The sequence below is a fragment of the Streptomyces lichenis genome, assembly GCF_023218175.1.
In the GTDB taxonomy this organism is placed as follows: Bacteria; Actinomycetota; Actinomycetes; order Streptomycetales; family Streptomycetaceae; genus Streptomyces; species Streptomyces lichenis.
The window spans coordinates 1-51825 of sequence record NZ_JALPTH010000041.1 but is presented as its reverse complement, the minus strand read 5'-3'; the positions used below and the strand labels follow the sequence as shown (position 1 = coordinate 51825).

The following is a 51825-nucleotide window of genomic DNA, read 5'->3' as shown; positions in this document are numbered from 1 at the left end:
GGGGGCGGGGGGGGGGGGGGGGGGGGGGGGGGGGGGGGGGGGGGGGGGGGGGGGGGGGGGGGGGGGGGGGGGGGGGGGGGGGGGGGGGGGGGGGGGGGGGGGGGGCGGGGGGGGGGGGGGGGGGTGGGGGGGGGGGGGGGGGGCGTAGGCGGCGGGTACAGGGGCGGCCGGTACGGAGGCGTAGGCGGCGGGTACGGGGTGTCGGCGGGGCGGGGGCTCCTCGGCCGCCGACGCCCGGTAGGGCGCGGGGCGGCGGGCTGCCGGGTCGCCTGGCCACCGGTCAGGACGGCGGCGCCTCCCCGTCCCGTAGCCGTTCGGCGAACGCCCGGGCGGCGGCCAGGTCCACGGCGTTCGGGCGCCGCTTGTTGATGCCGCCGACCAGCCGGAAGGGCAGCCAGGTGTCGAGGGCCCGGCACGAGAAGGTCCCGGCCACCTCGTATCCCCTGCCCTCCAGGAGCCGGACCAGGGGCCGGGTGAACGGGGCCGGCGGCAGCGGGGGCAGACCGCTGGTGGCGAAGACGAACGCCCGGCGCCGCGCCGCGGGGAGCGCCGCCGCGAAGTCGGTCAGCCGGGGATGGAGCCGGCCGTGGAACACGCCGGAGCCGAAGCCCACCAGCTCGGCCGCGGCCAGCTCCGCCGGATCGGCCTCCTCGGGGGCGACCACCTTCGCACCCAGTGCCCGGGCCATGGTGCCGGCGACCCGGAGCGTATTGCCGTGCGCAACGGAGACGCACACGATGACGGCCCTCATGCTGGTTCCCCTCTCTCGGCATCCTTGCTCTCGGCATCCTTGTCAGGGAGACCCCGCCGGGGCGCGAAGTGTGACAGCAGGCCGGTGGGCAGGCGTCCGGGCCAGGCCGTAGGAGGATCCTTCGGCGCCCGCCGAACGGTGAACGCGCCATGCTGGACGGCATGGCACCCAGGGACCTCGCCGCGCTGGCGGCGCTCTTCGCGGACGGCACCCGTGCCGCCTTCTGCCTGGCCCTGCTGGACGGCCGGGCCTGGACCGCGGGCGAGCTGGCCCGGTACGCCGGGGTGGCGCCGTCCACCGCCAGCGAGCACCTCGGCCGGCTGGTCGCGGGCGGGATACTGGCCGAGGAGCGGCAGGGCCGGCACCGCTACGTACGGCTCGCCGACGCCCGTACCGCACAGCTGGTCGAGGACCTGGCCGGGCACGCCACCGCCCTCGCCGGGCCCGGGGACGGGGCGGGCCCGCCCCGTTCGCTGCGGGCGGCGGGCACCGAGCGCGCGATGGCCCGCGCCCGGACCTGCTACGACCATCTGGCCGGGCGGCTGGGGGTGGCCGTCACCGAGGCGATGACCGGACGCGGGCTGCTGCGCCAGGACACCGGGTTCGCGCTCACCGACGCGCGGGCGGATGGGCGCCACCACCTACGCGGTGCCCGCGCTGGTGGTGCTGCTCTCCTGGGGCGTGCTGCACGAGCTGCCCGCGCCGGCGGCCCTGGCCGGCGGTGCGCTCTGCCTCGCCGGGGTGGCGGTCGCCCGCTCCCGGCCCCGGGCCGCCGACCGGCGCTAGAACACCACCAGGGCGCGACCGCCCCTGCCCGCGGCCATGTTGGCGAAGGCCGACGGGATGTCCGCCAGCCCGATCCGGTCGGTGACCAGGGCGTCCAGGTCCAGTCGGCCGGCGCGGACGTGCTCGGCGAGCACCGGCAGATCGGCGGCCGGGTCGCAGTTGCCGTAGACGCAGCCGGACAGGGTGCGGCCCCAGTGGAAGATCTCCAGGGCGTTGAAGACGACCTGCTGGTCCTTGCCGCCGATGCCGACCACGGTGGTGCGCCCGCCGCGCCGGGTGGCGTCCCAGGCGGCCCGGATGGTGGCGGCGCGGCCCACGCACTCCACGGCCACGTCGGCGCCGTGCCCGCCGGTCAGCGCGCGGACCTCCTTGGCGGTGGCGTCGGAGGCGACCACGTACGCGGTGGCCCCGGCCCGCCGTGCCAGCTCCTCCTTCCCGGGCGACACGTCCACCGCGATCACGCTGCCCGCGCCGGCGATCCGGGCGGCCTGGAGGGCGGCCAGGCCCACCCCGCCGGCGCCGAAGACCACCACCGACTCGCCCTCCCGCACCCGGGCCGAGTGGTGCACCGCCCCGTAGCCGGTGAGCACCGCGCAGCCCAGCAGGGCGGCCTCGGTGAGCGGTACGCCGTCGGGCACCGGCAGCACGCAGTTCGCGGCCACCACGGTCTCCTCGGCGAAGGCGGCCACATTGAGGCCCGGGTGGAGCTCGGTGCCGTCCTCGGCGGTGGCGTACACCGAGGCCACCCCGGTCAGCGCGTGGGCGCAGAGCCACACCTCGCCGATCCCGCAGTGGTGGCAGGAGCCGCAGGACGGCGCCCAGTTGAGGACGACGCCGTCGCCGGGCGCGACATGGGTGACGCCCTCGCCGACGGCGAGCACGGTGCCGGCGCCCTCGTGGCCGAGGACGGCGGGCACCGGCACCCGCATGGTGCCGTCGGAGAGGGACAGGTCGGAGTGGCAGACCCCGGCGGCGGCGAGCCGGACCCGCACCTGGCCGGGCCCGGGCTCCGGCAGCCGGATGCGGGTGATCTCCAACGGGGCCCCGATGGCGGGGAGTACGGCGGCGCGGACCACGGCGGTCGCTCTCCTGACGTTGAGATGTACGGGGAAGGTCAGAACTGGAGGGACTTGGTCTGGAGGTACTCGGCGAGGCCGTGCGCGCCCAGTTCCCGGCCCACGCCGGACTGCTTGTAGCCGCCGAAGGGGGCGAGCGGGTTGAAGCGGCCGCCGTTGATGTCGACCTGGCCGGTGTCCATCCGCCGGGCGAAGGCGACCGCGGTGGCGTCGTCCGCCGCCCACACCGCGCCGGCCAGGCCGTAGACCGTGCCGTTGGCTATCCGCAGGGCGTCCTCCTCGTCCTCGTACCGCAGGATCGAGACCACCGGGCCGAAGATCTCCTCCTGGGCGATGGCCATCTCGGGGGTGACGTCGGCGAAGACGGTGGGGCGGACGTAGTAGCCGGCCGGCAGCGGCGCGTCCGGCCCGCCCGCGACCAGCCGGGCGCCCTCGGCGATCCCGCGCTCGATGTAGCCGCGGACCCGTTCCCGCTGGCCGGCGTTGACCAGGGGGCCGACCCGCTCGCCGGGCACGTACGTGGCGACCGCCTCGGCGGCCAGCGCCACCGCCTCGTCGTAGCTGTCGCGGTGCACCAGCATCCGGGTCCACGCGCTGCACGTCTGGCCGGAGTTGGCCATCACGTTGGCGACCCCGACGCCCACCGCCCGGGCCAGGTCGGCGCCGGGCAGGATGACGTTGGCGGACTTGCCGCCCAGCTCCAGGGCCACCCGCTTGACGGCCGCCCCGGCGAGCGCGCCGATCCTCCGGCCGACGGCGGTGGAGCCGGTGAAGGAGACCATGTCCACGCCGCCGTGTTCGGCGAGCGCCTGCCCGGCGACCGGGCCGGTACCGGTGACCAGGTTGAACACCCCGGCGGGCAGCCCCGCCTCGTGGGCCGCCTCGGCGAACAGCCGGGCCGTCAGCGGGGTGTCCTCGGCGGGCTTGAGCACCACCGTGCAGCCGGCCGCGAGGGCGGGCGCCACCTTGGCGACGACCTGGTGCAGCGGGTAGTTCCAGGGGGTGATCGCGCCCACCACGCCGACCGGTTCGAGCAGCACGGTGGAGTTGCCGGTGCGCTCCTCGAAGGGGTACGTGGCGGCCAGCTCGGCGAAGGAGCCGGCGACCACCACCGGCATGCCCGCGTGCACGGCGTGCGCGACCGGGGGCGGGGCGCCCAGCTCGGCGGTGACGGTGGCGGCGATCTCGTCCTGCCGGGCGGCGAGGGCGTCGCGCAGCGCGGTGAGGTGGGCGGCGCGCTCGGCGGGCGGGGTGGCCGCCCACCCGGGCAGCGCGGCTCGGGCGGCCCGTACCGCCGCGTCCACGTCCTCGGCGGTGCCGGCCGGGACCTGGGCGATGACCCGCTCGTCGGCCGGGTCGACCACCGCGATGGCACCGGTGCCGGCAGCCGGGCGCCAGGCGCCGTCGATGTACATCGTGTCGTACACCCGGGGTGCGGCGGCCTGGTGGCCGGTGCCGTCGGGGGCCGCAGCGGTGCCTGCTCCGGCGGTGCCGTCGGCCGCAGGGGCGGTGACCCCGTGGGACGTACGGTCGGCGGTCCAGCCGGTCGTACGGTCGGCGGCCCCCTCGGCCGTACGGTCGGCGGCCGCGTCGGTCGTCGCTCCGGCGGTGCCGTCGGGGGTCGCGCCCTGGGCGTCGTGGGCCTTCATCCGGTGATCTCCTCCGGGCCTTCACTGAAGCTGGACCGAACGCGTGCGGCACCAAACTAGCGGCGGTAGTTTTCCGGCGCCAGGGTGCGGGGGCGTGACCCGGCGCACCGCCCGCCACGACGCTCGCTGGCCGGCCCGGGGCGCGGTTCGGGCGAACGCCGTGCACCGGGCCGGGCGTGGCGGGCCGGCTCAGGGGGTGGGCAGGCCGCCGGGGCCAAGGGGGCGGCCGAAGCGGACCGGGACGCCCGGGGAGTAGAGCACGCTGACCGGCGGGCCGACCGGGGCGGGCAGTCCGGCGGCCTCGATCAGCTCGTCCTCGCAGGAGAGGAGCTCCGCCCGGTGCAGGGGCCAGCGCGGGTGGTGGTTGGGAAGGTAGAGGGAGCGGCCGAAGAAGGTGTTGTGCATGCCCCAGCGGGCGGTGAGGAAGTGTTCCAGCGGGGTCGGCTCCTCGATCCGCTCCCCCACCCGGACGGCCATCCGGGAGCGTGCCCCGCGCGGCCCCGGCCAGCGGCGGGCAGTGCGGTAGGAGACGGTGTCCCCGTCGTGGTCGATGCCCATCTTCGCCCAGGTGTACGGCATCCGGAAGACCGAGCGGCCGATGGCGGCGGGCAGCAGCCGGGCAGCCTCCAGCGAGCGGAAGACCACCCCGCGCCGGCCGTGGCGGTCCACCGAGTAGAGCCGCACATTGGTCTCCGGGAAGGTGCCGAGGTACGGGATCCCGGGCAGCCCGAGCCAGCCGACCCGGTGCATCCGGAAGGCCACCAGGCCCACATGGCTGTCCCCGTCATGGGTGTCCGGCTCCGTCCCGGGCGGGAGCAGCGGCGCCACGTCCCCGGGGTCGGCGGCCCAGTGCACGAAGGAGAGGTCCAGCCAGGACTGGGTGAGCAGGGTCCTCGGTATCGCGCGCGCCGCGTCCGGGGTGATCGGCTCGGCGGCGGCACGGGACACGTCCCCGTGGGCGGTCATGGCGTCGGACTCGCACACACGGCCGTCAGCACTGCTGCTCCCAGCGCAGCCCGGACCAGCGCCCGGCGGCGATGTCCGCCCGGGTGCCCGTGACCAGGGTCAGCGTGAAGACCTCGTAGTCCACCGCCTGCCCGTGCAGTTGCGCCAGCAGCACCTGCTCGCCCTCGTCCGGGGCCATGTCCCAGGGGTGGGACCAGCCGCCCAGCTGGATGTGCAGCCCGCCGCGCAGCCCCCCGGAGCCGCCGGCCAGCACGGCGTCCTCGAACCGGTCCAGGGCGTCGGCGGATTCGCCGCCGGGCTCCGCGAAGGCGGCGGGTATCGCGGGGGCCTCGCGCCAGTCGCCGTGGGCGGTCAGCCCGGCCACCGCGTACAGCGTCCGGGGCTCGTAGACCCTGATCGGCGCCGGTTCGCCCTGGATCAGCCGGGTGGCGGGGTGCTCGGTGGTCCGGGTGCCGGCTGGTATGTGCAGCACCTCGGCGGTCTCCGGCGGATACTCGATGTCGGCGAAGAACAGCAGCCGCCCGCTGGACGGCAGCGCGAGGTCCGGTACGCCGGCGGGCAGGGCGGCGCAGTCGACGGTGAGCACCAGGGGGTCGCCCCCGCCGGGCCAGTCCGTGCCGTCCGGCAGCGCGGGGAGCCCTCCGGTGCGGGCGGCCGGACGGGCGCCGTCCCGCAGGGGGCCGGGCAGCTCCTCGTACGGCACCAGGTAGACGCAGGGCCGCAGCGCGGCCAGCAGGGCGTCCGCCACGGTGTCCGGGACCCCGCACTCGCCCGCCGCCGCACGCACCCGGCGCTCACGCTCATCGATGATCGACGTCATGCTCCGAGCGTGCCACGGGCCACTGACAACGGGCCCCCGGGCGGCCGGACCCGGGGCGGTCCGGCTGCGTGCGATCCGGTGGCGTGCGATCCTGCGGCGCGCGATCCGGTCGCCGCCGCCCGTCGCGTACCGCCGTCCCGGCCGCCGCCAGCAGCAGGGCGCCCAGCATGGCGAAGGGCGCCGCCACCCCGGCGAGCCCGGCGACCAGACCGGCCGAGGCGGGGGCGGCGACCTGGCCCAGCCGGTTGCCGGTCAGCCGCAGTGCCAGCGCGGTGGAGCGGGCCTCCTCGGGCGCGGCCCGGACCACGGTGGTCATCGACAGCGGCTGGCCCACCCCGAGGCAGAAGCCCAGCGCCGCCAGCATCACCGCCAGCGCCCACACCGGCACCGGCAGCGCGAGCCCGGCGCAGAGCAGTCCGCCCAGCGCGCAGGTGGCGGCCAGCAGCGCGGTGCGGCCGACGAGCCGGATCATGGGGGTCATCACCAGCCGGCAGGCGATCGTCGCGGCGGCCCGCAGGCTCAGCAGCAGCCCGACCGTGGCGGGCGCGATGCCCCGGTGCTCGCCCACCACCGGGAGGTAGGCGGTCAGCACATCGGTCGCGGAGAGCACGGCGAGGCTGGTGAAGATGCCGCCGGGCACCCCGGGGGTGCGCAGGATGCGGTGGACCGGGACCTTGGCGGGGGCGGGGCCGGGCCCGTCCGGCCCCTGCGCAGCGGCCCGGTCCTCGATCCGCCAGAGCGCGGTGACCGAGCAGGCCGCCACCCCGGCCGCGACCAGCAGCGCCAGTGCGCTGGACGGGCCGAGCCCGCCGCCCCGGCCCGGGTCGCCGTCGACCAGCAGCCCGGCCGCCATGGGTCCGGCCAGCTGGCCGAGCGAGGCGCCGATGGTGAAGTGGCCGAAGTTGCGGTCCTGGTCGGCCGGGGCGGACCGGCGGGCCACGATCGACTGGGCGCCGATCACGAAGGCCAGATGGCCGAGGCCCATCACCCCGCTCCACACCGCCATCCACGGCAGCGAAGCGGCCGTACCGCTGAGCGCGCAGCCGGCCGCGATCAGCGCCACGCCCAGCGGCAGCAGCGGGGCGCAGCGGCCCCGGTCGGTGCGGCGGCCCAGCGGCACGGCGGCGAACAGCGGCAGCAGCGCGTACACCCCGGCGATCACCCCGACCGCCCGCTCGTCCGCGCCGAGCGCGAGGGCGCGGTACGAGACGGCGGGCCGCGCCATGGACACCGCGCCCTGCGCGAAGCAGAAGGCGATGACCAGGCGCAGCAGCCAGTATCTGCGGACGTGGGCGGACTTCGGGTGGGCCACGGTCAGATGATGCCGAAGAGGAGGCCGGCGGCGAGCACCACCAGCGAGGTGAGGGCGGCCCACTTGACGGTGAAGCGGGTGTGGTCGCCGAACTCCACCTTGGCCATGCCGACCAGCACGTAGACGGCGGGCACCAGCGGGCTGGACATGTGCAGGGCCTGCCCGACCAGTGAGGCGCGGGCGATCTCCAGCGAGGAGACCCCGTGCGCGGCGCCGGCCTCGGCGAGTACCGGCAGCACCCCGAAGTAGAAGCCGTCGTTGGACATGAAGTAGGTGAGCGGCAGGCTCAGTACGCCGGTGACCAGCGCCATGTGCGGGCCCATGCCCTCGGGGATGGCGCCGACCAGCCAGTCGGCCATGTGCTGGACCATCCCGGTGCCGGTGAGCACCCCGGTGAAGACGGCGGCTGCGAAGACCATGCCGGAGACGTTGAGGACGTTGTCGGCGTGGGCGGCCAGCCGGGCCTTCTGGTCGGCCATGGAGGGGTAGTTGACGGTGAGGGCGAGGGCCGCGCCGAGCAGGAACAGCACCGGGATGGGCAGCAGCTCCAGAATCATGGCGGTCAGCAGCACCAGGGTGAGGCCGGCGTTGAACCAGTACAGCCGGGGGCGGAGGGTGGGGCGGGCCGGGTCCAGGCCCTGGAGCCGCTCGTCCTCCCCGTCACCCTGCTCGGGAGCGGCCGCGCCACCGCCGGACGTGGCACCCGTGCCCGTACCGGGGGCGTCGGCCGGTCCCGTACCCCCGCCGACCAGCACCGTCTCGGCGGTCTCGGCGGTCTCCGGCTCCAGGGCCTTCTCCAGGCTGAGGTAGCCGACCCGCCTGCGCTCGCGCAGGCCCAGGACGTAGCTGAGGACCAGGACGAAGAGCAGTCCGGTGGCGAGGGCCGGGATCATCGGGACGAAGACGTCGCCGGCGTCGACCTTGAGCGCGGTGGCGGCCCGGGCGGTAGGGCCGCCCCAGGGCAGGGTGTTCATCACGCCGTTGGCGGTGGCGGCCACCCCGGTCATCACCACCAGGCTCATCTTCAGCCGCTTGTACAGCGGGTACATCGCCGAGACGGTGATCATGAAGGTGGTGGAGCCGTCGCCGTCCAGCGAGACGATCGCGGCGAGCAGTGCCGTGCCGACCACCACCCGCATCGGGTCGGCCTTGCAGAAGCGCAGGATGCCCCGGACGATCGGGTCGAACAGGCCCACGTCGATCATCACGCCGAAGTAGACGATGGCGAACATCAGCATGGCGGCGGTGGGCGCGAGGTTGCCGACCCCCTCGATGACGTAGTCGCCGAGCTTGGCGCCCTGTCCGACGATCACGCAGAACAGGGCCGGGATGAGCACGAGCGCCGCGATCGGCGACATCTTCTTCGTCATGATCAGGACCAGGAAGGTCGCGATCATGGCGAAGCCGAGGATGGTCAGCATGGAGGACACCTAACGTTCGCCCTTGAACTCCACCGGGGGGAGCGGCGGTCCGGATGACGTTAGAAGCGGCAATCCGCCGTTAACAAGACGTTGACGCGTGAGCAATACGAGCAAAACCCCAGGTGAGGGGGCGGCAGGAACCGGACGGCGGCGAACGGCCTCCCGCCCTCTTCCCGCCCGGCCCCCGCCCCGCCCCAACCCCACTTCCCGTCCCGTCCTCCGACGCGGCCGGTTTCCGACCGTTGACGGACGCGGCCCGCAATCCTACGGTTATCCATAGGATTGCGTCGGTCAGGGGACCGGCGCCCGGCCGAGCGGCAGGAGCGGGCGATGACGGACCAGCAGGCGGCAGGCGGCACCGGGGGCGCGGCCCTCACCGACCCGGCGGCCCTGGCGGAGCGGAGCGAGCGGGCGCGCAAGACCGCCGAGGGGTTGGGGTACCTCTCCGGCTTCGGCAACGAGCACAGCACCGAGGCGCTGCCCGGCGCCCTGCCGCTGGGCCGCAACTCGCCGCAGCGCGCCCCGCTCGGGCTGTACGCGGAGCAGCTCAGCGGCTCCGCGTTCACCGAGCCGCGCGCCCACAACCGGCGCTCCTGGCTCTACCGGATCCGCCCCTCGGCCGCGCACCCGGCGTTCACCCGGATCGGCAACGGGGCGGTCCGCACCGCCCCGTTCACCGAGACCGTGCCCGACCCCAACCGGCTGCGCTGGAACCCGCTGCCCGACCCGGCGCCCGGCACCGACTGGCTGGCCGGGCTGTGGACGCTGGGCGGCAACGGGGACGCCACCCAGCGCACCGGTATGGCCGTGCACCTCTACCACGCCAACGCGCCGATGGACCGGGTGTTCAGCGACGCCGACGGCGAGCTGCTGATCGTGCCCGAGCAGGGCGGGCTGCTGCTCCGCACCGAGCTGGGCCTGCTGGCCGCCCGCCCCGGCGAGGTGGCGCTGATCCCGCGCGGGGTGCGGTTCCGGGTGGAGCTGCTGAACGCCACCGCGCGCGGCTATGTCTGCGAGAACTACGGCGCCCCGTTCCAGCTTCCGGACCTCGGGCCGATCGGCGCCAACGGGCTCGCCAACGTGCGGGACTTCCGGGCGCCGGTCGCCGCGTACGAGGAGGTGGAGGGCCCGGTGGAGGTGGTGAACAAGTTCTGCGGCAACCTGTGGACCGCCACCTACGGCCACTCGCCGCTGGACGTGGTCGCCTGGCACGGCAGCCACACCCCGTACGTCTACGACCTGCGCGCCTTCAACGTCATCGGCACCATCTCCTACGACCACCCGGACCCGTCGATCTTCACGGTGCTGACCTCGCCGACCGACACCCCCGGGCTGGCCGGGGTGGACTTCGTGGTCTTCGCGCCGCGCTGGCTGGTGGGCGAGGACACCTTCCGGCCGCCGTACTTCCACCGGAACGTGATGAGCGAGTACATGGGCCTGATCGAGGGCGCGTACGACGCCAAGGCGGAGGGCTTCGTGCCCGGCGGCGGCTCGCTGCACAACATGATGTCGGCGCACGGACCGGACCGGGAGACCTTCGACAAGGCCAGCGCGGCGGAGCTGAGGCCGCAGCGGATCGACGACGGGCTGGCGTTCATGTTCGAGACCCGCTGGCCGCTGACCGCCACCGCGCAGGCGGCCGGGGCCGAGCATCTGCAGGAGGGGTACGACGCCGTCTGGAACGGCATGGAGCGCCACTTCGGCGCCTAGCCCTCCGGCGCCTGGGCTCCCCTCGGTGCCCGGGCTCCGCCGCCTAGGCTGGTGGCCGCCGCGCCACCCCCGCCCCTGGGCGCCGCCCCGGGCCACCGCCGTACGGAGAGAACCGTGACCGCCTTCGCACCCGACTCGCTGGTGCTCAACCGCAAGCTGCCGCTGTGGTACCAGGTGTCGCAGTCCCTGCGCGCGTCGATACTCGGCCGCGCGCCGGACGCCTCGCTGCGGCTGCCCACCGAGGAGCAGCTCGCGGCACACTACGGGGTCAGTGTGCTCACCATGCGGCAGGCGCTGAAGGAGCTGGAGGAGGAGGGGCTGATCAGCCGGCACCGGCGGCGCGGCACCTTCATCGAACCGGGCGCGCGGCGCAGCGCCCCGCGCCGGCTGCTGGGCTCGATCGACGCGATCGTGGCCCAGCAGTCCGGTGAGCGCACGACCGTGCTGGGCCACGGCCCGGCGCGGGTGCCCGGGGAGCTGGCCGAGCACTTCCCGGGCGCGGTGGAGGTGGTCCACTACCGGCGGCTGCGCCGCGACGGGGAGAGCGGGGAGCCCACCAACTGGGCGGAGAACGCGGTCCGCCCCGACGTGGCGGCCGGGATCGACCCGGCGGACCTGGAGCGCTGGCCGATGACCAAGGTGCTGCGGGACGCGGTGGGGGTGCGGATCAGCCGGATCACCGACACCGTCGAGGCCCGCCTCGCCGACCCCGAGACCGCCGAGCTGCTCCAGGTCCCGCTGCTCTCGCCGATCCTGCACTACACCGGCGTCACCTACGACGAGGAGGGCGCGGTGGTGGACGTGGCCCGCATCCGCTACCGGGGAGACCGGTTCTCCTTCACGGTGACGGTGGAGGCGGACTGAGACGGGGGCCGGTGGCGCCCTCGGGCGCGCGGGCTGGGTTTGGCAGGGCTCGGCGCCCGGGGCCGGTGGGGCGGGGCGGGCGGGCGGCCGCGCCTGGGGCCCGGCGCCCGGGCCGGTGGGGCGGGGCTCTCGGGCACGCGGGCCCCGCTCGGTGGGACTCGGCGCCCCGCGCCGGTGGGCGGGACCGGTGGGCGGCCGCGCCTGGTGGGGCCCCAGCGCCCCGCGCCGGTGGGCGGGGCCGATGTGCGCGGCCGCACCTGGTGGGACCCGGCGCCCCGCGCCGGTGGGCGGGGCCGGTGGGCAGCCGTGCCTGGTGGGACCCCCGGCGCCCGGGCCGGTGGGGTGCCCCTCGGGCACGTGGCCCGGGCCAGGTAGGACCTAGCGCCTGGGCCCGTGGGGTGAGGCCCCTCGCGCACCCGGTCCGGGCCTGGTAGGACCTGGCGCCTTGGCCCGTACGCCGCCCGACCGCGTACGCCGCCCCAGCTGCGTACGCCCACCCCGACCGTACGGCCGCTGAGGGCGGCCGCGCCTGGTGGACCCCGGCGCCCGCAGGTGGGACAGGACCTCGGGCACGCGGGCGCCCGCGCCGGTGGGACAGGGCCCCTCAGGCACGCGGATGCCTGCGCCGGTGGGGCGGGGCCCCTCGGGCACGCGGATTGCGCCTGGTACGCCCACCGCCCTGACCCGTACGGCCACCGAGGGCGGCCGCGCTGGCGGCCCCGGCGCCCGGCGCCGTAAGCCCGCCCCACCGCGTACCCCCACCGCCCTGACCGTGCGGCCGCCGCGGACCGGCGGGTGGGGACCTGCGGTCACCGCGTACGCCCGCCTCGGCGGCTGTCGGCCAGCCCGGCGCGTACCGGCGCCCGGCCCCCTACGTTCGCCCCACCGCGCACGCCCGCCCCGACAGCTTTCAGCCGGGCCCGGCGCGTATCAGCACCCGGGACCGTACGCCCGCCCCGGCCCCGTAAGCCCGCCCTACCGCGTACCCCCACCGCCCCCACCGCGTATGCCCGCCCCGGCCGGGCGGCCGACGCGTACCGGCGCCCGGACGGCCCCGGCCGCCGAGGGCTGACCGGTCCGGGCCCGCCGGTCGGCGGAGGTCACTAGCATTCCGCCCGTGACCGATGTGCGCCCCGCTTCCCCGGCCGACGGCAGTGACCCCTCCAGCGGAGGCGAGCCGCCGTTGCTGGACGAGCTGATGCCGTGGTCGGTGGCGCCGCTGCGGGCGGGGCGGGGGTGGGTGGCGGCGCCGGACGCGGCGGTGCTGCGGGCGCGCTGGGCGGCGCTCACCGGGGCGGCGGACGAGGAGAGGCGGGCCGGGCTGTTCCGGCCGAGCCGGGCCCGTACCCTCACCACCTCGGTCGCCGCGCTGCCCGGTCAGCGCACCGGCACCGGGCGGCTGGCCCGGGAGGCCGGGCCCTGTCCGGAGCCGGTGCGCGTGGCGCACGGGCCGTTCGAGGAGCGCTGGCTGCTGCCCGACCACCGGCTGCTGGACGCGGCCCGCCCCGAGCTGTGGCGGGTGGCGGACGGCGAGCGCCAGGTGTTCCTGGTGGAGCAGGGGTACGTGCCGAAGGCGGCCGGGCCCGCCCTGCTGGCGGCGGCCGCGCTGCCGGACGACCACACCCCGGCGGGCCGCCCCGGCCGGGTGCGCCCGCTGTACCGGCGCCCCGGCGGCCGGGAGCCCAACACCTCCCCCGGCCTGGCCGCCTTCCTCGGCGAGCGGTACGGCCGCCCCGTCGCCCCCGAGGAGGTGGCCGCCTGGGCGGTGGCCGCCGCCCTGCCCTCGCCCACCGGTTGCCGGGTGCCGCTGCCCGCCGACCCGGAGGTGTGGGCGGCCGGGGTGGCGCTGGGGCACCGGATGGCGGAGGTCCAGCTGCGCGGCGCCCGGGGCGGCGGGCGGCCCCGGCTGCCGGGTGGCCGGCGGCCCTATGTCCGCGCCGCCCTGCCGGCGCGCCCGGACTCCCTCGCGTACGAGGCGGAGGGCGAGACCCTGGTGGTCGGCCGCTCCGGCCGGATCGCCCCGGTGCCCGAGGCCGCCTGGGAGTACCGGGTGGGCGGGGTGCGGATGCTGGAGCTGTGGTTCGCGGAGCGCACCGCGCCCGCCGAGCCGGGCACCCTGGAGGCGATCGGCCCGGCCGGCTGGCCGCAGGAGTGGACCTCGGAGCTGCTGGAGCTGATCACCGTGCTGGCGCTCCAGGCCGCCCTGGAGGCCGAGCGGCCCGCCCTCGACCCGGCGGTACCGGGCGCCACGATCGGGCGCTCGGCGCTGCGGGCCGCCGGGGTGCTGCCGGTGCCGGCCGCCGCCCGCCGCCCCGCCTCGGTGCTGGAGGGCCGCGAGGAGGGACCGGAGGGCCAGCTGACGCTGCTCTGACGGGAAGGGCGGGCAGGGGGTGACAAAGGTGGCCCGTACACGGTAAGTACGGTCGCCATGAGCATCCCGCCCTCCTCCCCCGTGACGCCGCCGCTGCCGCTCCCCCTGGAGGGGGTCACCGTGGTCGCCGTCGAGCAGGCGGTCTCCGCCCCGTTCGCCACCCGGCAGCTCGCCGACCTCGGGGCCCGGGTGATCAAGGTGGAGCGGCCGGACGGCGGGGACTTCGCACGCGGCTACGACACCGCGGCGGCCGGGCTGGCCTCGCACTTCGTCTGGTGCAACCGGGGCAAGGAGTCGCTGGCGGTCGATCTGAAGGACCCGCGCGGGCTGGAGCTGGTGCGGCGGCTGGTGGCCGGCGCGGACGTCTTCGTGCAGAACCTCGCCCAGGGCGCCGCGGCCCGCCTCGGGCTGGACGCGGCCACCCTCTGCGCCGCGCACCCCCGGCTGGTGGCGGTGGACGTCTCCGGCTACGGGGCCGGCGGCCCGTACGCGCACAAGCGGGCCTACGACATGCTGGTGCAGTGCGAGGCGGGGCTGGTCTCGGTGACCGGCACCCCGGAGCAGCCGGTGAAGGCGGGCATCCCGGCGGCGGACATCGCGGCCGCCATGTACGCGTACTCCGGGGTGCTGGCGGCCCTGCTGCGGCGGGCCGCCACCGGGCGCGGCGGTCCGGTGGAGGTGTCCATGCTGGAGGCGCTGACCGAGTGGATGGGCCATCCGCTGCACCACGGGATGCACGGCGGCGAGGCCCCGCCGCGTACCGGGGTGGCGCACGCGGTGATCGCCCCGTATGACGCCTACGCCACGGCGGACGGCGGCCAGGTGCTGCTGTCGGTGCAGAACGACCGGGAGTGGCGGCGGCTGGCCGAAGAGGTGCTGGAGCGCCCGGAGTTGGGCGGGGACCCGGACTTCGCCACCAACACGGCGCGGGTGGCACACCGGGAGCGGACCGACGCGGCGGTGGCCCGGGCGCTGGCCGGGCTGGGGACGGTGGAGGCGCTGGCGCGGCTGGAGGCGGCGGGGATCGCCTGCGCCCGGCTGAACACGGTGGCGGACGTGGCGGCGCATCCGCAGCTCGCGGCCCGGGACCGGTGGCGGGCGGTGGGGACCGAGGCGGGGCCGCTGCGGGCGATGCTTCCGCCGCTCACCCTGCCCGGCGGGCCCGAGCCCCGGATGGGCCCGGTCCCGGCGCTGGGTGAGCACACCGAGGCACTGCTACGGGAGTTGGGGCTGTCCGGGCCGGAGCGCGCCGAGCTGCGCCGCTCGGGCGTGGTGGCCTGAGGGGCGGGCGTCCGGAGGCGCCGCGTTACGGGCGGGAGCGGGTCGCACGGGCGGCGCGGTACCGGGAGCGGGGCGCGGCGCCGACCGTGGACGCGTCAGCCGTGGCTGCCGAAGAGCGTGCGGCGCAGCCGGCGGAGCGGCGCGAAGAGCCGGACCCGCCCGCTCCTGCTGGTGCGGGCGTGAGCGACATCACGTGTCGTCAGCTCCCGCATGAGCAGGGTCGCCTCGGCCGCCTCGCGCGGCGCGACGGCGGGACCGCCCAGCACCGCGAGATGGCGGTCCAGCCGAGAGCTGGTCGCACTGCTGCCGCAGGTGATGGCAGGCACCCGAGGCCTGCCGCGCACTGCTGTTATCCGTTCCATGTCACTCCCCACCCGTATGAGGGCACCCGGCCGCTGAAGGTTAACCCTATCGTCCCCGCTTCACACACGTGTATCCCGGTGGAGTGATTCACCACCTGTGTACGGGTGTTGACGAGCATCCTCTCCATACCCCATGAATTCCGATCAATGCAGGGTGACTTGGACATCCCTCCCCATCTCTCACCACCATCCCTCGCCACCTCCCTCGCGACCACCCCTCGCCATCCCCGGATGCCTCCGGGCCGGATCGGCGGCCCGGAGGCGTCCGGTGATCATCGGAGAGGGAGGCGGTCAGAGGGCGTTGCGGAAGGCGGGCAGGTAGCCGCCGGACTGGCCGGAGGCGGTGGGGTGGTAGGACTCGCCGATGTTGAGCCAGTTGACGCTGTGCAGCCAGGCGGAGCCGGAGCAGATCTCGTGTCCGGTGAAGGCGGGCACCACGTCGGCGAAGGTGTAGCCGTGGTCGGCGGCCCGCTTGGCGGTGGCGGTGTTGAGGTGGTCGGCGGCGCCGTTGATCGCCCGGCGCTCGTTCTCGGTCAGCCCGGCGAGGCAGCTGCCGCCGATCCGGTAGAAGCGGGGGTAGCCGAGAACGACGACCCGGGCGGCGGGCGCCTTGGACCTGATCGCCTGGTACACGCTGTCCAGCCGGGCGGGCAAGGTGCTGTCCACGTAGCTCTTGGCCTGGTTGACCCGGGCCACACAGTTGGCCTCCGACTCCAGGACGCAGGTGGTCATCACGTCGGCGAAGCCGGCGTCGTTGCCGCCGATGGTGATCGAGACGAGGTCGGTGGCGGCGGTGAGCGGGGCGAGCTGGCCGGCCGTCACATCGTTGGTGCGGGCACCGGAGCAGGCGGTGAAGGCGAAGGTGGAGGGGGAGTTGGCGGCGGCCCAGAGCGCCGGGTAGGCGCGCGGGGTGCGCTTGCAGTCGCCGCTGGAGGAGTCGTAGGCGCCGGCGCCGACCCCGGAGGAGTACGAGTCGCCGAGGGCCACGTAGTCGACGGCGGCGGCCGTCGAGTCGGCCTGTGCGGTGGCGGCGCCGGTGAGGGCCAGGGTGGCGCCGAGGAGGAGGGAGAGGGGGAGTGCCGCGGCTCGGGGCAGTTTCATGGAACCTCCCATAAGCAGGCTGATGTCCTGTGGAATTGATGTAGCAGCGTGGAGTGTTCATGCCAAGACGAACGGAGCGGGAGAGAGGACGGAACGGCGCAGGACGCGGGTGCCGTCGCTCCATGAAAGCGGCGAAGGCGGATCAAACGGCTATCGAACACCCCGGATTGGCGACAACTCGCCAAAGCCTCCGGAAACCGCCGACGGGCGGGTAGACCCGGGGCAGGCCGGTACGAGCCGACCGCCGGACCTCCGCCCGGCCCGACCGCCGGACCTCCGCCCGATCCGATCCCCGGACCTCCGCCCGGCCCGACCACCGGACCTCAGTACGACCCGGCCGCGACTCCGCCGCACCCCGGCCGCTAAACCCGGTGCGGCCCGGTCGGGCGTACCGGATCATGGGGGCATGTCCGACACCCCGTCACCCCCGCAGGACGCCCTGCCGGTCCGGCTCAACGTCGACGACAGCGACTCGCCGTCCGATGTGGTCGACGCGCTGTTCCTCGGGCGCTTCGCCACCGGCGAGCAGCCGTACGCGCACAGCTCGACCATCGACCGGCTGCGCACCGGCGCCACCCTGATCCCCTCCGGCGCCACCGTGCTGCGCGCCGCCCGGGACGCCGACCGCAGCGCCACCCTGGCCGAGGGCGACGGCTGGACGCTGCTGGTCTCCCGCTGGAACCGCGGCGCCGACGTGACCGTCACCGCGGTCGACGCCGAGCTGGCCGAGCGGGTGCTGAAGGAGGCGACCGACGGCGCGCAGGACGAGCCGGAGCCGCAGCCCGAGGACGTCACCATGGGCTTCTGGTACGTCTCCCCGCGGCGCGGCCCGCACCGCACCACCCGCCGGATCTCCGCGGGCACCTGGCCGGAGATCGCCCGCAACTACACCGCCCCGGTGGCCGGGGCGCTGGAGCGGCTGATGGCCGTCACCCCTCAGGACGTGGCGGGGCGGCTGCTGCTCCTGCACGGGCCGCCGGGCACCGGCAAGACCTCGGCGCTGCGCACCCTGGCCCGCTCCTGGCGCGAGTGGTGCCAGGTGGACTGCGTGCTCGACCCGGAGCGGCTCTTCAACGACGTCGGTTATCTGATGGACATCGCCATCGGCGAGGACGACGGGCCCGACGGCGGTCGCTGGCGGCTGCTGCTCCTGGAGGACTGCGACGAGCTGATCCGCGGCGAGGCCCGGCACGCGGCCGGGCAGGCGCTCTCCCGGCTGCTGAACCTGACGGACGGTCTGCTCGGCCAGGGCCGCAACGTCCTCGTCGGCGTCACCACCAACGAGGACCTGGAGCGGCTGCACCCGGCCGTGGTCCGCCCCGGCCGCTGCCTGGCCCGGATCGAGGTCGGGAAGCTGACCCGCGAGGAGGCGGTGGACTGGCTGGGCACGGAGGAGGGCGTGGGGCGCGAGGGCGCCACCCTGGCCGAGCTGTACGCGCTGCGCCGCGGCACCGGCCCCGCCGCCGTACCGGACCAGTCGCGCGGGACGGACGCGGGCCTGTACCTGTGACCGCCCGTCCCGCTCGGCGGTCGTAGGCGGTCCCGGTCCGGCCGGGCGCAGCCGTCAGCGGTCGTCGGCGGCTTTGCCGGTCCGGCCGGCCGCCGCTCAGCGGTCGTAGGCGGCGCGCAGGGCGTCGGCGACGGCGGCCTGGGCGTCGGCGCGGCTGAGCCCGAGGCGGTGCACCTCGGCGGCGTATCCGGCGGCGGCGGTCGCGGCCTGGCGGGCGGCCGCGTCCCCGGCGGCGGCGATGACGGTGCCGCCCCGACCGCGGGTCTCCACCACCCCGTCCGCCTCCAGCGCCCGGTAGGCCTTGGCGACCGTGCCCGCCGCGAGCCCCAGCTCCTCGGCGAGGCCCCGGACCGTGGGCAGCCGGTAGCCGACCGGGAGGCGCCCGGAGCGGGCCTGGTCGGAGATCTGGGCGCGCAGCTGTTCGTACGGGGCGGTGGCGGAGGCCGGGTCCACCGACAGTCTCAAGGTCACCGTCCGATTGTGGCGCACCGGCGCCGCGGGCGCGGCGGGTAATTCGGAGGCGCCGCCCGGCCGGTGGCCGTACCGTGCGGGCCGTGACGATGACCGTGCGGGACTTCGCGGCCCGGGACGCCGAGGCGGTGGTCGCGGTACGCCGGGCGGCACTGCCGTTCGAGGTGGTGACGGAGGCCTCGCTGCGGTTCACCGTGGAGCACGCCCACCCGGCCGAGCGCTACCGGCTGCTGGTGGCCGAGCGGGACGGCGAGGTGGTCGGCACCGCCCGTTGCGGCCTCGCCTTCCAGAGCGCCGAGCCGGGGCGGGCGCACACCACCCCGTACGTCCACCCGGGCCATCGCCGCCACGGGGCCGGCGCCCTGCTGCTGCGCACCGCCGAGGAGCATGTGCGGGCGCATGGCGCCACGGCGCCCTACTGCTGGGCGCTGGAGGGCTCGGGCGGGGTGGAGTTCGCCGGGCGGCACGGCTACCGGCCGGCCCGCAGCGCCCACTTCCAGCGGCTCGACCTGCTCTCCCGCCCCCTGCCCGAGCCGCCGGACGCGCTGCCGCCGGGGGTGCGGCTGCACACCGCGGCCGAGTGGCGGGCCGACCCGCGGCCGCTGTTCGAGGCCGACGCCGAGGTGACGGCCGACGAGCCGAGCGACATCGGCGCCGAGCTGGACGACTACCAGGACTGGCTGTCGCGTACCTGGCGCCATCCGCTCTTCGACCACGAGCTGTCCACGGTGGTGACGGTGGACGGCCGGGTCGCCGCGTTCACCGCCGCCCGCACCGACGGGCTGACCCGCTACCTCAGCGGGATGACCGGCACCCTGCGGGCCCACCGGGGCCGGGGGCTGGCGCGGCTCGCCAAGACCGACTCCCTGCGGCGCGCCCGCGCCGCCGGCTACACCGAGGCGTTCACCAGCAACGACGGGGCCAACGAGCCGATGCTCGCGGTGAACCGCCGCCTCGGCTACGAGGTTCGCGCTACGGAGGTACGCCATGTCCGCACGTTCCACTGACCCGTCCGCCGCCCCGTCCGCAGGGTCCCTCGACATCGTCCTGGTCAAGGGCGGCCGGACCAAGATCCGCTACCCGGCCGAGGTGGTGTCGGACGACGGCGACCGGATCACGGTACGGGCCTCCTGGGCCGGGGACGGGGCGCGGGACTTCGGCTTCGTCCGCTTCGAGCCGGGGGACGTGTTCACCGAGCACTACTGGCGGGACCGGTGGTACGCGGTGAAGGAGGTCCGCACCGCCGACGGCACCCTCAAGGGCTGGTACTGCGACATCACCCGCCCCGCGGTGGTGGACGACCGTACCGTCACGGTCGAGGACCTGGACCTGGACCTGTGGGTCTCGGCTGACCGGTCCCGCGTACTCCGGCTCGACGAGGACGAGTTCGCGGCGAGCGGCCTGGCCGAACGCGACCCGGAGGCGGCCGCCGCGGCGGTGGCCGCCCTGGACGCCCTGGAGACCCTGGCCCACGCCGGCCGACTGCCGGGCGCCGCCCCTCACTAGACGCCACCGGCAGAGCACCGGAAGGGACCACCGGCGGGGCCCACCGGCAGGGACCACCGGGAGCGGCGGGCCGGAGTCGACACCGCCCGCGGCTCCCGACGCACCTCACGCCTCACCGTCCGTACCGCCCGTACCACCGCGACGGCACATCGCCCGGCCTACCGGACCGGGGTCCGCAGGGCGTTCCGGGCGGGGGGCTGGGGCCGGGGGGCTTGGGCGGGGGGACCTTGGGCGGGGGGACCTTGGGCGGGGGCGCCCCGAGGCCGGGCGGGGGCGCCCCGAGGCCGGGCGGGGGCGCCCCGAGGGCGGGCCGATGAACGCCCCCGCCGGGGGTGCCCGACCCGCTCGGCTGTCAGCCCGCCGAGGCGGGCCCCGTGGGCGTCCATAGGCAGAACGGGTGTCCGGCCGGGTCGAGCATGACCCGGACGTCGTCCTGCGGCTGGTACGCGGCCGGCACGGCCCCGCAGGCCCGGGCGTGGGCCTCGGCGGCGGCCAGGTCGGCGGCCTCGATGTCCAGGTGGGACATCATCGCCGGGGCGCCGGGCTCGGTCGGCCAGACCGGGGGCCGGTAGTGCGGCTCGCTCTGGAAGGCGAGCGCCGCTCCCCCGCCGGGCGCCCGCAGCTTGACCCACTCCGGCTCGTCGGCCGCCACCTCCCAGCCGAGCAACGCCACGTAGAAGGCCGCCAGTTCACGCGCGTCGGGCGCGTCGAGCACGGTGCCGGTGAGGGTGAGCGGCACTGGCCCACCGCGGCTCGCCGCGGCCGTCACCGCGCCGCGTCCCGCAGTACGGCGAACAGCCCGCGGGCGCGGCCCCCGGCCGGAAGGTTCCAGTCCGCGGTGCCGTACGCCCGGGTGGTCGCCGGGTCGGTCTCGGGCCCGGTCTGCTCGCCCTCCAGCAGCCGGACCAGCCGCAGCACCAGTTCACCGCCGTCCGCCGACCGTACGGCGATCCCGGTGCCGTCCGCCCCGTCGGTCACCCCGGTCGCGGTGAGCCCGGCGGGCAGCCCGCTCCCGGTGCCATGGGCGACCACGGACGGGTCGGGGGTGTCGGAGACCGACTGGGCCTGCGGCTCGGCGCGCCCCGCCAGGAAGGCGAGCAACCGCTCCTGGAGTACGGGGTCGTGGGCGCCGTCGTACACCCAGCGCTTGCCCAGCACCCCGTGCTCGGAGGTGCCGACGAGCGCCTCCTCGGCCGCCCCCTCCAGCGGCTTGTCCCGGTAGGTGAGCGGTACGAGGTGAGTGACCGGCCGCTCGCCCGAGGCGTCGTTGACCACCATGAACTCGATGCCCACCGCGCCCTCCGGGTCGTCCAGCCGGAAGCCGCCGGCCTTCTCGGGCGCGGGCGCGCTCGCGGAGCCGGCGTACCAGGGCCGCCCGGGCAGCCAGGACGCCAGCAGTTCCAACTTGCCGGGCGTCATGGTGGTCTTGTGGATGACGGCCATCGGTACGGCTCCTCGCAGCAGGTCGGTGGCGGCGCTTCCTGAGCGCCCTCTTAGAGCGACCTTAACCGCGCCATAAGGATCGCCCCCGGCCCCCTCCGGCGGCCGTTTTCCGCGTCCGGACCGGCTAGCTTGCTGATCACCGGGGCGCCCGGCCGCCGGCGCCGACACGGTCGGGGGGCCGCGCCGTCCACCCGGGCCCGTCCCCGTACACCCCCCCACAGCACCTCCCCTCCCCCTCCTCCCCAGCACCAGGCACCGTCCGAAGGAGAACACCCCTATGACTCGTCGCCGTACGGCAGCCGCCGCCCTCGCCCTGGGCATAGGCCCGTTCGCGCTCGCCGGGCTGGCCGTGACACCGGCCGCCGCGCACGGTTCGATGACCGACCCGGTCAGCAGGGTGTCGGCGTGCTTCAGCGAGGGGCCGGAGAGCCCCAAGTCGGCGGCGTGCAAGGCGGCGGTCGCGGCCTCCGGGACGCAGGCGTTCTACGACTGGAACGAGGTGAACATCGGCGACGCGGCCGGCCGGCACCGCCAGATCATCCCCGACGGCAAGCTGTGCAGCGCGGGCCGGGACAAGTACAAGGGGCTGGACCTGCCGCGCGCCGACTGGCCCTCCTCCAAGCTGGCGGCCGGGAACCACACCTTCCGCTACAAGGCGACCGCCCCGCACCGGGGCAGCTTCGAGCTGTACGTCACCAAGGACGGCTACGACCCGTCGAAGCCGCTGAAGTGGTCGGACCTGGAGGCCCGGCCGTTCGCCAAGGTGGTCAACCCGAGGCTGGAGAACGGCCACTACGTCTTCACCGGCCGGGTCCCCGCCAAGTCCGGCCGTCATCTCATCTACTCCATCTGGCAGCGCTCGGACTCTCCGGAGGCCTTCTACACCTGCTCCGACGTGGTGTTCGGCGGCAAGGGCACCACCTCCGCCGGCGCACCTGCCCCGGTGGCCTCGGCGCCCAGTGAGCAGCAGATCGAGGACAGTAGCGACAAGTCGACCGTGGACCACGGCGGTCACGGCGGCGACGACCACCCGGCGGGCGGCCACCAGCCGGGCGCGGCGGCGCCCACCACCGCGCCGGAGGCCGGAGACGCGCCCGAGGTGAAGCAGGCCGCTCCCTCCGCCGCCCCGTCGGCGGCCCCCGAGGGCAACGCCGTGGACCCCGCCGGCGCCGGAGCCCCCTCCGCGCTCCCGTCCGCCGCCCCCTCCGCGCTCCCGTCCGCCGCCCCCTCCGCGCTCCCGTCCGCCGCCCCCTCCTCGCCCTCCGCGCAGGCGGCGACCGGGGGCCTGGCCGAGACCGGCGGCGACGCCCGCACCACCTACCTCGCGGTGGGCGGCGCGGCGGTGCTGGCGCTCGGCGCGGGCCTGATGTTCGCGGTCAACCGCCGCAAGGCCGTCCCGGCGGGCCGCCACACCCGCTGACCCGACCGCTTCCCCTCCGACAGGTGTGCCCCCGTCCGAAGAGGTCCGGACGGGGGCACACCTCCCTCTCCTCCGTACACGACCCGGGTCAGCTCACCGCCGACAGGCAGTCCACCGTGGTGGCGCGGTCGGGGTCGAGGGCGTTGGCCACCTCGTGGAAGGCGATCCGGTCGGTGAGCCCGATCGCCACATGCTCGGAGACATCGAGCAGGCAGCGGTCCTGGATGAGCACGTTCGTCACATCCGGTCCGTCGAGGAACTGGCTGCGGTGCGGGGTGACGACCTGGTCGTAGCGGGTGGCGATGACCGTGTAGCGGACCCCGGGCACGGTGTCGCCGCCCTCGTTGAGCCGGGTCATGAACGGGGAGCCGACCACCTGGTCGGCCAGGGCCGGGGTCTTCTCGTTCAGCAGGTGCCCGACGCCGGGGAAGTACGGCAGCAGCTCGGTGAGCCCGAGCAGGGTGGTGCCGTGGTTGCTGGGCGCGATCCCGACCAGCGCGTTGACCTTGTCGGCGCCGCCGAGGAACTTCAGGTAGTAGCGGGGCATCATGCCGCCCTGGGAGTGCCCGACGAGGTCCGCCTCGGCCGCGCCGGTCGCCGCGAGGACCCGGTCCACATACGCGTCCAGCTGCTTCGCCGACTCGGCGACGGGCCCGAGGCCGTGGAAGAGCGGCACGCCGGGCAGCTGCCCGTAGTCCAGCGAGAAGACGCAGTACCCGCGCTTGACCAGGTAGGGCGCCAGACCGAGCCAGTTGTCCACGGAGTTGCCGAAGGTGCCGTGCACCAGCACCACCGGGCGGGGGTGCCGGACGGACGGCTTGCAGGAGTAGTCGTTCCAGCCGCTGCTGACGGCGGCGGTCTGGGCGGGGGCGGCGGTGGCGGCCGCGCCGGGGACGAGGGTCGCGGCGGCGGCCAGCAGCAGGACGGCGCACGCTCTCAGCGCACGGCGCAGGGGGCGGCGGGGGGTCTCGGGCAGCATCGAGTGGTCTCCTTGCGGCTCAAGGACATGGGGATAAGCGGGGCGGGTGGGGAGTCCGCCCAGTGGCCCGGACCACGGAGACAGCACGGCACGGCATGGGGTGAGTGCCGTGCTCATGCCAAGTTACGCACGAGTAGACGGGGCTTGGGAAGTTACGTGCCGGTAAAAAGTCCACGCCCCCGCACTCGTCCCCGAACCTGAGTACGGGCACTCATGCGGCGAGTGGCGCCCTCAGGTGACCCTGGCACCCGACCACCCCCCAGAAGTCCAGGGAAGGAACACCATGAACGCCCGCACGCTCACCCGTCTGACCTTCGCCAACCCGGCCTCGGCGATCTATCTGACCCTGGTCGCCGGCTCCCTCGCCACCGCCACCGCCGTCACCCTCTTTTCCGCCGACCCCGGCTTCGTCTGGGTGTGGCCGGCCCTGTTCACCCTCCCCTTCTCCACCCTCGTGGTGATGACCGGTGACGCGGTCTGGGCCGCCGAGGGCGCGCCCGCCTGGTTCCTGGTCGGCGGCCTGGCCGTCAGCGCCCTGGTCCAGGCACTCGCCCTCGGCGCCCTCTGGCAGGCCGTACGCGAACCCCGCCGAGGGCTGCCCCACCCCCGCGGCCACTGACCCACCCATCGGCACCCGGCGGTCCCGCGCGACCCCGCGAGCCACCCGCCCCGCACAATGCCCCCATGCGCATCCGACCCGTCCGCCCCGACGAACTGCCCGCCCTCCAGGACATCGAACGAGCCGCCGGCCGCTGCTTCCGCGACATCGGCATGCCCGAGATCGCGGACGACGAGCCCCCCACCCTCACCGAACTGGCCCGCCACCAACGGGCCGGACTCGCCTGGGTGGCCGTGGACGCCGCCGACGCCCCCGTCGCCTACCTGATCGCCGACCGCGTCGACGGCAACCTCCACATCGAGCAGGTCTCGGTCCACCCGGACCACGCCCGCCGCGCCATCGGCCGCGCCCTGCTGGACCATCTGGCCACCCACGCCGCCGCCACCGGCGCCCCCGCGCTGACCCTCACCACGTTCACCGAGGTCCCCTGGAACGCCCCCTACTACGCCCGCTGCGGCTTCCGCCCCCTCCCCGAAGCCGACCTCACCCCCGCCCTCCGCGCCATCCGCCACCGCGAAGCCACCCACGGCCTCGACCGCTGGCCCCGCACCTGCATGCGCCGCCCGCTCCCCGGGACGGGCGACGGTGCCTGACGGCGTAAGAGACGGGTCAGACGCCGGCGGCGAGCGCCGGCCGGCTCGATGGGGGCAGAGCGCGATGCGAGCAAAGGCACGCCCCGGTGGCACTCCCTGGTGGCACGCCCATGCCAGGCTCACCGTATGACGATCATCGACGTATCCGCCGAGGTCTCCCTCGCGTATCAGAGCTTCGGCGACCCCGGGGACCCGCCCGTGCTGCTGGTGATGGGCCTGGGCGGCCAGATGCTCGCCTGGCACGAGGACTTCTGCCGGGCGCTGGCGGACCGCGGCCGCCACGTGATCCGGTACGACAACCGCGACTGCGGGCTGTCCACCGGTTTCGACGCCCATCCCGTCGACACGGGCGCGTTCCTGGCCGCCGTCGGCTCGGGTGACCTCGCCACGGCGTCCGCGATGGTGCCCTACCGGCTGACCGACATGGCCGCGGACGGCCTCGGCCTGCTCAGCGCGCTCGGTATCGAACGCGCCCATGTGGTCGGCACCTCGATGGGCGGCATGATCGCCCAGACGATGGCCCTCTCCGCGCCGGAGCGGGTGCTGACCCTGACGTCGATGATGTCCTCCACCGGCGAGCCGGAGTACGGGCGGTCCGGCCCGGAGGCCCAGGCCGTGGTGTCCACTCCGAAGCCCGGCGACCGCGAAGGGTATATCGCGGCGGCGGAGAGGGAGTTGGTGTGGGCCTCCCGGCGGTACGGCGACGTCGGGTGGCTGCGCGAACTGGCCGCCGACAGCTACGACCGCGCCTACCGCCCCGCCGGGGTCGCCCGGCAGCTCGGGGCGATGGTCCTCAGCGGCTCCCGAGCCGACGCACTGCGCGAGCTGCGGGTGCCCACGCTGGTGATCCACGGCCTGGACGACATGCTGGTCGACCCCAGCGGCGGAAGGCGCACCGCGGAGCTGGTTCCCGGCGCCGAGCTCCTGCTGGTCCCCGACATGGGCCACGACCGCCCGCGCGAACTCTGGCCCGTGCTCATCGACGCCGTGGTGGCCCACACCGCCTCGGCGGACCGAGGGCGCTAGCGGCCGGGCGCCTCCATGGCCGCCTTGAGATTGCGCAGCGTGGTACGGATGTTCCGCCGCTGGAAGTCGGCGAAGGTGTGCCCGCGGGTCACCACCCGGTCGAAGGCGTTGGCGACCGGGTCGGGCCACCCGCGGCGGTCGTCCGTCCAGGTCTCGGTGACCTCGGTGCCCTCTCCCACCGGCTCGAACCGGTACTCCCAGGTCGCGATCGGCCCGCGCAGCCGGGGCCGCTTCAGCCCGATGGCATGCACCCGGAAGCGGAACAGCCGGCCCTCCTCGGCGGCGGTCACCGTGCAGCGGGTGGTCCAGCGCACGCCCCCGCGCTTGTTGTGGCCCTCGAAGACCAGACCGGGCCGGGCGGCAGCCCCCTGCCCGTCCGGCACGGTGGCGCCCAGGTTCTCCGGACTCCACCGGCCCATCAGGGCGGGCTGCGAGACCTGCTGGTAGATCACGGCCGGATCGGCCTCGATGAGAACGCTGTCACTGACACTGAACACGCGCGGCATGGGGCTCCATTTCGTCGGCCGCCCAGGCTATCGCCCGGGGCGTCGGCAGTCCCTCCCAGCCTGGTGGGCGCTGCCGAACGCCGCCGGAGGGGGACCCTGTGAGTCAGTGTGCCGACAGGTACCCCGCCACGAGCACCGAGGTGCCCGAGGGGACGGACCTGATCCGGAAGCGGCCGGGAATGTACATCGGGAACACCGGTGAACACGGCCTCCGGGGCTCTACGGCGTCGGCCCCTGTGCCGCCAACGCACTGTCGGAACGCCTGACGGCCGAGGTGCGCCGCGAACGGGTGCGCTGGATCCAGGAGTACGTACGCGGTGACGCGGTCACCGCGCCCCGCGCCACGGGCCCGGCGGCCACCACCGGCACCAGCCTCACCTTCCGGCCCGACCCCGGCGTCTTCGGTACGGCGGAGTGCTCGTTCGACGCGCTGGCGGAGCGGATCAGGGAGCTGGCCTTCCTCAACCGCGCCCTGGACATCACCCTCACCGACGAGCGCCCGCCGGAGCCCCGTGCGGGCACGGTTCCGGTTCCCTGGCGGGGCGCGGGACTACGTCGCCTTCCTCGACGCGCGAGCGGGGGCGCCCGTCCTCCAGGCGGAGGTCGTCGGCTTCACCCGCGAAGACCCTGACCGGGCCGACCGGGCACTTCGACCACCCGCCGACTCGTTGCCCGCAGTGGTAAGGGGGGCGGCTGCCCGACACCGAAGTCAGGCCGACTGATGATCCCGGAACCTGTGCTCGGTCGAGTCGTTGGTTGGATGAAGATCACCGCCTAGTGGGGAGTCCTCGTTGAAATCTCGAACTGTCACCGGTGCAACGCTGCTGGCCGGCGCCTTCATGGTCGTCGGCATGAGCTCTGCCCATGCCGACGACCATGCCCCCTCCTCATCCGGGCAGTCCACGGCTGTAGGAGGAAGCGCCGACAGCCCCCCAAACGACGCAGCCAGGGGCTCCTACGGCCTGGGTGGGTTCACGACCCAAGGTGTGACCGGATCCTCCTACACCAACAACCAGGCCAGTTCAGGCGGCAGCTCCACCAAGACCACCTCCAGCTTCGCCAACTCGTCCACCACAGGCTCATCTTGGTATAAGCCTGGTGCTTCTCTGCCGTAGGCGGCGCGCGATGCTGTGCTTTCGGATACTTCCCAGCATCGGGTGTCAAGCAGTCGGCACGCCGAACGCTTGGACGCGGCCCTGACGGCAGACGTCTCGGCCGAGCTGGACCACCCCGGGTTCATCGGCGCCCACGCGCGGCGCGCTGAACAACACGGCGGTACGCACCTGCGTCGCGAAGGCCGTACACACCACCTCGGCAGATGGTTCGAGAAGCACCCAGCGCACGCGGACACCATCGCCGCCATCACCGGGCCGCCGCACCATGGGTAGCCGAGGGTGGCAGGCCGCGCGGCACGGCCGGGTACCTCGCACCCGCGCGGGCACCGAACCGAGCGGGCCGCACCCCTGCCCGTACGCGCCCGGTCTGTCCGTAGCCCCAAGGAATCCAGCACCACGATGCGCGGATGCCCACCGATCCGTTCGCCCTCACCGTGCTCGGCCCCGGACCACCCCTGCTCCGACCATCTGCTGTCGGGTGTCGGGCGGTGGCGCCGGGGCCGTCGCCCGCGCCGCGTCCCGCTTCCGGGGGCCGGTGGAGTACGCGGCTCCCGGGTCCCCTTGGGGCGGGCCGTGAGTTGGGCAGGAGGAGCGGGCGCACGGAACCCGAAGTCCCGTAATACGGAGAGGCCCGCCGACCGGTCGCGGTCGGGGGTCAGCGAGCTGGTCACCAACGCGGTCAGCCACGGCCGGGGCGGGCTGGTCTCCTTCTCGTTGGTCTGCGACGCCGCCGACACGGTACGCATCGAGGTGGCCGACCACTCCCCCGGCGCCCCGATGGTCCGGCACCCCGGGCCGGATGCCGAGAACGGGCGCGGAATGCTGCTGGTCAGCGCGTTGGCCGGCGCCTGGGGCACCATTCCGTTGCCGACCGGTAAGCAGGTGTGGGCGGAGCTGCCGGGCAGGAGGCGCGGCCGGTGAGCGGCGACAGGCGGACGCCCTGGGTGGGTGGGGGACCTGGTGCTGGACGAGGACACCGAGCGGGAGGGCATCGTGACCGACGTACAGAACGGTTCCGTCTGGGCGCTCCGTCCCGAGCAGGGGCCCGGGACCTGGACCATGGAGGACCCCGACCGGCCGGCCGTTCTGACCTTCCGTGAGGAGTTGGGGAACTGGATGTGGTGATCACGCCAATCTGGGTATGAGCGGCGGCCCCCGGATCGCGAAGGAGGGCCGCCGAGCAGGCGCGGAGTGGGCCCCTCCGCCCCGCCTGAAGCTCACCGCTCACCCGTTCGAAGACCGTTCGGCGCACTTTGTCCGCGCAGCGGTACGGGCGAAGCGGCATGACCGATTCCGGCCCGTATGTGTTTCACGATCGCGGGAAAGTCCGTCGCCGATGTGAAGGAGTCATGGCAACGTGTGGGGCTCCCGTGGCCGTTGGGGTCGTCGGGTGAGCTTCTTCATGGGGGAGAACGATGCGCTCACGTGCTTCGGGCACGTCTCTTCGGCGTGCCCGCAGATCGTCGTCGGGTTTCGGTTTCGTCGCCGCCGTCGCGGCCCTGTCGCTGGCCGCCTCGGCGGCACCGGCCCTGGCCGCGCCGACCGTTCCGGACCCGGGTCCGGCCTCGGTGTGGGGCAAGGCGGACGGGCCTCGGTTCGAGGTGCCGCCGGTGAAGACCGGCGTCACCCGGCCGGTTCCCAACGAGGCCGAGGCGCCTGCCTCCTCGGCCGAGGCCGCCTGGGAGGCGGCGCAGCGCGACCGCGCGGGCCAGTCGGCCTCCGCGAGGAAGTCCGCCGCCCGCTCGGCGCCGAAGGCCCGGTCCACGGCCGGGGCCCTGAGCTTCGTCCCGGAGGGGCAGGGCGCGGTGCCCTGGCACCGGATCTCGGACTTCCGGATCACCGACTCGCTGGTGGCCCGGATCAACCTGTCCAACGGCAACCTGATGCTGGCCGCCACCGACTTCGAGGTGGCGGGGGTGGGGCAGAAGCTGCGGCTGGCGCGTACGTACAACTCCTTCGACGCCCCGTGGGGCAAGGTCTCCCAGCGCTGGTGGCAGGAGTACGAGCGCTATCTGCACGTGTGGACCAACGAGGTCACCTTCTACGACGCCACCGGGGCGGCGGTCGGCTTCGACAAGGCGGCCGACGGGTCCTTCACCACGCCCAAGGGCTACTCCAAGGACCTGAAGAAGAACGCCGACGGCACCTTCACGCTCACCGACCGCAAGTCGGGGCTGAAGGACACGTACGACGCGAACGGCACCCTCACCAAGGTCACCGACCGCAACAAGGGCACCATCACCGTCGACCAGCACGACGAGGGCAGCGAGCACAAGGGCTTCAAGCTCACCGAGACCCGCTCGGGCCGCTGGGTCGACCTGGTCAGGACCGATCCGAGTCAGTGGCAGGCCAAGGACCACACCGGCCGTACCGCCGTCTTCGACCTCGACCCGGCCGGCAACCTGGTGCGCACCACCGACACCGAGGGCAAGGCCACCGCCTTCGCCTACGACGGCGACGGACGCATCACCAAGATCACCACCCCGGAGGGGCGGGTGACGGTCTTCGCCTACGACGAGCAGAACCGCGTCCGCTCGATGCTGCGGGCCACCGCGTTCAACGGCTCCGGGCACACCGGCCCGACCTACACCTACGCGTACTCGAACACCACCGACCCCAGGGCGGCGGGGACGACCACGGTCACCGACCCGGAGACCCACGCCACCAAGCACGAGCACGACAAGGACGGCCGGGTCACCAAGACCATCGACGCCCTCGGGCGCTCGCGGTCCACGTCCTTCGACGCCAACCACAACATCCAGACGGCGACCGACGCGATGGGCACCGGTTCGACCGGCGGCAATGTCACCACGTACGGCTGGGACGGGCGCAACAACCCGACCTCGGCGGGTCTGCCCACCGGCGCCACCGCCTCGCTGACCGGCTACCAGACCATCGCCGGCGCCGATCTGCCCGGCACCATGCAGACCGCGGACAAGGAGAAGACCGACTACACCTACGACACGGCCGGCAACACCACCTCGGTCGCGGTGACCGGCACCGGCGGCGGCAAGCAGACCTTCGACTACAACAAGGCCACCGCGACCTGCGGCGGCTTCGAAGGCCAGCGCTGCAAGGTGACGGCGAAGATGACGGACACCAAGTCGGTGTCCACGTCCTTCACCTACGACGCCAAGGGCAACCTGACCAAGGTCACCCCGCCCGCCCCGCTGGGCACCACCACCTACACCTACGACGACGCCGGCCGCGCGCAGACGGTCGTCGACGGCCGGGGCATCAAGACCGTCTACGTCTACGACGCGCGTGACCGTGTGGTGAAGGTGTCCTCCACCAACACCACGGTCACCTACGCCTACGACGGTGACGGCAACCTGGTCCAGCGGTCCGACGGCTCCGGGGTGACGAAGTACGCCTTCGACCCGCTGTCCCGCGAGACGGTGCGCACCCTGCAGAACGGCTCGCAGACCAAGCTGACCTACACTCCGGCGGGCAACGTCGACACCTACACCGACCCGGCCGGCACCACCGACTACACCTGGAACGAGGTCAACAAGCTCACCGAGCTGAAGGACCCCTCCGGCAAGGTCACGAAGTACGCGTACGACAACAACGACACCCGCACCAAGACCACCTACCCCGGCGGCACCGTCCAGAGCGTCACGCCCGACAAGTCCAATCGCCCGGAGAAGATCAAGACGACCTCCCCTCAGGGCACCCTGGTCGAGCTGAGCTACTCCTACGACCGCGGGACCACCAAGAAGCCGGAGGACGACGGGGGCAAGATCCTCACCAAGACCGACGCGGTCGGCGGCTACAAGACCACCTACACCTACGACAGCGCCGGCCGCTTCTCCTACGCCAAGGACGAGAAGGGCGGCGCCATCGCCGACTCCTGGCAGTACTGCTATGACCAGGCCGGCAACCTCACCAGCCAGGGCACCGACAAGGGCTGCCCGCGCGGCACCACGTACACCTACAACGACGCCCAGCAGCTCACCTCCAAGTCCGGCTCCACCGGGACCTGGTCCTACGACAAGGTCGGCAACGAGACCGCCGGCGCCTCCACGCCGGAGTACACTCGCACCGGTGAGCAGTGGTCCGACTACTCCCAGATGACCTCCATCACGGTCGACTCCAAGACGTACGCGGGTCAGTACGCCTCCACCGACCAGAGCGAGCGGATCAAGCTCGGCGACACCTTCTTCCACCACGGCCCGCTGGGCCTGTCGGCGAAGACCACCGCCGGGGTGGACATGGGCTTCAACCGGGAACCCGGGGGCACCCTCAACTCCATGACGACCGGGGGCAAGTCCTACTACTACCTGACCGACGCCCTCGGCAGCGTCGTCGCCCTGGCCGACGGCGACGGCAACAAGGTCAACAGCTACACCTACAGCCCCCGCGGCGTCCGGCTGCTGGCCCGCTCCAGCGAACCGGTCGCCCAGCCCTACCGGTTCGCCGGCGGCTACCAGGACCCCACCGGCCTCTACCACCTCGGCGCCCGCTACTACGACGCCAACATCGGCCGCTTCACCCAGCCCGACCCCTCGGGCCAGGAAGTCAACCCCTACCTCTACGCCGAGGGCGACCCGGTCAACCGCATCGACCCCAGTGGACTCTTCTCGGTCGGTGGGGCCATGAAGGGGATGCTCAAGGCCGCGGGAGGGGCTACGAAGCTGAACGCGGCCTACAAGTTGGGAAGCGCCCTGGGCGACGGCGACTACGGCAAGGCAGCCGCCGTGGTGGCCGGTGAGGCCGCGTCCACGGTGACCGGAGCGGCCTGCGGCGCGGTGGCCGCCGCCGCGGGAGCGCCCACCGCCGGTGCCGGCGGATTCGTGGTGGGAGCCGCTTGCTTCACGGGAGCCGAGTTCGTCGGCAACGCGGTGGAGAACAAGGCAACTGACGCCTGGTCGTAAGGCGGAAAGAGAGGAGTGAGCACGTGGAAGCAGTGCACAGCCATCTGCTGGCCAACGAGGGACGTGTCATGCCCGAGGGCACGGCCGGGCTGGTGATCCTGGCCATCGCTGTCGCAGCCCTGATCGCGATGATCGTCTACGGCAGGGTCAGCCGGAAGCGGGGGCGCAGGGGCTGACACACCGGACTCACTCACCGTTGTGCACACCTCGGCCCTGACCGGCAGAAAGAGGCACATCCAACGGGACGGCGTCCCGTAGCGGCGTGTGGTGCGGCCCCTCTCCAGGGGCCGCACCACACGCGGGGCTTTTTCATGGCCGTCCCTGCGGTTGCACTGGCTCTGCGTGCACTCCTCAGCCTTCGGTGAGGGCGACGTCGGCCGTAAGGGGTGGCTTTCGCCGGCTCCGCGGAAGACCGGTCCGGAGGGCGGCGGTCAGCAGGAGGAAGTGGGCGGACCGGAGGAAGGCGTTCCGTCCGGGAGCCCTGCGCATCTCCGCTCTCCGCCATGAGCGGATCAGGACTCGCGAGCAGCCGAATGGCGTAACCGTGTCCGCCGCCCCGACCAGCGGGCGTCAGCGCGGCATGCGCCGCCCCAGCTCCCCAGCCCGCTCCCGCAGCCGGGCGCTCCAGGCCCCACTCTCCGCCGGGACGGACATCCCGGTGCCGGAGGGAACCTGTACGTCTTCATGCCCGTCCTCCGGCACGGCGGCTTCCAGCCCCGCCCAGTCCACCTCGATCCCGGCGCGTGCTCCTGGAGCACCCAGCGGCGCATCGTCGTCGCGCCCCCTTCCGGCGTCCGGGCCGGGACCTCGGCGGGCACGGCATCCGTCCGCGCCGGTGCGCCGTCCAGGTGGTGCGCCAGGGTCGAGAACACCAGACGGCCGCCCGGCTTGAGCGCGGTCACCGCCGCGGGCAGCAGCTCACGTGGATCGGTGAAGTCCAGCGCCCCGAAGACGCTGTAGAGCACGTCGTATCGGGCGCGAGATGCCCGAAGAGGTCGAGCGCCCTCGCGTGCTGGGCGGGCGAAGCGTCCACCGCGACGACCTCGGCGGCCCCGGCATGGACCGCGAGGTGCGCGGCATGCCGAGCGGCCCCCGCCCCGAGATCGCCCACGACCCGGCCCGACAGGTCACCCAGAAGCTCCGCTCCGGGGCCGCCGTCCTGGCTCCAGATCCAGTGGAAGGCATCGGGTACGGCGCGGTCGCGCTCGGCGCGGGTGCGTCCGTAGTGGTGCCAGAGGTCGGTGGAGGCCAGGTCGGTGGAGGTCATCCGCCTCATCATCGGGGGCGGGGTACGTCGGTGGGCGGTTTCCCGGGAAGCATCGCCTCCCCCGAAACCCGTTCGGCCGCCGTTCGAACCCATGGCACGATCCGAGAGCTCCGACGGCTCGTCGGCAGGCTCGACGCCGGATGGGACCTTGACTGACGTCCCGTCACGGGTGCGTACCGGAACCCTGATGAAGAGGGAGACAGTCCTCAGAGCACCTCTCTGGAGGTGAGTACGCCACGAACTACCCCTGGATGAGGCAGAGATGACCGGTGCCGACAAGACCTCGTTCGACGGCGCCCCGTACTGACAGACAGAAGACATGCAGAAGCTGCTCGTAAAGATCCTTCTCGTCGTGGTGGCGCTCTCGCTCGCCTTCACCGTCATGGGTACACGCGCCGGAGTAGCCGAAGCCGGAGTGCTCGGCCTCTTGGGCGTGGTCGCCATTACGCTCTTCGTCGTGAGCTTCTTCCGTAGCCGCAACCGCGCCAGGAGCGCGCAGCAACGAGCGCAGGCCTGAGGCAGCCGTCCACCCATAGGGAAGGCGTCAGGAACCACCGGGTGGCCGGCGAGGTCACGCCGCCAGCGTCCCCGGCCCGATCACCCCCTCCCCGAACCGCGCCCGTGCCCGGTCCGCCACCGCCTCCAGTCGCCGCACCTTGTCGTCGGCCGGGTCGAGGGACAGCTGGTGTGCGGCGTTGGCGGCCGGGGTGAGGCCCTCGGCGCGTAGGGAGAGGGCGCGGACGCGGGCGCGTTGGAGGGCGAGGGCGTCGTAGAGGGCGTAGGCGGTCGCGGTGAGCGCGGTGGAGTGGGCGGTGGGTTCGGGCAGGGTGCGGGTCCTGGTGGTGGTGGAGCGGTCGGCGTAGCGGACGGTGAGGGTGAGGGCGCGGCAGACCTGCCCGCCGGCCTCGGTGCGGAGGCGGGCGCCCAGTTCGCCGGTGAGGGAGAGCAGGGCGCGGCGGTGCCGGTCCGGGTCGAGTTCGTCGCGGTCGAAGCGGCGTTCGGCGGCGAGGGAGCGGGCGGCGGCGTTGGGGGTGACGGCCGAGCGGTCGATGCCCTGGGCGCGTTCCCAGACGTCCCGGCCGGTACGGGCGCCCAGGATGCGCTGGAGTACGGCGAGGGGCGCGGCGGCGACCCGGTCGATGGAGTCCAGGCCGTAGCCGCACAGGGCGCGGGCGGTGGCAGGGCCCACGCCGTGGAGGGCGGCCACCGGCTTGTCGCGGAGGAAGAGTTCGGGGTCGTCGACGACGAGGGTGGTGCCGGGGGGCGCCTCGCGCGCGGCCATGCGGGCGATCAGGGGGACGGGGCCCGCGCCGATGGCGCACTCCACCCCGTACCGGGCGAGCGCGCGGACCCGGAGCACGGCGGCCAGCTCGGCCGTCCCACGCCCGAAGTACCGTACGGCGCCGCGCAGGTCGGCCAGGGCGGCGTCCGGCGGGACGGCCTCCACGACGGGGGTGAACTCACCGAGGAGGGAGAGCAGGTCGGCGAGTAGAGGCTCCGAAGAGAGGGGGAAGCGGACGTAGAGGATCATCCGGCGCTCCCCTGGCTCTGGTGCCACAGCTTCCGCTTCTTCGGGACGACCGCCCCGTCCCCGGCCGGGCGCAGGTCGGACCAGGGGTTGAGGGTGTAGCCGTTGGGCATGGTGATGCGGCGGCCGGTGGCCTCGCCGTCGGCCGTGGCCACTTCTCCGCCGACAGGGGCCGGTTCGGCGAGTTTCGCGGCGACCGCGTCCAGGCCGCCCCGCTCCCGTAGCTCGATCAGCTCGGCGAGGTTCCAGGCGACCGCGCCGACCACGCTGAAGCTGCGCGGGCCGCGCCGCTGGATGGTGCCCCGGACCAGCAGCAGCCAGGAGTGGAAGACGGTGTGCGCGCACCGCTCGTGGCTGTCGTCGAAGAAGGCGAGGTCCACCAGGCCGGTGCCGTCGTCCAGGGTGGTGAAGATGACCCGGCGGCCGGAGCGGATGGGCGGGGTCTGGGTGGCCACCTTGGACCCGGCGACCAGCACGGTCTGGCCGTCGCGGGCGGTGCCCAGGCGGCGGGCGGTGAGGACGCCCAGCTCGTCCAGGAAGCCCTGGTGGTCGTCCATCAGGTTGCGCGAGGCGTCCATGGAGAGCACGCCCAGTTCGGCGCTGAGCCGTTCGGCGTCGCTGAGGTCGGGCAGGCCGACGGGGGCGGCGCGGCGGCCGCCCGCCAGGGGCAGCTGGTCGCCGCCCGCGCCCGTACCCCGTCCGCTGCGGTGCAGTTCGGCGAGGTGCAGCAGCAGATCGCGGCGGTTGGCGCCGAACGCGTCCAACGCACCGACCTGGGCGAGCCGTTCGGCGACGGGGCGGCCGGGGCGGGCCCGCTGCCAGAAGTCGAGCAGGGAGGCGTAGGGCCGGCCGGCCTCGATCCGGGCGGCCTCGGCCTCGCTGATGCCGTGGACGTCGGAGAGGGCGAGGCGGAGGCCCCATACCTCCTGTGAAGCCGGGGAGCCGGACACCAGTTCGATTTGGTGGGCGGCTGCCGAGCGGTTCACGTCCAGGGGGAGGACCGGAACGCCCTGGCGGCGGGCGTCGGCGAGGAGCAGCCGCTTGGGATACATACCGGGGTCATGGGTGAGCAGCCCGGCGTAGAAGGCGGCCGGGTGGTGGGCCTTGAGCCAGGCGGACTGGTAGGTGGGCACCGCGAAGGCGACCGCGTGCGCCTTGCAGAAGCCGTACGAGCCGAAGGCCTGCACGATCTTCCAGGTGCGGTCGACGACGTCCTCGGGGTAGCCCCGGGCCGCCGCGTGCTGGGCGAACCAGGCCTTGATCCTGCCCTGGGACTCCGGGTGGGAGAGCCCGCGCCGGACCGCGTCGCCCTCCTCGCGGCCGCAGCCGGTCATGATGGCCAGGATCTTGATGATCTGCTCGTGGAAGACCACCACCCCGTACGTCTCCTTCAGCGCGTCCTCCAGGTCGCGGTGCGGGTAGCGGACCGGCGCCCGGCCGTGCCGGGCCTCGATGAACGGGCGGACCATGTCGGCGGCGACCGGCCCGGGCCGGAAGAGGGAGATGTCCACCACCAGGTCGTGGAAGGTGGACGGCTGGAGGCGGCCGACCAGGTCGCGCTGGCCGGGCGACTCGATCTGGAAGATGCCCAGCGTCTCGGCGGAGCGGATCAGCCGGTAGGTGGCGGGGTCGCCGGGCCGCACCTGGCGGTCGTCGTCCAGGTCGACCGTGCGGCCGGTGGCGCGCCGGATCTCGGCGACCGCGTGGGCCATCGCGGACTGCATCCGCACCCCGAGCACATCCAGTTTGAGCAGCCCCAGCTCCTCCACGTCCTCCTTGTCGAACTGGGACATCGGGAAGCTCTCGCCGCTGGTGGGGACGACCGGGGTACGGGAGGGCAGGGAGGCGTCGGAGAGCAGCACCCCGCACGGGTGCATGGCCACCCCGCGCGGCAGCGCGTCCAGCGCCTCGACCAGGTCCCAGAGCTTTCCGTACTCCTCCCGCCGGGCGGAGAGTTCGCGCAGTTCGGGGAGTTCGTCCAGGGCGGCGCGGGCGTCCTTGGCGCGGATGTGCGGGAACGCCTTGGCGAGGGAGTCGATCTCGGCCGGGTCCATGGAGAGGGCGGCGCCCACGTCCCGGATGGCGTGCCGGACCCGGTAGGTCTCGGGCATGGCGACGGCGGCGACCCGCTGGGGGCCGAAGCGGTCCAGGATCGCCCGGTAGACCTCCAGCCGGCGCGCGGACTCCACGTCGATGTCGATGTCCGGGAGGGCGGGGCGGCGGACGGAGAGGAAGCGCTCCATGAGGAGGTCCTGCTCGACGGGGTCGGCGTGGGCGATGCCGAGCAGGTGGTTGACGAGCGACCCGGCGCCGGAGCCGCGCGCGGCGACCCGGATGCCGAGGCCCCGGGTGTCGTCCACCACCTGGGCGACGGTGAGGAAGTACGAGGCGAAGCCGAGGCGTTCGATGGTGCGCAGCTCGTCCTCCAGCCGGTCCCAGTAGGCGCGCCGGCGGTCCAGGCCGCGCAGCACCATCCCGGCGGCACAGCGGGAGCGCAGCACCCGGTCGGCGGTGCGCGCCCCGGCGCCGACGAGATGGGCCTCGGGGAAGTGGACGGAGCCGATGCCGAGGTCGTCCTCGGGGTCGACCAGGCAGGCGGCGGCCGTCTCCTCGGTGAGGGCGAGCAGCCGGTGGGCGGTGTTGCGGCGGTAGCCGGCGGCCTCGGCGACCCGTTCGGCGGTGGCGGCCATCGCGGCTGGATCCTTCAGCCAGCGCTCACCGCTGTCCAGGCCCTTGCGGGGGTCGATGGGGACCAGGCGGCGGGCCGCGTCGAGGACATCGGCGACCGGGCCCTGCCCCCGGTCGGCGTACCGCACGGCGTTGGCGAGCACCGGGCGTACGCCCTGCTCGGCGGCGAGGCCGAGGGTACGGGCGGCCTGCCGCAGCGAGCCGGGGCCGGTGCCGGTACGGCCGTGGTGGACGACCTCCAGCCGCAGCGCGTCCCCGTACACCTCCCGCCAAGGGGCGAGCAGCCGGGCGGCCCGGTCGGGGCGGCCGGCGGCCAGCGCGCGGCCGACCTCGGAGTCCGGGCCGAGCAGGACGGTGAGGTCCTCGCCGTGGTTGCCGGCCCAGGGCAGCAGCGGGCTGCCGGTACGGCCGGTGCCGGCACCGGTGGCCAGCCCGCCGGAGGCGTACGGGGACGGGTTCGGGTCGGCCGGCCCCGTACCCCCCGCAGGTGCACCGGCCCCGCCGCTCCCCGCGCCGATCGGGTCGTCCTGGGCGTGCGCGGCGGTGATCATCCGGCACAGTTCGGCCCAGCCGCGCCGGGAGCGGGCGAGGAAGACCGCGCGGGGCGCGGACTCGTCCACGAAGGCGCCGCCGCGTACCGGGGTGCGCCGGCGCTCGGTGGCCCCGGGCCCCTCCGCCCGGACCTGCTCGCCGATGGCCAGGTCCACCCCGAACAGCGGGCGGACGCCCTCCTTGGCGCAGGCGGCGGCGAAGCGGACCGCGCCGGCCACGGTGTCCCGGTCGGTCAGGGCGACCGCGTCCATCCCCCGCTCGGCGGCGCGTGCCGCCAGCCGCTCCGGGTGGGACGCCCCGTACCGCAGGGAGTAGCCCGAAACGGTGTGCAGATGCGTGAAGCCCGGCACCGGCACCCCGCACCTCCTGGATCGTTCGTCTCTCTCACCTCCCCCTCCTCCACCATAGACCACGTTTCGAACGTTCGTACGATTCATGGTCCGCCGCCTCCGCCGACCGCCCCGGGTCCGCCATTCGGCCCGCCCCCGCCTGCGTGGACGGGCCCCGCCCCGGAGCGTGGAGGCATGAAGCTCGCCCAGGAGTTCCGTTCCGCCGTCACCCCCCGCGCCGCCCTGCTGGTCGTCGGCGTCCTCGCCCTCCAGCTGCTGTTCATCGCCTCCTATGTGGGCGCGCTGCACCACCCCAAGCCGACGGATGTGCCCTTCGGCGTGGTGGCCCCGGGCCAGACGGCCGAGCGGACGGCCCGGCAACTGGCCGCACTGCCCGGCGATCCGCTGGACCCCCGGGTGCTCGGCTCCGAGGCCGAGGCCCGCCGGCAGCTCGGCGACCGGGAGATCGACGGCGCCCTGGTCGTGGACCCGCGGGGCGGCACCACCGACACCCTGCTGGTGGCCTCCGGCGGCGGCACGGCGCTCGCCAACGCGCTGGAGCAGATCATCGGCCAGGCGGAGAAGGAGCAGCGGCGGACCGTGCGGACGGTGGACACCGCGCCCACCGCCCGGGGCGACTTCAACGGCCTGTCGGCGTTCTACCTGGTGGTCGGGTGGTGCGTGGGCGGCTATCTGCTGGCCTCGATCCTGGCGATCAGCGCCGGCTCCCGCCCGGCCAACCCGCAGCGCGCGGTCATCCGGCTGACCGTGCTCGCGCTCTCCGCGATCGTCGGGGGCCTGGGCGGGGCGGTGATCGTCGGGCCGATCCTGGACGCCCTGCCGGGCAGCACGGCGGCGCTGTGGGGGCTGGGCGCCCTGGTGGTCTTCGCGGTCGGCGCGATCACCCTGGCCCTCCAGGCGGCCACCGGGATCGTGGGCATCGGGCTGGCCGTGCTGCTGGTGGTGATCGCGGGCAACCCGAGCGCGGGCGGGGCGTTCCCCGGTCCGATGCTGCCGGACTTCTGGCGGGCGATCGGCCCCTGGCTGCCGCCGGGCGCGGGCACCTGGGCGGCCCGCTCGATCGCGTACTTCCGGGGTGACGCGATCTCCGGCCCGCTCCAGGTGCTCTCGGTCTGGGCGGTCGCCGGCACCGTGGTCACCCTGGTGCTGTCCGCGCTCCGCCGCCCCGGGGAGGACGAGGAGGAGGACCGGCCGACGGGCGAGAGCTGGCCGGAGGAGGAGCGGACGGCGGAACAACCCCCTCCCTCATGACCACTCCAACTGAAGTGATGTACTGGAGGCGCTGAGAGAAACCGTCGCAACCACCGGCAGCCATCGGCTCCAGGTGAGGGGGCACCCATGCGCCAGAACCCGGCCCGCCGGGCCGCGCTGCTCGACGCCGCCATCGAGGTCCTCGCCCGGGAGGGCTCGCGCGGGCTGACCCAGCGCGCCGTCGACAAGGAGGCGGGGGTGCCGGTCGGCACCGCCTCCAACTACTTCCGCAACCGCGACGAGCTGCTGGTGCAGACCGGGACCCGGGTCTACGAGCGGCTGGACCCGGGCGAGGACGCGCTGGCCGAACAGCTCGCCCCGGTACGGGACACCGCCTCGTACGCCGCGCTGATGCGGCGGACCGTGGCGCGGATCACCGCCTTCCGCTCCGGTTACCTGGCCCTGCTGGAGCTGCGGCTGGAGGCCACCCGGCGGCCCGGACTGCGGACTCTGCTCACCCAACGGGTCCGGGCCGACGTGGACGCCAACGTGGCCCGGCACGAGGACGCGGGGCTGCCCGGTGACGCCACCGGCGTCCTGCTGCTCTACCTGGCGATGAACTGGCTGGTGGTCGAGGAGCTGACCCTGCCGGACGTGCTGCCCGAGGCGGTACGGGACGAGCTGATCACCAGCGCCGTACAGCGCGCCCTCCTGTCCCCCGGGCCGGGTGCCGCGTGATGATCCCCTCATGACCGAGACACCGTTCGACCCCTACGCGCTGCTCGCCCGGAGCCGGATCGGGACCCTGGCGACCCTCAAGGCGGACGGCCGCCCGCAGCTGACCCCGATCCAGCCTTCCTACGACCCGGAGACCGGCCTCGTCCGGGTGTCCACGACCCTGCGCACCGCCAAGGTGGCCAATCTGCGCCGGGACCCGCGCGCCACCCTGATGGTGCTGAGCGAGGACGGCTGGTCCTGGGCCACCGCCGAGGGCACGGCCACCCTCACCGGCCCCGGCACCGATCCGCGCGGCCCCGAGGTGGAGGCGCTGGTGGAGTACTACCGCCGCGCCGCGGGCGAGCACCCGGACTGGGACGAGTACCGGGCGGTGATGGTCTCCGAGCGGCGGGTCCTCATCACCATGACGGTCGACCACGTGTACGGCACGCGGGTCGCCTGACCCCGTATACAGCAGGGCCCTGGACGGAGGTCGCGTCCAGGGCCCTGCTGTGTGGGGGGAGTCGGTGCGCCGGGAATCCCGCCGGCGCACCGCCCGTAGGGGTCGGCTCGGTACGTGGACCGTCAGCCGATGGTGGCGCCGGTGGCGCTGAGCGCCTCGGTCACCGGCTGGAAGAAGGTCTCCCCACCCGAGGAGCAGTCCCCACTGCCACCCGAGGTCAGACCCACCGCCGCGTCACCCGAGAACAGCGACCCGCCACTGTCCCCCGGCTCCGCACACACATCGGTCTGGATCAGACCCTCCACCACATCACCATTGCCGTAGTTCACCGTGGCGTCCAACCCCGTCACCGTGCCCTCATGCACCTGCGTCGTCGAACCGGACCGGGTCACCTTCATCCCCACGGTCGCCTCGGCCGCCCTGGTGATCGCCTGCGTCCCACCGCCGTACAGATTCACCTCACTCGGCGCCCGCACATCACCCTCATACTTCACCAACGCGAAGTCATTGCCCGGGAACTGCGAATCCACCATCGTCCCCACCGCCGCACCCCCCGCCGACTCCGACCACTCACTACCCGCCTCACCGCAGTGCCCCGCCGTGATGAAGTGCGGCGCACCGTCCTTCACCACATTGAACCCCAACGAGCAGCGCCCCCCACCGGAGTGGATCGCGTCCCCACCGGAGAGGAAGGTACGGAACTCACCCTGGGTGCGCTTCAACTCCGCCTTGCCGCCCAGCTCCTCGACCGCCGCGGTCACCTTCGCCAGATCCGCACCCTTCACCGTGCGGTCCGCGGTGACGACCACCGTGTTGGTCTCGGGGTCCACCGCCCAGGAGGTGCCCGGCACCGAGGCGTCCTTCTTCAGCTCACCACGGGCCGCCCTCAGCTCCACCAGCGTGTTCTCCACGACTCTGGCCTCACCACCCGCCGCACGCACCGCGTCCACACCCGCCTGATCCACCACATTCACCACGAGCTTCCTCGCCGAGGCGTCATAGAACGCGCCCGCCGCCTCGCTCCCGAGGTCCTTCTGCAGCGACGAGGCCAGCGAGCCGGCCGCCGCCACCGACAGGGTCCGGACCTTGACCTCCGCGCCGGTGTCCTGGCTGGCGTTCGCGGTCTGCACCGTCACGCCCGCGCCGACCAGAGCCGCCACGGCTCCGCCGGCCATGAGTATCCGCTTCTTCGAACTACGCCGATGGTTCACGTTTCGTCCTTCGCCTTCCTGTGGGGGCCATGCCAACCAGATGCGTGGGGGCACCGGATGGCAGGGAGGATGGGCCGCTCACTATTCCGATACCGCCGAGTAGCCCACAAGGACGGTCACCGGACGGGCACCCGACCTTCACGGCCCGCCCCCGGGGCGGTCACCGGTCGGACCGTTACCGGAAGTTACGGTTCGCAATCTTCACACCGGACGGGAACACCCTCCACGGGAAGGTAGGGACCACAGCCGCTGGTCACACGACCCCTGACCTCCGAAGGTCCAGACCACAGCGCTCCCCGAGGACCCGGCGCCCGCCCCCGCCGCGCACCGGTCCGCCCCGACGCGCCCTCCCCAGCGCCGGACTGATGGGCCATCATCGGATCAGCTCGACTGAAGGGGGCGGGGGCGTGCGAGGTCGAGTGCGCGCGGCTGACGGCCGGCATCTGATGGTGGAGCGCCTGGGGGACCCGCAGGGAAGACCGGTCTTCCTGCTGCACGGCACACCCGGCAGCAGACTCGGTCCGGCACCCCGCGGCATGGTCCTCTACCAGCGCGGAATGCAGCTCATCGCCTACGACCGCCCCGGCTACGGCGGTTCGGACCGGCTGGCCGGGCGGAGTGTGGCCGCGGTCGCCGAGGACGTGGCGGTCATCGCCGACACCCTGGGGCTGAAACGGTTCGCCGTGGTGGGCCGCTCCGGTGGCGCCCCGCACGCGCTGGCCTGCGCGGCGCTGCTGCCGGACCGGGTGACCCGTACCGCCGCGCTGGTGACCCTGGCACCCCGGGACGCGGACGGGCTCGACTGGTTCGAGGGCATGACCGCCTTCAACGTCAGCGAGTACACGGCCGCCACCCAGGACCCCGGCGGGGTGGCCGCCCGGCTCACCCCGCGCGCGGACGCCATCCGCGAGGACCCGGTGCGGCTCCTGGACGACCTGCGCCGGGAGCTGACCGCCTCGGACCGGATGGTGGTCGCGGACGCCGGGGTCCGCTCGATGCTGCTGCGCAACTACCAGGAGGCGCTGCGCACCTCGGCCTGGGGCTGGATCGACGACGCGCTGGCCTTCTGCATGCCCTGGGGGTTCGACCCGGCGGACATCCCCGGTGAGGTGCTGCTCTGGCACGGCGAGCAGGACGTGTTCTCGCCGGTCGGCCACTCCCGCTGGCTCGCCGAGCGCATCCCGGGGGCGACGGCCGTACTGGAGCCGTCCGCCGCCCACTTCGACGCCCTGCACGCCCTGCCCCGGGTGCTGACCTGGCTGCTGGACACCGGGGACGCCGAAGCCGCCTGAGGGAACGGGCCGTCCGGTCCGGACCACGCCTCATCCCGCCGCAAGGACCGGTCAGCCTCCCCCCAGGCGAATTCCGGCCGGAAACCGATCTTCCCGCCCGGGTGACGCACCGGCACCGCCCCCGATGACCGGGAAATAAGAATTCCCGTCAACAAGGCCAGGCAAGGCCCGAGAAGGCACGAGAAGACCCGGCAAGGCACGAGAAGGCTCGGCAAAGGCCCGCCGGCAAGATCCGCCGACAAGGCCCGTCGACCAGGCCTTGAATTTGTCCAGACCAGAGCGGCCGGAGGAGCTGCGGGAGCCGAAGGAGATCGCCGGACCGGTTGTTTCTCCCGGTCCCGCGGCCCGCCGAATGCGGCTGACGCCCGCATTCACCCCTGGGACGACTCCCCGGTCACCCGGGGGGACGGAATGCGGACCTTCCCCTTCTCGGCGAGGGCGGCCTCGGAGGGGAAGCGGAAGGTGCGGTAACCGGTGACCACGATGCCCTCCGCCCTCAGGATCCGCAGGGCCCCTTCCAGGGTGCCGGTGCTGACCGCGAGCGCGTCGGCGAGGTCCTGCTGGGTCGGGCCCTCGATCATGCGGCCGAACTCCCGGCAGGGGACCGCGCACGTGCGGAGCAGATGGACGAAGAGGCCGGCCAGGCGCTCCTCGGGGCGCAGCCCGGCGCGGTGGTAGACCCGCTCGGCGTCCTGGAGGCGTTCGCCGATGGAGGCCGCGACGGCCAGGGCGATGACCGGATTGTGCCGGGCGAGCGTACGCATCCGGTCCAGCGAGAGGCTCAGCGTGTCCGTACGGCGCAGGCACCGCGTGGTGGGCGGGACCAGCGACTCGTCGCAGACCTCGGCGCCTCCCAGCAGGGCGCCGGCGCCGAGGAGGCGCACCGTCGCGCTGCCGCCCTGGGCGGTCTCCTCGGCCACGCAGCCGCTGAGGACGACATGGGCCATGGAGCCGTGCGCCCCGCGCAGCAACTGCCCCCGGTGGTAGGCGCGGCGCTGGAGGGTGGTGGTGATCAGCTCCTCCACATGGGAGTCGGGCAGCCGCCGCAGGAAGGAGTTGTACTCCAGCATCGCGCCGAGGGCGCGGTGCCCGGGCAGGAAGCGGGCGCGGCCGGTCTGCTCGTGGACCGCGTACAGCGAACTGCCGATGAGTATCGGCTTCTCGTCGGCGGCCTCGGATCCGGGCTGCCCCATCAGGGGTGCACCCGCTCACCGGTCGCCTGCCCGCCGGTCGCTCCCGGGTGCTGGGGGGCGGCGGGGGCCGCCGGCGGCGCGATGAGGTCGGGCCGCAGGGCGTCGAAGAGGCGCGGGAGGACGCCCAGCAGCATCGCGAGTGCGAGGAACACGGTGACGATCCGGGCGGAGGTCGAGGAGAAGGTGTGGATCGCATAGGCGGCCAGCAGGCAGACGACGACCACAATGGCCACCGCCGCGAGCAGGAAATATCCCATGAGGGCACTCCGATTGCTCTGCGTTGTGAATTTTTGGTGGAGGGCTCAGCTCGGTACTTCTGACAGAAGATCACCGGCGGTTGGTGGGACCGCCGTTGGGTGACCTCCGTGATCGGGCCAGCATATAGCACGCACGACTGAAGAGCGTATTTGCGATTTCCCGCCCACCGTCCGGACCGACCGCGATGAACACTTCCGAACGTATTCCCACACTCCCTTATCCAAGGGAATTCGAGAGGAATCCCCAGGGGTGGGGAATGTTCGCCTGTACCGGGTAGTTGGATACGACAAGGCTCGCGTTGTGTCTTGGAGGGCTCAGCGCAGACGCCTCTGCCGGGAGAGGGGCCCTGCATCACGGGGGTGGTGCCCCGCGGGGCCCCTCCCCGGCAACCTCGGTCCACGACCGGCGACCGGCGACCGCGGTCGGTCCGGGAGGACGGACGAGACGAGCAGGTGTACCGACCGCGACGGGGCGGCGCCCGAGGCGCCGCCCCGTCGCGTGGTGGGCGGCCGGCGGCGGTATCAGGGGATCTCCCCGTCCACCGACCGGAGTTGACGGTGCGCCTACGTTACCCCCGCCATCGAACACGCGGGTGGTACCCGCCCTCCAGGAGCGGGCCGCGCCCACTGTGCGGGCCGGACAACGCACCGGCCCGCACAGCCCCTCGCCCAGCCCCCCTCACACCGCCAGCGGCTCCAGGTCCCGGTGCACCCGGCGCTCGTCGCGGGCCATCCGGGTCAGCGCGTGGTCGTCGCCGACCAGCCGGGACAGCTCCTCGGCGGTCTCCACCCGCAGCAGCGCGGCCTCGTCCTTGCGGCCCAGCGCGCCGAGGGTGACCGCCATGTTGGCGGCGATGCCCAGCACCTCGGGGTGGTGGGCGCCCATGACCTCGCGCAGCGCGGCCACCGCGCGCCGCTCGATGGCCAGGGCCTCCTCCAGTTCGCCCAGGTCGGCCTTGGCGTTGGCCAGGTTGACCGTGCAGAACAGCACATGCGGGTGGCGCTCGCCCAGCACCTCCCGGGTCACCGCCAGGGTGCCGGCGAGCAGCTGGTCGGCGGCCTCCGGGTCGCCGCACCCCCACTGGTAGATGCCCAGGTTGTTGAGGGCGGCCAGGGTGTAGGGGTGCCGTTCACCCGGGACCTTCATGTACTGGTCGACGACCTCCTGGGCGGTGTCCCGGGCGGCGACCGGGTCCCCGGCCGCGTACAGGTCGGCGGCGAGGTTGAGGTCGCAGGCGAGCGAGTCGGGGTTGGCGGAGGTGTACTTGGCCCGGTAGCGGGCGCGGGTGGCGGTGGTGAGCCGGCGGGCGTCCTCCAGCAGCCCGGCCTTCCGCAGGGACACCGCGAGGGACTTGGCGGCGGCCAGGGTGCCGGGGAAGGCGCGGCCCAGGGTGCGCTTGTAGCTGTCGTAGGTGCGCGAGAGCAGGGCGACGGAGTCCTCGTAGCGGCCGACCTCGCGCAGGTCGCGGGCGAGGGAGGCGGCGGAGGACAGGGTGTACGGGTGGTCGGGCCCCAGCACCTCGGTGCGCCGGTCGTAGACGTCCTGGTCGATCTCCCGGGCGCGGGCGTACTGGCCGACCATCCGCAGGTTGAGCGCCAGGTTGTTGGCGGCGGCCAGGGTACGGGGGTGGGACTCGTGGAAGATCTGGTTGAAGCCCTCGTGGGCCTCGGTGGCCAGCTCCATGGCCTCGCCGTACTGGCCGAGGGTGCCGAGGTCCATGGCGAGGCCGCTGGTGGTCATGTAGGTGTGCGGGTGGGAGGGGCCGAGCACCCGGCGCTGGCGTTCCAGGGTCTCCTCGTCCAGTTCCTTGGCCTCCACGTAGCGCCCTTGGGTGCGCAGGATGTTGGAGAGGTGGAAGCGCAGGTAGAGGTACTGCAGGTCGTCGTTGCCGAGCAGTTCCCGCCAGTCGTCGCGCAGTTCGCCGCCGAGTGCCCAGGCGCTCTGGATGTCGCCGCGCTTCCACAGGTAGCGGACCCGGTCGATGAGCAGCCGGCGGGTCTCCGGCTCCTTGCAGAAGCGGGCCTCGGAGGTGGTCAGATGCGGCCAGATGGTGGCGAACCGGGGCCAGGTCTCGGGGTTGTCGATCGGTTCGTCGTCGTCGGGGCGGGCGCCGGCCAGGATGCGGTGCACGGCGTGCCGGGCCTCGCGCTGCTCCTCCTCCGACAGCTGGGAGCGGATCACCGCCTGCACCAGGCGGTGCAGCTGGATGGAGTTGGAGACCTGGTCGACCTTGGCCAGGGCGAACCGCCCGATCTCCCGGATCACCCGCCCCAGCACCAGCTTCTCCTGCAGGGAGGCGTCGTACGGCTTGAGCGCCTCGATCATCTCCTTGCTGTAGAGCAGGTTGGCGTGGATCGGCTCGGGCGCGAAGAAGGCGCAGAGCTGGAGCAGCCGCACCGCGGCCGGTGAGCGCTCCTGGAGCCGTTCTATGGAGACGTTCCAGGTGGCGGCGACCGGTTCGGGGTAGCCGGCCGGCTGGTTGAGGGCGAGGGTGCGGGCGGCGGCGCCCTCCAGCTGCTCCAGATAGGTGGAGACGGGGGTGGCGGTCTCGGCGATCCAGGCGGCGGCCTGCTCCACGGCGAGCGGCAGGTCGCCGACCGCCTCGGCCACCCGGTCCGCGTCCTCCGGCTTCAGCCCCCTGGCCCGCCGCTGGAGGTGCTCGACGGACTCCTCCCGCAGGAAGACGTCGACCGGCAGCGCGTCGCCGTACTGGGACCAGGTCTGGTTGCGGGAGGTGACCAGGATGTGGCCGCCGCTGGGGAAGAACCGCCCCAGCCGCTCGGGGTCGTCGGCGTTGTCGAAGACCAGCAGCCAGCGGTGCGAGGGCACCCCCCGGCGCAGCAGGTCCACGGCCTCCTGGGAGGCGGTGGCCATGTCCTCGCCGCCCTGGGCGCCGAGCCGGACGGCGAGCTCGGCGAGCGAGGCGATGACGTCGTCGGTCTGCTCGGCGGAGATCCACCACACCAGGTCGTAGTCGGCCATGAAGCGGTGCACGTACTCCAGTGCCACCTGGGTCTTGCCGACGCCGCCGAGGCCGTAGAGGGTCTGCGGCTGCGGCAGCACCACCGCCATGCCGCCGCCCAGCTGGTCGCGCATCCGCTCCAGCACCACCGAGCGCCCGGTGAAGCCGGCGTTGCGCGGGGGCGCGTTCCAGATCTTCGGCACGGTGCCGGGGAACCGCGGCCCGGGCGGCACACCCTCGCCCAGCGGGGTGGCGGGCCGGTCCAGGGCGCGCAGCAGCGAGGCGGTGGCGTGCACCTCGTCCAGCCGGAAGAGGTCGACCGGGTTGCGGTCGATGTACGGGGTGGTGAGCCGGACGTCGCCGACCCGCACCGGCAGCAGCTGGCGGCGCCCGGCGGCGGAGTCCTCGGCGGCGGCCCGCTCCCACACCTGCACGGCGCGGGCGGACTTCAGATACGCGGCGGAGAGCAGCACCACCGTGCGGCCGGCGTTCTCGGCGGCCTCCCGGGGGTCGGAGCCGGTGAGCGCCGGGTCGGCGGAGACGTCCCGGGGCACCACCCGGAACCCGGCGCGGGTGAGCACCGACTCGACCCAGTCGGCCCACATCCGGTTCTCCGCCACGTACGACAGGAACAGGTCGGCGGGGAGCGCGGGGCGGCGCCGGGTGAAGGCGTCGCGGACCCGCAGCCGGGCGTCCTCGGGGATCGCCGGCATGGCGGTGACCTGCCCGTCGGTGACCACGGCGGTCAGCCGTTCGAAGGCCGACAGCAGCGAGTTGGCGATACCGGCGTCGTCGCCGAAGGTGGCCAGCGTCTCCTCGTACGCGTAGTAGGGCCGGTACGGGATCTCCACCGCCCCCCAGTAGGCGGCCAGCTCGTCCCCGACGATCCCGGACGGGAAGCCGTCGAACTTCAGCCGGGCCAGGGCCCGTCCGGCGTCGGCCTTCTCCTTCTCACCCTCGTCGATGCGCATCGGCACCGGGAAGATCCGGATGCCCCGGCCGCCGTACCGCTCGGCGATCTGCCGGGCTACCGCCGCGGCGCCGTCCATGGACTGGTCGCTGAGGGTGAAGCAGTCCACCAGCGCGTCCGGGAGGTGCACCGTGCAGATGTCGGCGATGTCGCTCAGCCCGGTCCGGCTGTCGATCAGCACGTAGTCGTAGCCGGCCTTCATGTCCTCGCGCAGCGCGTCGAAGAAGTGCCCGCCGCCCAGCCGGTCGTAGAAGTTGTCCCAGTCGAAGGTGGACACCGTCGCGCTGTACTCGCGGTTCTGCCGCCCCGCCGAGACGAAGTCCAGGGTGCCGCCGTCCGGGAAGCTCCAGCCCAGCGCCTCCGGGGCGAGGGAGACCGCGTGCGGCTGGATCCGGGCGTAGTCGCGGTGCCAGTCGTCGGGGCGCTGCACCGGGCTGGTGGCGGCCCAGGCGTACTCGGTGATCAGGTCGATCACCCCGGTGGTGGCGCCCAGCGTGGACGGGTCGAGGAAGGGGTGGAAGAACCGGTGCAGCCCGGGCGCCTCCAGGTCCCAGTCGACGGCGAGCACCCGTTTGCCGTTCGCGGCGAGTATCCAGGCGGTGTTGGCCAGCGCCATGGTCCGCCCGGTGCCCCCCTTGTAGGAGTAGAAGGTGATGATCCGTCCGTCGCGACCGGGTGTCATCCGAGGTCCTCCGCATCGGGCGCGCTCTGGTGCGTCTCCGGTTGGCCGTGCGTGGTGCCGGACTCCGAGGCCATCGGGCCGCGCAGCCGCGGCCGTTCGGTGTGGCGTCCGCCGGCGGGCGGGTAGACCGCCGCGTGCCGCAGATACTGCTGGGCGGCGGCCTCCACCACCTGGGGCAGGATCTGGCCGAACGCCTCCATGCTGGGTACGCCGCGGGCGGCGGCCCGGCTGGCGGGGCGGCCCTGCCCGGTCTGCACCGGCATGGTCTGCTCCAGTACGCGGTGCAGCTCGGCGTCATGGGCGCGTTCCTGGTGGTCGGCCGGGTTGCGCGGGACGACCACGCTCACCCAGGGCCGGTGCTCGGCGTCCAGCGCGGCGAGCCGGGCCCGGCGCTCCTCGTCCTTCAGCGCCCAGCGGTCCAGCAGCAGGATCTCCGGATGGGCGGGCGGCGCCTTGCTGTCCCCCGGGCCGCCCTCGTGGTCGAAGGAGGCCACCGTGGCCTGGTAGTTCAGCGAGCGGACCAGGTCCTCGGTGACATAGGCCAGCGGCCGGGCCGCCTCGGGGTGGTACGGGTTCCAGTCCTGCGCCATCTCCCCGTAGTACTCCGCCTCCCGCCCCTCGGGCAGATCGTGGCGGGTGGGCGCCACCACGGTGACCTTCAGCGGCCGGGGCCCGCGCCCCGAGGTGCCGAAGGCGCTGGGGGCGGCGCGGTAGTCCACCGGCCGCCCGGGGCCGATGCCCACGGTGTCGGCCACCGCCACGATCCGCTTGGCCAGCTCGTAGACGGCCCGCTCGTACTCCTCGGCGAATATCCGCAGTTTGATCAGCCCGTACAGCCCGTCCGTGACGTACCGGTCGCCGAAGTCCCGGTGGTTGAACTGCAACCGCTCCGCCGGCCCCGGCAGCTGCTCGGGCGGCACCGGCACCCACAGCGCGGGCACGATGGCCTCGGCCGGCCGGTTGTGCCTGGCGTGGTGGTAGATCGCGCGGGTGGCGAAGGCGTACCACTCCTTGCCGCACATCTCGCTGGCGAAGTAGCGGGGCGAGAACAGCGGCACGAACACCCGGCAGGTGGCCAGCACCTCCCCCAGCCGCTCGGACCAGCCCTCCCCGGAACGTATCTCCCGGTCCATGAACCCGGCCGAGGCCCCGGCCGGCAGGTCGGTCATCGCCATCACATGGCCGCACAGGTCCCGGTAGAGCCGCTCCACCCACATGTCGGGGTCGGGGCCGCCGGCCGCGTACCGGGGGGTGTGGGCGTAGCTGAGGAAGAAGTACGGCCGAAGGTCAGCCGCTCGGCGCTGCGGTGACGTCACCCATGACCCCCGTCCCTCCGTGACCGCCCGGTCCCCCGGGCACGAGGGTGCGAGCTGATCCATCATTCCGGAGCGGCCGTCGTCCGCTCCCCCCTTGTTCGGTCATTCCCCACCGGTTTTCGGTCAACCGGCCACCGTGCGAACGCCGTTCGAAACCCCTCGCATCCCGTGCAGCTCCTTGCGCACCCCCTCGGCGAACAGCTTGCCCCCGGTGGTCAGTTCGGCGGCCCCCTCCAGCAGGTCGAGCGCCCGCTCGGCCTGTTCGCGGTACCCGCCACCGCCACCCCGCCCGGCCTCGTACGCGGCCAGCCCGGCCCGCTCGTACGCCCCCGCCAGCAGCGCCGACACCGGCAGCCGCGCCCCGCCCCAGGGCGCCCGCCGCAGCCAGCCTCCGTCCATCGCGTACAGGTCCGCCACATCCAGCAGCGCCCGCAGCCGGGCCCGCCGGAACCCGGTCAGCAGCGCCCGCGCCAGCGCCTCCGGCTCCCCCTCCAGCGGCACCCCCAGCGCCCCGTACCCATGCCGTCCCACGGCCGGTTCCGTCCCCCGCACCGGGGTGAGCACCGTCAGCGCGGCGGCCGCCTCCGCCGCCGCCCCCGGCACCGCGTCCCGCAGCAGCCCCCACGCCGCCCCCAACCGCGCCGCCCACC

43 protein-coding genes and 3 pseudogenes are annotated in these 51825 nt (G+C 74.0%); 23 read left to right on the top strand and 23 right to left on the bottom strand.

From position 1 onward, the window contains the following. Nucleotides 1-280 precede the first annotated feature (280 nt). Nucleotides 281-751 carry an NADPH-dependent FMN reductase family protein gene (locus M1O15_RS29355; protein WP_248637251.1) on the bottom strand — a complete coding sequence of 157 codons (471 nt, stop codon included), beginning with the start codon at nt 749-751 and terminating at the stop codon, nt 281-283. A gap of 149 nt (nt 752-900) precedes the next feature. Between M1O15_RS29355 and M1O15_RS29350 the strand changes: the two are divergent. Together M1O15_RS29350 and M1O15_RS29345 are read left to right on the top strand one after the other, a co-directional pair. Then, nucleotides 901-1371: pseudogene (locus M1O15_RS29350) on the top strand (ArsR/SmtB family transcription factor); the annotation flags it as partial. Further along, nucleotides 1367-1537, top strand: a pseudogene (locus M1O15_RS29345) (EamA family transporter); the annotation flags it as partial. The pseudogenes M1O15_RS29350 and M1O15_RS29345, both read left to right, overlap by 5 nt. Here the strand turns inward: M1O15_RS29345 and M1O15_RS29340 are convergent. From M1O15_RS29340 to M1O15_RS29315, 6 genes are all read right to left on the bottom strand, one after another. Next, entirely contained in the window at nt 1534-2613 is a 1080-nt protein-coding gene (locus tag M1O15_RS29340) for a Zn-dependent alcohol dehydrogenase (RefSeq protein WP_248637250.1), read from the bottom strand. The pseudogene M1O15_RS29345 and the gene M1O15_RS29340 overlap by 4 nt on opposite strands. Before the next feature lie 38 nt (nt 2614-2651). Further along, nucleotides 2652-4028: an aldehyde dehydrogenase family protein gene (locus M1O15_RS29335; protein WP_248637255.1), complete on the bottom strand. Its 1377-nt coding sequence runs from the start codon at nt 4026-4028 to the stop codon at nt 2652-2654. Between the two features lie 423 nt (nt 4029-4451). Continuing rightward, a complete protein-coding gene (locus tag M1O15_RS29330; protein WP_248637249.1) occupies nt 4452-5228 on the bottom strand; it encodes a YqjF family protein in 777 nt (258 codons plus the stop codon). Between the two features lie 25 nt (nt 5229-5253). Continuing rightward, the gene (locus M1O15_RS29325) at nt 5254-6048 is read right to left on the bottom strand and encodes a DUF1963 domain-containing protein (protein WP_248637248.1); all 795 of its coding nucleotides are present in this window, start codon (nt 6046-6048) and stop codon (nt 5254-5256) included. Then, on the bottom strand, nt 6029-7360 hold the full coding sequence (locus M1O15_RS29320; protein ID WP_248637247.1) for an MFS transporter: 1332 nt from the start codon (nt 7358-7360) through the stop codon (nt 6029-6031). The genes M1O15_RS29325 and M1O15_RS29320 overlap by 20 nt, the downstream gene beginning before the upstream one ends. 2 nt (nt 7361-7362) lie before the next feature. Next, a complete protein-coding gene (locus tag M1O15_RS29315; protein ID WP_248637246.1) occupies nt 7363-8781 on the bottom strand; it encodes a CitMHS family transporter in 1419 nt (472 codons plus the stop codon). A 330-nt stretch (nt 8782-9111) separates the two neighbouring features. Here M1O15_RS29315 and hmgA point away from each other — a divergent pair, with 330 nt between their 5' ends. The 4 genes from hmgA (at nt 9112) to M1O15_RS29295 (ending at nt 15007) form a co-directional block, all read left to right on the top strand. Next, entirely contained in the window at nt 9112-10491 is a 1380-nt protein-coding gene (gene hmgA / locus M1O15_RS29310) for a homogentisate 1,2-dioxygenase (protein WP_248637245.1), read from the top strand. Nucleotides 10492-10605: 114 nt separating this feature from the next. Continuing rightward, nucleotides 10606-11355, top strand: a complete 750-nt coding sequence (locus M1O15_RS29305; protein ID WP_248637244.1) for a GntR family transcriptional regulator — start codon at nt 10606-10608, stop codon at nt 11353-11355. Between the two features lie 1198 nt (nt 11356-12553). Then, the gene (locus M1O15_RS29300; protein WP_248637254.1) at nt 12554-13726 is read left to right on the top strand and encodes a type ISP restriction/modification enzyme; all 1173 of its coding nucleotides are present in this window, start codon (nt 12554-12556) and stop codon (nt 13724-13726) included. A 57-nt stretch (nt 13727-13783) separates the two neighbouring features. Beyond that, nucleotides 13784-15007 (top strand): CaiB/BaiF CoA transferase family protein, encoded by a 1224-nt coding sequence (locus M1O15_RS29295; protein WP_248637243.1) that lies wholly within the window; start codon nt 13784-13786, stop codon nt 15005-15007. Between the two features lie 95 nt (nt 15008-15102). On the opposite strand, the gene M1O15_RS29290 is transcribed toward M1O15_RS29295, so the two are convergent. Next, complete coding sequence (locus tag M1O15_RS29290; protein WP_248637253.1) at nt 15103-15369, bottom strand: hypothetical protein; 267 nt, start codon at nt 15367-15369, stop codon at nt 15103-15105. 291 nt (nt 15370-15660) lie between these two features. Continuing rightward, entirely contained in the window at nt 15661-16470 is an 810-nt protein-coding gene (locus tag M1O15_RS29285; protein ID WP_248637242.1) for an SGNH/GDSL hydrolase family protein, read from the bottom strand. A gap of 406 nt (nt 16471-16876) precedes the next feature. Between M1O15_RS29285 and M1O15_RS29280 the strand changes: the two genes are divergently transcribed. Next, nucleotides 16877-17980 (top strand): DUF5925 domain-containing protein, encoded by a 1104-nt coding sequence (locus M1O15_RS29280; RefSeq protein ID WP_248637241.1) that lies wholly within the window; start codon nt 16877-16879, stop codon nt 17978-17980. A 96-nt stretch (nt 17981-18076) separates the two neighbouring features. On the opposite strand, the gene M1O15_RS29275 is transcribed toward M1O15_RS29280, so the two are convergent. Continuing rightward, complete coding sequence (locus M1O15_RS29275) at nt 18077-18451, bottom strand: GntR family transcriptional regulator (protein WP_248637240.1); 375 nt, start codon at nt 18449-18451, stop codon at nt 18077-18079. A gap of 83 nt (nt 18452-18534) precedes the next feature. Between M1O15_RS29275 and M1O15_RS29270 the strand changes: the two genes are divergently transcribed. Together M1O15_RS29270 and M1O15_RS29265 are read left to right on the top strand one after the other, a co-directional pair. After that, nucleotides 18535-19458, top strand: a complete 924-nt coding sequence (locus tag M1O15_RS29270) for a GNAT family N-acetyltransferase (protein ID WP_248637239.1) — start codon at nt 18535-18537, stop codon at nt 19456-19458. Beyond that, entirely contained in the window at nt 19439-19957 is a 519-nt protein-coding gene (locus M1O15_RS29265) for a ribonuclease FAU-1 family protein (RefSeq protein WP_248637238.1), read from the top strand. The genes M1O15_RS29270 and M1O15_RS29265 overlap by 20 nt, the downstream gene beginning before the upstream one ends. A 352-nt stretch (nt 19958-20309) precedes the next feature. On the opposite strand, the gene M1O15_RS29260 is transcribed toward M1O15_RS29265, so the two are convergent. Next, nucleotides 20310-20696, bottom strand: a complete 387-nt coding sequence (locus M1O15_RS29260) for a VOC family protein (RefSeq protein ID WP_248637237.1) — start codon at nt 20694-20696, stop codon at nt 20310-20312. A 26-nt stretch (nt 20697-20722) separates the two neighbouring features. Next, nucleotides 20723-21400 (bottom strand): maltokinase N-terminal cap-like domain-containing protein, encoded by a 678-nt coding sequence (locus M1O15_RS29255; protein WP_248637236.1) that lies wholly within the window; start codon nt 21398-21400, stop codon nt 20723-20725. A 277-nt stretch (nt 21401-21677) separates the two neighbouring features. On the opposite strand from M1O15_RS29255, the gene M1O15_RS29250 reads away from it, so the two are divergent. After that, a complete protein-coding gene (locus tag M1O15_RS29250) occupies nt 21678-22820 on the top strand; it encodes a lytic polysaccharide monooxygenase (protein ID WP_248637235.1) in 1143 nt (380 codons plus the stop codon). Between the two features lie 88 nt (nt 22821-22908). Here the strand turns inward: M1O15_RS29250 and M1O15_RS29245 are convergent, their stop codons facing one another. Beyond that, a complete protein-coding gene (locus M1O15_RS29245) occupies nt 22909-23799 on the bottom strand; it encodes an esterase/lipase family protein (protein ID WP_248637234.1) in 891 nt (296 codons plus the stop codon). Between the two features lie 283 nt (nt 23800-24082). Between M1O15_RS29245 and M1O15_RS29240 the strand changes: the two genes are divergently transcribed. The 3 genes from M1O15_RS29240 (at nt 24083) to M1O15_RS29230 (ending at nt 26037) form a co-directional block, all read left to right on the top strand. Next, nucleotides 24083-24418 (top strand): SCO4225 family membrane protein, encoded by a 336-nt coding sequence (locus tag M1O15_RS29240; RefSeq protein ID WP_248637233.1) that lies wholly within the window; start codon nt 24083-24085, stop codon nt 24416-24418. 65 nt (nt 24419-24483) lie between these two features. Next, complete coding sequence (locus M1O15_RS29235) at nt 24484-25011, top strand: GNAT family N-acetyltransferase (protein ID WP_248637232.1); 528 nt, start codon at nt 24484-24486, stop codon at nt 25009-25011. A gap of 126 nt (nt 25012-25137) precedes the next feature. Then, the gene (locus tag M1O15_RS29230) at nt 25138-26037 is read left to right on the top strand and encodes an alpha/beta fold hydrolase (RefSeq protein WP_248637231.1); all 900 of its coding nucleotides are present in this window, start codon (nt 25138-25140) and stop codon (nt 26035-26037) included. Here the strand turns inward: M1O15_RS29230 and M1O15_RS29225 are convergent. Continuing rightward, the gene (locus M1O15_RS29225; RefSeq protein WP_248637230.1) at nt 26034-26543 is read right to left on the bottom strand and encodes an SRPBCC family protein; all 510 of its coding nucleotides are present in this window, start codon (nt 26541-26543) and stop codon (nt 26034-26036) included. The genes M1O15_RS29230 and M1O15_RS29225 overlap by 4 nt on opposite strands. A gap of 289 nt (nt 26544-26832) precedes the next feature. Here M1O15_RS29225 and M1O15_RS29220 point away from each other — a divergent pair, with 289 nt between their 5' ends. From M1O15_RS29220 to M1O15_RS29200, 5 genes are all read left to right on the top strand, one after another. Next, nucleotides 26833-27174, top strand: a complete 342-nt coding sequence (locus tag M1O15_RS29220) for a hypothetical protein (protein ID WP_248637229.1) — start codon at nt 26833-26835, stop codon at nt 27172-27174. Nucleotides 27175-28231: 1057 nt separating this feature from the next. After that, complete coding sequence (locus M1O15_RS29215) at nt 28232-28579, top strand: ATP-binding protein (RefSeq protein WP_248637228.1); 348 nt, start codon at nt 28232-28234, stop codon at nt 28577-28579. 27 nt (nt 28580-28606) lie between these two features. Further along, a complete protein-coding gene (locus M1O15_RS29210) occupies nt 28607-28783 on the top strand; it encodes a hypothetical protein (protein ID WP_248637227.1) in 177 nt (58 codons plus the stop codon). 290 nt (nt 28784-29073) lie between these two features. Beyond that, the gene (locus tag M1O15_RS29205) at nt 29074-32535 is read left to right on the top strand and encodes an RHS repeat-associated core domain-containing protein (protein ID WP_248637226.1); all 3462 of its coding nucleotides are present in this window, start codon (nt 29074-29076) and stop codon (nt 32533-32535) included. 23 nt (nt 32536-32558) lie between these two features. Then, a complete protein-coding gene (locus M1O15_RS29200) occupies nt 32559-32711 on the top strand; it encodes a hypothetical protein (RefSeq protein ID WP_248637225.1) in 153 nt (50 codons plus the stop codon). A gap of 336 nt (nt 32712-33047) precedes the next feature. On the opposite strand, the pseudogene M1O15_RS29195 reads toward M1O15_RS29200, so the two are convergent. Continuing rightward, nucleotides 33048-33802, bottom strand: a pseudogene (locus M1O15_RS29195) (methyltransferase domain-containing protein). Between the two features lie 319 nt (nt 33803-34121). Between M1O15_RS29195 and M1O15_RS29190 the strand changes: the two are divergent. After that, nucleotides 34122-34319 (top strand): hypothetical protein, encoded by a 198-nt coding sequence (locus M1O15_RS29190; RefSeq protein ID WP_248637224.1) that lies wholly within the window; start codon nt 34122-34124, stop codon nt 34317-34319. 54 nt (nt 34320-34373) lie between these two features. Here the strand turns inward: M1O15_RS29190 and M1O15_RS29185 are convergent, their stop codons facing one another. Next, entirely contained in the window at nt 34374-35333 is a 960-nt protein-coding gene (locus M1O15_RS29185; protein ID WP_248637252.1) for a DNA polymerase Y family protein, read from the bottom strand. Continuing rightward, nucleotides 35330-38920, bottom strand: coding sequence for a DNA polymerase III subunit alpha (locus tag M1O15_RS29180; RefSeq protein ID WP_248637223.1), 3591 nt, complete (start codon nt 38918-38920; stop codon nt 35330-35332). The genes M1O15_RS29185 and M1O15_RS29180 overlap by 4 nt, the downstream gene beginning before the upstream one ends. A gap of 174 nt (nt 38921-39094) precedes the next feature. Here M1O15_RS29180 and M1O15_RS29175 point away from each other — a divergent pair, with 174 nt between their 5' ends. The 3 genes from M1O15_RS29175 to M1O15_RS29165 all read left to right on the top strand — a co-directional run bounded on the left by M1O15_RS29175 (nt 39095) and on the right by M1O15_RS29165 (nt 41291). Beyond that, nucleotides 39095-40171 carry an ABC transporter permease gene (locus M1O15_RS29175; RefSeq protein ID WP_248637222.1) on the top strand — a complete coding sequence of 359 codons (1077 nt, stop codon included), beginning with the start codon at nt 39095-39097 and terminating at the stop codon, nt 40169-40171. 87 nt (nt 40172-40258) lie between these two features. Continuing rightward, complete coding sequence (locus tag M1O15_RS29170) at nt 40259-40849, top strand: TetR/AcrR family transcriptional regulator (RefSeq protein ID WP_248637221.1); 591 nt, start codon at nt 40259-40261, stop codon at nt 40847-40849. A 10-nt stretch (nt 40850-40859) separates the two neighbouring features. Continuing rightward, a complete protein-coding gene (locus tag M1O15_RS29165) occupies nt 40860-41291 on the top strand; it encodes a PPOX class F420-dependent oxidoreductase (RefSeq protein ID WP_248637220.1) in 432 nt (143 codons plus the stop codon). 122 nt (nt 41292-41413) lie between these two features. Here M1O15_RS29165 and M1O15_RS29160 read toward each other — a convergent pair whose 3' ends face one another. Further along, entirely contained in the window at nt 41414-42502 is a 1089-nt protein-coding gene (locus M1O15_RS29160) for a S1 family peptidase (RefSeq protein WP_248637219.1), read from the bottom strand. A gap of 407 nt (nt 42503-42909) precedes the next feature. Between M1O15_RS29160 and M1O15_RS29155 the strand changes: the two genes are divergently transcribed. Beyond that, nucleotides 42910-43794 (top strand): alpha/beta fold hydrolase, encoded by an 885-nt coding sequence (locus M1O15_RS29155; protein WP_248637218.1) that lies wholly within the window; start codon nt 42910-42912, stop codon nt 43792-43794. A 371-nt stretch (nt 43795-44165) separates the two neighbouring features. Here the strand turns inward: M1O15_RS29155 and M1O15_RS29150 are convergent, their stop codons facing one another. The 5 genes from M1O15_RS29150 to M1O15_RS29130 all read right to left on the bottom strand — a co-directional run. Beyond that, nucleotides 44166-44987: a Crp/Fnr family transcriptional regulator gene (locus tag M1O15_RS29150; protein ID WP_248637217.1), complete on the bottom strand. Its 822-nt coding sequence runs from the start codon at nt 44985-44987 to the stop codon at nt 44166-44168. Continuing rightward, nucleotides 44987-45244, bottom strand: coding sequence for a hypothetical protein (locus tag M1O15_RS29145; RefSeq protein WP_248637216.1), 258 nt, complete (start codon nt 45242-45244; stop codon nt 44987-44989). Before M1O15_RS29145 ends, M1O15_RS29150 begins: the two co-directional genes overlap by 1 nt. A gap of 679 nt (nt 45245-45923) precedes the next feature. Further along, a complete protein-coding gene (gene fxsT, locus M1O15_RS29140) occupies nt 45924-49859 on the bottom strand; it encodes an FxSxx-COOH system tetratricopeptide repeat protein (protein WP_248637215.1) in 3936 nt (1311 codons plus the stop codon). Further along, nucleotides 49856-51175: a TIR-like protein FxsC gene (locus tag M1O15_RS29135; RefSeq protein WP_248637214.1), complete on the bottom strand. Its 1320-nt coding sequence runs from the start codon at nt 51173-51175 to the stop codon at nt 49856-49858. Before M1O15_RS29135 ends, fxsT begins: the two co-directional genes overlap by 4 nt. A 123-nt stretch (nt 51176-51298) precedes the next feature. Next, nucleotides 51299-51825, bottom strand: a 527-nt coding sequence (locus M1O15_RS29130) for an aKG-HExxH-type peptide beta-hydroxylase (RefSeq protein WP_248637213.1), incomplete at its 5' end; no start/stop codon positions are given.

Bases quoted from the DNA above. Each gene is read 5' to 3' on its own strand.
- M1O15_RS29355 (WP_248637251.1), bottom strand. From the start codon at position 751: ATGAGGGCCGTCATCGTGTGCGTCTCCGTTGCGCACGGCAATACGCTC.
- M1O15_RS29335 (WP_248637255.1), bottom strand. From the start codon at position 4,028: ATGTACATCGACGGCGCCTGGCGCCCGGCTGCCGGCACCGGTGCCATC.
- M1O15_RS29330 (WP_248637249.1), bottom strand. From the start codon at position 5,228: ATGACCGCCCACGGGGACGTGTCCCGTGCCGCCGCCGAGCCGATCACC.
- M1O15_RS29325 (WP_248637248.1), bottom strand. From the start codon at position 6,048: ATGACGTCGATCATCGATGAGCGTGAGCGCCGGGTGCGTGCGGCGGCG.
- M1O15_RS29315 (WP_248637246.1), bottom strand. From the start codon at position 8,781: ATGCTGACCATCCTCGGCTTCGCCATGATCGCGACCTTCCTGGTCCTG.
- hmgA (WP_248637245.1), top strand. From the start codon at position 9,112: ATGACGGACCAGCAGGCGGCAGGCGGCACCGGGGGCGCGGCCCTCACC.
- M1O15_RS29300 (WP_248637254.1), top strand. From the start codon at position 12,554: ATGCCGTGGTCGGTGGCGCCGCTGCGGGCGGGGCGGGGGTGGGTGGCG.
- M1O15_RS29295 (WP_248637243.1), top strand. From the start codon at position 13,784: ATGAGCATCCCGCCCTCCTCCCCCGTGACGCCGCCGCTGCCGCTCCCC.
- M1O15_RS29290 (WP_248637253.1), bottom strand. From the start codon at position 15,369: ATGGAACGGATAACAGCAGTGCGCGGCAGGCCTCGGGTGCCTGCCATC.
- M1O15_RS29285 (WP_248637242.1), bottom strand. From the start codon at position 16,470: ATGAAACTGCCCCGAGCCGCGGCACTCCCCCTCTCCCTCCTCCTCGGC.
- M1O15_RS29280 (WP_248637241.1), top strand. From the start codon at position 16,877: ATGTCCGACACCCCGTCACCCCCGCAGGACGCCCTGCCGGTCCGGCTC.
- M1O15_RS29265 (WP_248637238.1), top strand. From the start codon at position 19,439: ATGTCCGCACGTTCCACTGACCCGTCCGCCGCCCCGTCCGCAGGGTCC.
- M1O15_RS29255 (WP_248637236.1), bottom strand. From the start codon at position 21,400: ATGGCCGTCATCCACAAGACCACCATGACGCCCGGCAAGTTGGAACTG.
- M1O15_RS29250 (WP_248637235.1), top strand. From the start codon at position 21,678: ATGACTCGTCGCCGTACGGCAGCCGCCGCCCTCGCCCTGGGCATAGGC.
- M1O15_RS29245 (WP_248637234.1), bottom strand. From the start codon at position 23,799: ATGCTGCCCGAGACCCCCCGCCGCCCCCTGCGCCGTGCGCTGAGAGCG.
- M1O15_RS29240 (WP_248637233.1), top strand. From the start codon at position 24,083: ATGAACGCCCGCACGCTCACCCGTCTGACCTTCGCCAACCCGGCCTCG.
- M1O15_RS29235 (WP_248637232.1), top strand. From the start codon at position 24,484: ATGCGCATCCGACCCGTCCGCCCCGACGAACTGCCCGCCCTCCAGGAC.
- M1O15_RS29230 (WP_248637231.1), top strand. From the start codon at position 25,138: ATGACGATCATCGACGTATCCGCCGAGGTCTCCCTCGCGTATCAGAGC.
- M1O15_RS29225 (WP_248637230.1), bottom strand. From the start codon at position 26,543: ATGCCGCGCGTGTTCAGTGTCAGTGACAGCGTTCTCATCGAGGCCGAT.
- M1O15_RS29205 (WP_248637226.1), top strand. From the start codon at position 29,074: ATGCGCTCACGTGCTTCGGGCACGTCTCTTCGGCGTGCCCGCAGATCG.
- M1O15_RS29190 (WP_248637224.1), top strand. From the start codon at position 34,122: ATGCAGAAGCTGCTCGTAAAGATCCTTCTCGTCGTGGTGGCGCTCTCG.
- M1O15_RS29185 (WP_248637252.1), bottom strand. From the start codon at position 35,333: ATGATCCTCTACGTCCGCTTCCCCCTCTCTTCGGAGCCTCTACTCGCC.
- M1O15_RS29175 (WP_248637222.1), top strand. From the start codon at position 39,095: ATGAAGCTCGCCCAGGAGTTCCGTTCCGCCGTCACCCCCCGCGCCGCC.
- M1O15_RS29170 (WP_248637221.1), top strand. From the start codon at position 40,259: ATGCGCCAGAACCCGGCCCGCCGGGCCGCGCTGCTCGACGCCGCCATC.
- M1O15_RS29165 (WP_248637220.1), top strand. From the start codon at position 40,860: ATGACCGAGACACCGTTCGACCCCTACGCGCTGCTCGCCCGGAGCCGG.
- M1O15_RS29150 (WP_248637217.1), bottom strand. From the start codon at position 44,987: ATGGGGCAGCCCGGATCCGAGGCCGCCGACGAGAAGCCGATACTCATC.
- M1O15_RS29145 (WP_248637216.1), bottom strand. From the start codon at position 45,244: ATGGGATATTTCCTGCTCGCGGCGGTGGCCATTGTGGTCGTCGTCTGC.
- fxsT (WP_248637215.1), bottom strand. From the start codon at position 49,859: ATGACACCCGGTCGCGACGGACGGATCATCACCTTCTACTCCTACAAG.